41 protein-coding genes and 1 pseudogene (1 of these 42 running past the window's edge) are annotated in these 57,671 nt (G+C 45.0%); 17 read left to right on the top strand and 25 right to left on the bottom strand.

The annotated features are described in order from the left end of the window. A protein-coding gene (gene yiaY / locus AB6D58_RS06295) for an L-threonine dehydrogenase (protein WP_372103250.1) crosses the window boundary here: on the bottom strand, positions 1 to 462 show its beginning. 687 nt of this gene lie to the left of the window's left edge; only the first 462 of its 1,149 coding nucleotides appear in the window; it begins with the start codon at positions 460 to 462; its stop codon lies beyond the left edge, outside the window. A 260-nt stretch (positions 463 to 722) separates the two neighbouring features. Next, a complete protein-coding gene (locus tag AB6D58_RS06290; protein ID WP_017066574.1) occupies positions 723 to 875 on the bottom strand; it encodes a hypothetical protein in 153 nt (50 codons plus the stop codon). A 234-nt stretch (positions 876 to 1,109) separates the two neighbouring features. Here AB6D58_RS06290 and yjjG point away from each other — a divergent pair, with 234 nt between their 5' ends. Then, on the top strand, positions 1,110 to 1,784 hold the full coding sequence (gene yjjG, locus AB6D58_RS06285) for a pyrimidine 5'-nucleotidase (RefSeq protein ID WP_372156778.1): 675 nt from the start codon (positions 1,110 to 1,112) through the stop codon (positions 1,782 to 1,784). Positions 1,785 to 1,963: 179 nt separating this feature from the next. Then, positions 1,964 to 2,896, top strand: a complete 933-nt coding sequence (gene yddG, locus AB6D58_RS06280; RefSeq protein ID WP_372156776.1) for an aromatic amino acid DMT transporter YddG — start codon at positions 1,964 to 1,966, stop codon at positions 2,894 to 2,896. Between the two features lie 50 nt (positions 2,897 to 2,946). Here yddG and AB6D58_RS06275 read toward each other — a convergent pair whose 3' ends face one another. After that, positions 2,947 to 3,843: a cation diffusion facilitator family transporter gene (locus tag AB6D58_RS06275; RefSeq protein ID WP_372156773.1), complete on the bottom strand. Its 897-nt coding sequence runs from the start codon at positions 3,841 to 3,843 to the stop codon at positions 2,947 to 2,949. A gap of 288 nt (positions 3,844 to 4,131) precedes the next feature. Between AB6D58_RS06275 and AB6D58_RS06270 the strand changes: the two genes are divergently transcribed. Further along, positions 4,132 to 4,482, top strand: coding sequence for a hypothetical protein (locus AB6D58_RS06270; RefSeq protein ID WP_372156770.1), 351 nt, complete (start codon positions 4,132 to 4,134; stop codon positions 4,480 to 4,482). A 34-nt stretch (positions 4,483 to 4,516) separates the two neighbouring features. Here the strand turns inward: AB6D58_RS06270 and AB6D58_RS06265 are convergent, their stop codons facing one another. Then, entirely contained in the window at positions 4,517 to 5,395 is an 879-nt protein-coding gene (locus tag AB6D58_RS06265; protein WP_016797108.1) for a LysR family transcriptional regulator, read from the bottom strand. Between the two features lie 161 nt (positions 5,396 to 5,556). Between AB6D58_RS06265 and AB6D58_RS06260 the strand changes: the two genes are divergently transcribed. The 3 genes from AB6D58_RS06260 (at position 5,557) to AB6D58_RS06250 (ending at position 9,015) form a co-directional block, all read left to right on the top strand. Further along, entirely contained in the window at positions 5,557 to 6,156 is a 600-nt protein-coding gene (locus AB6D58_RS06260; protein ID WP_017064785.1) for a class I SAM-dependent methyltransferase, read from the top strand. Positions 6,157 to 6,478: 322 nt separating this feature from the next. Continuing rightward, positions 6,479 to 8,044, top strand: a complete 1,566-nt coding sequence (locus AB6D58_RS06255; RefSeq protein ID WP_102332917.1) for a YjjI family glycine radical enzyme — start codon at positions 6,479 to 6,481, stop codon at positions 8,042 to 8,044. Between the two features lie 56 nt (positions 8,045 to 8,100). Further along, on the top strand, positions 8,101 to 9,015 hold the full coding sequence (locus tag AB6D58_RS06250; RefSeq protein ID WP_372156768.1) for a YjjW family glycine radical enzyme activase: 915 nt from the start codon (positions 8,101 to 8,103) through the stop codon (positions 9,013 to 9,015). Between the two features lie 74 nt (positions 9,016 to 9,089). On the opposite strand, the gene AB6D58_RS06245 is transcribed toward AB6D58_RS06250, so the two are convergent. From AB6D58_RS06245 to yccS, 5 genes are all read right to left on the bottom strand, one after another. Further along, positions 9,090 to 10,001 (bottom strand): LysR family transcriptional regulator, encoded by a 912-nt coding sequence (locus AB6D58_RS06245; RefSeq protein WP_017060895.1) that lies wholly within the window; start codon positions 9,999 to 10,001, stop codon positions 9,090 to 9,092. 75 nt (positions 10,002 to 10,076) lie between these two features. Beyond that, complete coding sequence (locus AB6D58_RS06240) at positions 10,077 to 11,339, bottom strand: hydroxymethylglutaryl-CoA reductase (protein ID WP_029235254.1); 1,263 nt, start codon at positions 11,337 to 11,339, stop codon at positions 10,077 to 10,079. Positions 11,340 to 11,500: 161 nt separating this feature from the next. Next, entirely contained in the window at positions 11,501 to 11,821 is a 321-nt protein-coding gene (locus AB6D58_RS06235; protein WP_017060893.1) for a hypothetical protein, read from the bottom strand. 121 nt (positions 11,822 to 11,942) lie between these two features. Then, the gene (locus AB6D58_RS06230; RefSeq protein WP_017064780.1) at positions 11,943 to 12,128 is read right to left on the bottom strand and encodes a hypothetical protein; all 186 of its coding nucleotides are present in this window, start codon (positions 12,126 to 12,128) and stop codon (positions 11,943 to 11,945) included. A gap of 332 nt (positions 12,129 to 12,460) precedes the next feature. Next, positions 12,461 to 14,644 carry a YccS family putative transporter gene (gene yccS, locus AB6D58_RS06225; RefSeq protein WP_372156765.1) on the bottom strand — a complete coding sequence of 728 codons (2,184 nt, stop codon included), beginning with the start codon at positions 14,642 to 14,644 and terminating at the stop codon, positions 12,461 to 12,463. Between the two features lie 177 nt (positions 14,645 to 14,821). Between yccS and helD the strand changes: the two genes are divergently transcribed. Continuing rightward, positions 14,822 to 16,897 carry a DNA helicase IV gene (gene helD, locus AB6D58_RS06220; protein ID WP_372156763.1) on the top strand — a complete coding sequence of 692 codons (2,076 nt, stop codon included), beginning with the start codon at positions 14,822 to 14,824 and terminating at the stop codon, positions 16,895 to 16,897. A gap of 87 nt (positions 16,898 to 16,984) precedes the next feature. Then, a pseudogene (locus AB6D58_RS06215) lies at positions 16,985 to 17,335 on the top strand (VOC family protein). Between the two features lie 120 nt (positions 17,336 to 17,455). On the opposite strand, the gene AB6D58_RS06210 reads toward AB6D58_RS06215, so the two are convergent. Continuing rightward, positions 17,456 to 17,911 (bottom strand): methylglyoxal synthase, encoded by a 456-nt coding sequence (locus AB6D58_RS06210; protein WP_017060888.1) that lies wholly within the window; start codon positions 17,909 to 17,911, stop codon positions 17,456 to 17,458. A 60-nt stretch (positions 17,912 to 17,971) separates the two neighbouring features. After that, a complete protein-coding gene (gene torT, locus AB6D58_RS06205) occupies positions 17,972 to 19,000 on the bottom strand; it encodes a TMAO reductase system periplasmic protein TorT (protein ID WP_372156761.1) in 1,029 nt (342 codons plus the stop codon). A 92-nt stretch (positions 19,001 to 19,092) separates the two neighbouring features. Here torT and torS point away from each other — a divergent pair, with 92 nt between their 5' ends. Then, positions 19,093 to 22,098, top strand: a complete 3,006-nt coding sequence (gene torS / locus AB6D58_RS06200; RefSeq protein ID WP_372100270.1) for a TMAO reductase system sensor histidine kinase/response regulator TorS — start codon at positions 19,093 to 19,095, stop codon at positions 22,096 to 22,098. A 135-nt stretch (positions 22,099 to 22,233) separates the two neighbouring features. On the opposite strand, the gene AB6D58_RS06195 is transcribed toward torS, so the two are convergent. Genes AB6D58_RS06195 through AB6D58_RS06185 form a run of 3 tightly spaced genes read right to left on the bottom strand, consistent with a single transcriptional unit; the run spans position 22,234 to position 26,274 of the window. Next, the gene (locus AB6D58_RS06195; protein WP_372156759.1) at positions 22,234 to 23,814 is read right to left on the bottom strand and encodes a hydantoinase/oxoprolinase N-terminal domain-containing protein; all 1,581 of its coding nucleotides are present in this window, start codon (positions 23,812 to 23,814) and stop codon (positions 22,234 to 22,236) included. A 4-nt stretch (positions 23,815 to 23,818) separates the two neighbouring features. Further along, positions 23,819 to 24,943, bottom strand: a complete 1,125-nt coding sequence (locus AB6D58_RS06190) for a DUF917 domain-containing protein (protein WP_372156756.1) — start codon at positions 24,941 to 24,943, stop codon at positions 23,819 to 23,821. Positions 24,944 to 24,948: 5 nt separating this feature from the next. Beyond that, complete coding sequence (locus tag AB6D58_RS06185) at positions 24,949 to 26,274, bottom strand: cytosine permease (RefSeq protein ID WP_017064775.1); 1,326 nt, start codon at positions 26,272 to 26,274, stop codon at positions 24,949 to 24,951. A gap of 93 nt (positions 26,275 to 26,367) precedes the next feature. Between AB6D58_RS06185 and AB6D58_RS06180 the strand changes: the two genes are divergently transcribed. Further along, the gene (locus AB6D58_RS06180) at positions 26,368 to 27,306 is read left to right on the top strand and encodes a LysR family transcriptional regulator (protein WP_372058269.1); all 939 of its coding nucleotides are present in this window, start codon (positions 26,368 to 26,370) and stop codon (positions 27,304 to 27,306) included. 102 nt (positions 27,307 to 27,408) lie between these two features. Here AB6D58_RS06180 and AB6D58_RS06175 read toward each other — a convergent pair whose 3' ends face one another. From AB6D58_RS06175 to AB6D58_RS06165, 3 genes are all read right to left on the bottom strand, one after another. Continuing rightward, positions 27,409 to 29,763, bottom strand: a complete 2,355-nt coding sequence (locus AB6D58_RS06175) for a fatty acid cis/trans isomerase (RefSeq protein WP_372083787.1) — start codon at positions 29,761 to 29,763, stop codon at positions 27,409 to 27,411. A 222-nt stretch (positions 29,764 to 29,985) separates the two neighbouring features. Continuing rightward, entirely contained in the window at positions 29,986 to 31,650 is a 1,665-nt protein-coding gene (locus tag AB6D58_RS06170) for a VRR-NUC domain-containing protein (protein ID WP_372156753.1), read from the bottom strand. 57 nt (positions 31,651 to 31,707) lie between these two features. Further along, on the bottom strand, positions 31,708 to 32,946 hold the full coding sequence (locus AB6D58_RS06165) for an OFA family MFS transporter (RefSeq protein ID WP_372156750.1): 1,239 nt from the start codon (positions 32,944 to 32,946) through the stop codon (positions 31,708 to 31,710). A 594-nt stretch (positions 32,947 to 33,540) separates the two neighbouring features. On the opposite strand from AB6D58_RS06165, the gene AB6D58_RS06160 reads away from it, so the two are divergent. After that, positions 33,541 to 33,921 carry a hypothetical protein gene (locus tag AB6D58_RS06160; RefSeq protein WP_017064770.1) on the top strand — a complete coding sequence of 127 codons (381 nt, stop codon included), beginning with the start codon at positions 33,541 to 33,543 and terminating at the stop codon, positions 33,919 to 33,921. A gap of 180 nt (positions 33,922 to 34,101) precedes the next feature. Here AB6D58_RS06160 and AB6D58_RS06155 read toward each other — a convergent pair whose 3' ends face one another. Beyond that, entirely contained in the window at positions 34,102 to 34,446 is a 345-nt protein-coding gene (locus AB6D58_RS06155) for a YajD family HNH nuclease (RefSeq protein WP_017060876.1), read from the bottom strand. A 284-nt stretch (positions 34,447 to 34,730) separates the two neighbouring features. On the opposite strand from AB6D58_RS06155, the gene yghU reads away from it, so the two are divergent. From yghU to AB6D58_RS06140, 3 genes are all read left to right on the top strand, one after another. Continuing rightward, positions 34,731 to 35,588, top strand: coding sequence for a glutathione-dependent disulfide-bond oxidoreductase (gene yghU, locus AB6D58_RS06150; RefSeq protein WP_102332906.1), 858 nt, complete (start codon positions 34,731 to 34,733; stop codon positions 35,586 to 35,588). A gap of 276 nt (positions 35,589 to 35,864) precedes the next feature. After that, a complete protein-coding gene (locus AB6D58_RS06145) occupies positions 35,865 to 40,352 on the top strand; it encodes an SslE/AcfD family lipoprotein zinc metalloprotease (RefSeq protein ID WP_372072843.1) in 4,488 nt (1,495 codons plus the stop codon). Between the two features lie 204 nt (positions 40,353 to 40,556). Continuing rightward, on the top strand, positions 40,557 to 40,880 hold the full coding sequence (locus AB6D58_RS06140; RefSeq protein ID WP_017064766.1) for a DOPA 4,5-dioxygenase family protein: 324 nt from the start codon (positions 40,557 to 40,559) through the stop codon (positions 40,878 to 40,880). Positions 40,881 to 41,045: 165 nt separating this feature from the next. On the opposite strand, the gene AB6D58_RS06135 is transcribed toward AB6D58_RS06140, so the two are convergent. Genes AB6D58_RS06135 through fruB form a run of 3 tightly spaced genes read right to left on the bottom strand, consistent with a single transcriptional unit; the run spans position 41,046 to position 44,942 of the window. Further along, on the bottom strand, positions 41,046 to 42,806 hold the full coding sequence (locus tag AB6D58_RS06135; RefSeq protein WP_372156747.1) for a PTS fructose-like transporter subunit IIB: 1,761 nt from the start codon (positions 42,804 to 42,806) through the stop codon (positions 41,046 to 41,048). Between the two features lie 15 nt (positions 42,807 to 42,821). Beyond that, positions 42,822 to 43,799: a 1-phosphofructokinase gene (gene pfkB / locus AB6D58_RS06130; RefSeq protein WP_065584602.1), complete on the bottom strand. Its 978-nt coding sequence runs from the start codon at positions 43,797 to 43,799 to the stop codon at positions 42,822 to 42,824. Positions 43,800 to 43,808: 9 nt separating this feature from the next. Continuing rightward, positions 43,809 to 44,942, bottom strand: coding sequence for a fused PTS fructose transporter subunit IIA/HPr protein (gene fruB, locus AB6D58_RS06125; RefSeq protein ID WP_050712439.1), 1,134 nt, complete (start codon positions 44,940 to 44,942; stop codon positions 43,809 to 43,811). A gap of 385 nt (positions 44,943 to 45,327) precedes the next feature. Here fruB and cra point away from each other — a divergent pair, with 385 nt between their 5' ends. Continuing rightward, a complete protein-coding gene (cra, locus tag AB6D58_RS06120; RefSeq protein WP_372156743.1) occupies positions 45,328 to 46,332 on the top strand; it encodes a catabolite repressor/activator in 1,005 nt (334 codons plus the stop codon). 56 nt (positions 46,333 to 46,388) lie between these two features. Here the strand turns inward: cra and AB6D58_RS06115 are convergent, their stop codons facing one another. The 4 genes from AB6D58_RS06115 to nirB form a co-directional block, all read right to left on the bottom strand. Next, positions 46,389 to 48,179 carry a protein kinase domain-containing protein gene (locus tag AB6D58_RS06115; protein WP_372156740.1) on the bottom strand — a complete coding sequence of 597 codons (1,791 nt, stop codon included), beginning with the start codon at positions 48,177 to 48,179 and terminating at the stop codon, positions 46,389 to 46,391. Positions 48,180 to 48,346: 167 nt separating this feature from the next. Continuing rightward, a complete protein-coding gene (locus AB6D58_RS06110) occupies positions 48,347 to 49,816 on the bottom strand; it encodes a NarK family nitrate/nitrite MFS transporter (RefSeq protein WP_017060867.1) in 1,470 nt (489 codons plus the stop codon). Positions 49,817 to 49,959: 143 nt separating this feature from the next. Beyond that, the gene (gene nirD, locus AB6D58_RS06105) at positions 49,960 to 50,304 is read right to left on the bottom strand and encodes a nitrite reductase small subunit NirD (protein WP_136977923.1); all 345 of its coding nucleotides are present in this window, start codon (positions 50,302 to 50,304) and stop codon (positions 49,960 to 49,962) included. Positions 50,305 to 50,371: 67 nt separating this feature from the next. Next, positions 50,372 to 52,954 carry a nitrite reductase large subunit NirB gene (nirB, locus tag AB6D58_RS06100; RefSeq protein ID WP_372097291.1) on the bottom strand — a complete coding sequence of 861 codons (2,583 nt, stop codon included), beginning with the start codon at positions 52,952 to 52,954 and terminating at the stop codon, positions 50,372 to 50,374. A 473-nt stretch (positions 52,955 to 53,427) separates the two neighbouring features. Here nirB and AB6D58_RS06095 point away from each other — a divergent pair, with 473 nt between their 5' ends. Continuing rightward, on the top strand, positions 53,428 to 56,010 hold the full coding sequence (locus AB6D58_RS06095) for a molybdopterin oxidoreductase family protein (RefSeq protein ID WP_372156736.1): 2,583 nt from the start codon (positions 53,428 to 53,430) through the stop codon (positions 56,008 to 56,010). 344 nt (positions 56,011 to 56,354) lie between these two features. Beyond that, a complete protein-coding gene (locus AB6D58_RS06090) occupies positions 56,355 to 57,374 on the top strand; it encodes a hypothetical protein (RefSeq protein WP_133160488.1) in 1,020 nt (339 codons plus the stop codon). The last annotated feature ends 297 nt before the right edge of the window (positions 57,375 to 57,671 follow it).

Here is a 57,671-nt window from a genome sequence, read left to right as displayed (position 1 = left end):
TTCGTCAGTAATGATGCAGAAACGAGTCATCTCAGATGCCGTACCAGCCGTGGTGTTGATAGCGATCAATGGCATCATTGGCTTTTCAGATTGGTCTACGCCTTCGTAATCTGCAATCTTGCCGCCGTTAGAAGCAACCAGAGCGATACCTTTTGCACAGTCGTGTGGAGAACCGCCACCTAGAGAAACAACAAAATCACAATCGTTGTCAGTCAGCAATTCTAGACCATCGTTCACGTTAGTGATGGTTGGGTTTGGTTGAGTGCCGTCGAATACAACTGCGTCTACGCCACGCTGGCTAAGAAGGTCTTGTACCTGCTTAACTACGCCAATTTGATTCAGGATCTTATCAGTAACGATCAGACCTTTTTTAAAGCCTTGAGACTGAATGCTATCAGCAGCATCCTTCAGACAGCCAGTACCCATGAAGTTGATTGTAGGGATGTAAAATGCAGTAGACATTGGAAAACTCCGTTAATTATTATTTTTAATTTCCTACATGTTGTCGGCATTCAAGTGGTCGACCATTGATCTGGAACAACTTTGATTCCGAACTACCACTTTGTGGCTAGTCGTTGTGATAGGGCTCATATAGCAATCGTTTTCATGGTTTTTGGCTGTGTTCTTTGTCAGTAGTGATTAGCGATAAATTGGCTCCACCAAGAGCAGAATGGTGCTCTATAACAATGAAAATTAAGGTTTTTCATTGAAAGCTGTTTTGGTTAGGCTGGTGTCGACGTTTTATCGGAGTCATCACTGCACTCAATTTGAGGATCTTGCGACTCTTCAGACTCAAGGGTGTCTTCTGGCTCCTCGTCATAGTATTTGACAAGAAATGGGGTGAGCATGACAGATGACGGTAAGAAGTGCTTCATAATACCTCCCGGTACTTAAATGTATTTCTTGTATGGTATTGGTTTAATATGTGGCAAAATTTGCGATACATCATGACTTGCTGCTTGTTTTCTATAAATTATTAGATTTATATACAGGCTCACAGATTTACGAGTAAAGTGATTGCCAGCCTACAAGGCGAAGAGAAAAATTAAGCAAAACTACGATAAAAACAAACACAGCACTGCTCAACAACGCGAATAACAGGACAGAAAATGAAGTACGATTGGATATTCTTTGATGCGGATGAAACCTTGTTCCACTTTGATGCTTTTCAAGGAATGAAGCTGATGTTCTCCCGTTTTGGTGTGGACTTTAGTGAACAGGATTATTCGGTTTACCAAGAGGTTAATTTACCACTTTGGGTAGATTATCAAGATGGCCGCATTACGGCAGCTCAACTGAAGCACGCGCGTTTTGAAAGCTGGGCAACAAAGTTAGAGACAACAACAGCAGAACTAAACAGTGCATTTTTGACCGCAATGGCGGATATCTGTTCTCTGCTCCCAGGTGCAAAAGAGTTGATGGAGTCTTTAAAAGGCAAAGTGAACATGGGTATCATCACGAATGGGTTTACCGAGCTGCAATCTATACGTTTAGAACGCACAGGCATGACAGATTACTTTGACCATGTGATCATCTCTGAAGAAGTCGGTGTCGCGAAACCAGACGCTGAAATCTTTAAACATGCACACAAGCTTGTTGGCTTACCAGCAAAACAACGCGTATTGATGGTCGGAGATAACCCGCATTCAGATATTTTAGGCGGCTTGGATTTTGGTATTGAGACGTGTTGGTTGAACAGCCAAGAGAAAGCGACGCCAGCAGGAATTAACCCTCATTATCAGGTCAAGTCTCTGGCTGACCTGCAAGCACTTTTGTTGGCATAATTGCTAATTGCTAATTGCTAACTGCTTTTAGAATTTTGAGTAAATGATTGATAGCCGAGTACAGTTATGTGCTCGGCTACTTATTTTTACTCACTGCAACTTATCGATAGTGGTGTTTAAGCCTACCTTTGCTTAAGCTCGCTTTGATTACCTAATTACAATAAAGAGAAGGAAGAGGCGTGCTGAAATCTCATCGCCATAGCTGCTACGGCATTGCTGCCATTTTACTTTGGAGCTGCTTAATCGCGCTGTCTCGTAGCGTATCAGAACAACTGGGCCCAATTGGTGGCGCCGCCAGTCTTTATACAGTGAGCTCACTGTTGTTGGTCTGTGTTATGGGGTTACCTAAGCTGTCGCGGTTTTCTAAGTCATACCTGGTGATTGGTGGTGCTCTGTTCGTTTGTTATGAGATCTTCTTAGCTCTGGCTTTAGGGATGGCAAACAACCGACATCAAGCCTTGGAAATGGCCGTTATCAACTACTTATGGCCTGCATTGACGGTATTATTTGCGGTGCTGCTGAGCGACAAGAAGATTAACTGGCTGGTTTATCCAAGTATCTTCTTGGCATTCTTTGGTGTGGCTTGGAGCATCAGCGGTGACCAAGGTCTCTCTGTCGACCAAATTGCTGCCAACATTGCGACCAACCCTAAAACCTATTCTATGGCGTTTTTCGGCGCGATTATTTGGGCGGTTTACTGTAATTACACTCAGAAAGTGGCGAAAGGGCAGAATGCGATTGTGTTGTTCTTTATCGCAACGGCAATCACCTTGTGGATCAAATACGCATTGAGTAACGAAACCGGCATGGTGATGACAACCAGTGCTGCGATTGACTTAGTGTTAGCCGGTGTGTGTATGGGCGCAGGTTACGCACTTTGGAATACCGCGATACTTGGCGGCAATATGGTCTTCCTAGCGACCATGTCTTATTTCACGCCTATTTTTGCGACCTTACTGTCTTCTATGATTTTGGGTTTGTCACTGAGCATGACGTTTTGGCAAGGCGTTTGTATGGTGACGATTGGCTCTTTAGCTTGCTGGTGGGTAACCAGAGACAAAAAGCCGACGGTTACGGCGTCGGCTTCTAAAAAGGTTCAATCAGAGTCTTAGTTAACCAGAGGTTGATGGGTTAATTCTTGTTTTTTTTTAACTCTCGATTCTTAACTCGCGATATTGAGATTCAATTGAAGCTCATAAGGCATCTTCGATAAGCGTCGCTTAAGTTGGCGGCGCGTACGTTCAATATCATCAACCGCAATTGCATCTTGGTCATTGGTATGAATATCAACGTTGATTCTTAGCTCAGGACCAACCTTAGTCACACCCATCAGCTCCAAATCTTGCTCCGCTTCTTTGTCTACCGCGACAACGTTCTTATCTACCGCATCACAAATATCTTTGTTTGCCGACATCATAAGCAGTTCGCGCATGGCTTCACGTAACATGTCGAAAGGCACTTTGATGAAGTAGAAAGACATTAGCAACATCATCATTGGGTCGGCATACACTGCGTATTCTGCAAGCGGAGAAAAAGTAATTAACCAAGCCGCTACGAAACCCGCTGTTACCGCTACACTCAGTAGCGTATCCATCTGCCACTGCTTAGATTCAGCCTGAATCAGACCTGAAGAAATACGTTTGCTCTTATTCGCGATGTACCACCAAGCGTAACCACAACCCAACACGTTGAAAATACCAAACAGAGTTGCAATAGAAGCATCAACTTCACGGCCACCCGTCATTAGGGCACCAATCGCAGAGTAAAGTGAATAACCAACCACAAGAAGAATCACAACGGCTTTAATCGCAATCACAATCGGCTCGATGATAGCTCGACCGAACGGGAACTCTCTATCTGAAGGGCGGTTAATGTATTTTGAAGCAGCTAGTGACAATAAAGTTAACAGTAAGCTGATAAGAGAATAGACACCGTCAAATACTATGACCAGAGAGCCAACGAGAAGCCCCAACACCAATCCGCCAATTGCGAAGCCTGATGCTAAAAGGGCTGAGAACAATAGTACTCGATTTTCGTTTTGGCTTTTCCTGTCACACATAATATTTTCCAGATGTTTTTGATAACTTCATTGTTCTAATAATGAGCTAACTTTACAAACTTTATCTGATGATGTTTATATGTCTTATTTAATTCGAACATATAAATCAATAAAATTCAGTGACTTAAGGTTAGGGCGTGGTGTCAATAAAGTTGACGTTGAGTGTTTTTTGGTGATGGTGTGCAACTGAAATAGGATCGTTTATGATTAATAAAACACATTAGTCGCTAAGGTCTTATTGGTCTTCTAGATTTGACTGCGACTGCGATGGACAAGGAGTGAATCAATATGAAGTTTGACGATATCAGTGATAACGAGTTGTGGGTGATTGCTAACCCGATCATGGATAATCTGATGGATGGTTCAACCAAGGTCGATCATGAACAGCACTGTCGAAACTTTACTCAAAGGATGAAAGACATTGTTACGCCGGAATATTTAGAAAAGGTGTGTCACCATTATCAGCACAGTAATGGCTTTTTTGCTGAGCGAGAGCAAGTCGCGCTGTTTAGACGTTCAGACTCCATCGCTTTTGTGTGGAAACAAGCTTACACCATCGCCAAAGGCGAGTTTGTCGCCGAAATGGTATTGGTTGAAGAAGACGGACGCTACTTAGTGGATCACGTGATGGTTTTCTAGAGCAAGACTTAAGTATGGAGTAAAAGTCGTCCGTCTAGAAATCAAACAAATAATCACTAAGCTGGTCGGCCAACCAATTCATTCCTGGGTGCTCTGCCATGCCAGCCGCGGTAAACATACAGTAGTCTTCTTGTGTTAAACCGTAGGTGTGTTTGATCACGGCAAGCTCTTGTTCACGCAGTAAATGGCGAATCAATGGCTCAGGCATTACGCCCCATGCTTCTTCACGTAGAATCGTATCCAACATAAAGTCGAAGCTAGAGAAGCCAATGTAACGACGCGAGAAGGGCTCAAGCTCAGGATTATCCTTTTCATTAAGATAAACCATGGTTGCTTGCATCGAATTTCTCAGTACTTCATCAGACACTCGTCGCATCGCACTCAAATCATGTCCTTTCTTACATACAGACATCATTCGAATCTTACCAAGCGGGTTGTAGATAATTCTTGGGTCATCGACGCGTTCGTAATCGACACCAAATGCGAAGTCGACTTGCTGAGTTTCAACTAGGTTAGCTAAGTCACCGCTCGATGCGAGAACGAAGTTGAATGAGGTAGAAGGGTACTTGTTATTTAAGGCGTGAGATAAGTCCTGCCACATTTCATCGGGTAGGGAGTCATCTCGTGCTATCCAAATTTCTGCGTTGAATTCGCCCGAAACATGCAAGCAGGTTTGTTTAATACGCGCGGCTGTCACCAACATGCCTTCGCAATCTTTGTAAATCGCTTTACCCGCTTCTGAAAGCTCAACGTGGTTTCCGCTGCGGACGAACAGCTCGACATCTAACTCTTTTTCCAAGGCTTTAATCGACATGCTGAGTTTGGTTCGGTTGCATTCTAACTGGCGTGCAGCTTCAGAAACTGATCCTAAATCAGCAACGGAACAAAAGGCTTGGACTTGAGAAAGGTTCATTTCATTTCCATATTGAGCGGGGGTCGGTGCATATTATCTGAATATTGTGCTGACTATCTTAGAAATAGTCCATCTTTGCATGATAACTCTATGACGAATTGACTAATTTGGTTTACTCTGGGGAAGTTCCGAACCTACAAGAAGTAAAGATGGAGGCCATGATGGCGAAACAATGGGACGAATACGCCGTTGATTGGGATAAAGATCCCGCAACCGCAGTATTCGCACAATCCGTATTTGACCAGTTAACACAGCTCGTTGATTTAAACGGAACCCGTGTCCTTGATTTTGGTTGTGGTACAGGACTACTCAGCCAGAAAATATCTCCTTTAGCAAAAGAGATCATCGCACTTGATATCTCTGAAGGGATGATTGAAGAGTTAGATAAGAAAGAGTTACCTAACGTTGAACCGGTAGTTGATATTTTATCGCGCGGACTTGCAGCGCAGCATCCAGCATTCAGAAACCAGTTTGACCTAGTGGTAGCCTCTTCGGTGTGTGGTTTTATCCCGAACCTACAAGACACAGTCAGTCTGATTTACACGCTGCTTGAAAACGACGGTACGTTTGTACACTGGGATTGGTACTTGGAAAGCGACAGTGAAGACTACGGTGTAAGCCAACAGCGCTCAGAAAATGTATTGAGTGCAGCGGGCTTTGCAGTAGTTGAAGTCTCTACACCGTTCTCGATTGACACTCCACAAGGAGAGTTAAAGGTATTAATGGGTGTTGGACGTAAACAAGCGCTTCCAGATCTGTAATCGTGTGTATGCCTTGAGCTAGCATTCAGAATGCTCATTTAAACTACTAAACCCACATTAACGACTCTAACGTCAGTTATGTGGGTTTTCTCTTTTTGGCGCTATCGTTTTAAACAGAACGAATTAGCGCTTTCTCATTTCTTCACTACTAACTCTGGTTTCTCTATTTCTCTGTTTCTCATCTCGCTCATAGAAAACTCAACACCGCTAATTTACAAATTATTTATTTCCATTCTGGAAATGTAGTCTTGCATACATTTCATTAGTGGAAATATAACGGTGAGATATAAAATAAGCCCATAACAACACTAAGGGTTTAATCATGAGCCACCAATCTGCGTCATCTACTTCTTCACCACTTTCAGAGCAACAACAACGCTTTAGCAATATCATTTCAGATGCCAACCTGTCACCAAAACAGAAGTCGAGCTATCTTGCCTTAGAAGCTGAAGCCAGCTTACCGTATATGCCGGTAAGCAAAGAAGTAGAGCAAGCCTTACAACAAGGTGTGCTGTGTGACATGTTTGAAGGGCACGCCCCATTTAAGCCGCGCTATGTACTTCCAGATTATTCTAAATACTTACATCAAGGCTCAGAGTATTTAGAGCTTAGCGCGGCAACCAACTTCGATGAAGCATTGAACATGCTTACCATCCTTTACCACCATGTTCCGTCTGTCACTTCAATTCCGGTTTACCTAGGTCAGTTGGATGATGTGTTGATGCCTTTCGTGGGCGACTTAACAGAAGAGCAGGTATACCAAAAGATTAAGCTGTTCTGGATCATGTTGGATCGCACACTGCCAGACGCCTTTATGCATGTGAATATCGGCCCGACAGACAACATTATCTGCCGTACGATTTTACGTGTAGACGCTGAATTGAAGCAGATCGCGCCAAACTTAACCTTTATGTACGACCCAGCCGTGACACCTGATGATCTACTTCGTCATGCGGCGAGCAACATCTGTGAATGCAGTAAACCACATATTGCAAACTATCCAGCGCATGCCGAGGCTTACGGCGATAAGCGTTTTGGTATTGTGAGCTGCTACAACTCTCTGCCGTTAGCGGGTGGTTCAAACACCTTGGTGCGTATGAACCTTAAGCAAGTGGCGTTGAAGTCTGAGGACAGTGCTGATTTCTTACAACAAGTACTGCCGAACTACAGTGGCATCATGGTTGAGTTGATGAACGCTCGTAGCCGCTTCTTGCATGAAGAGTCTAACTTCTTCGAAGGTTTCCTGACCAAAGAAGGCCTTATCGAAGAAGATCGCTTTGCGCCAATGTTTGGTATTTATGGCATGGCGGAAGCAGTCAACATCTTGATGGAGAAAGAGGGCCAAGCAGGGCGCTATGGTCACGATGAACAGGCAAATCAGCTTGGTCACCGTATCTCCGAAAAACTGGCTGAGATCGTTGAACGCTCTGACGTGAAGTATGGGTTAGAAGGTAAAGCTCTGCTGCATGCTCAAGGCGGTATTAGCTTAGATGAAGATGTGACGCCGGGTGTCCGTATTCCTTATGGTACCGAACCGGATCCTGTCTCTTACGTTCGTGCAACCGCGGGTCACCATAAGTTCTACACCTCGGGCATCAGTGACATTCTGACCATCGACGAAACAGTGAAATCTAACCCTGAAGCGATGTTTAACCTGTGTAAAGGCGCGATTCAAGCGGGTTACCGAGAGTTCACGGCTAACGTTGCATCAAATGATTTGGTTCGTGTCACGGGTTACATGATTAAGCTATCTGACATTGCCAAATATGACGAGCAAGGCTCACGCACCAATACCACCTTTTTAGGTGCCGAAGCTGCGAAGAACACGGGCATATTAGAGCGTAAACCACGCGTGGCGAGTTTAGAGATGTCGCCGACATACGAATAGCTTTAACGTGCGTGCGTTATGTGTATGGTGCGTTTCGAATACGAACAATGTGAATTATGAAAATTTCTGATCTAACAACTCAAATGGCTAGGGTTAAAAATAATAAGGCAGAAAAACAAGCGAAGGTCAGCCGTGTGCTGACCTTTTCTTGTGTTGATGGCCCGGGAAACCGCTTGGTGCTGTTTCTTCAGGGCTGCAATTTTGATTGTATTACTTGCCACAACCCCCACACAATCAATCACTGTAACCATTGTGGTGACTGCATTAGCGGCTGTCCAAGCCGTGCTTTAAGCATGGTTGATGGCAAAGTGAAGTGGGACCCAGCAGCTTGCACCAACTGCGATAAGTGCATTGATATCTGCGACCATAAGTCGAGCCCGAAAATTACCACAATGACGGTCTCAGAGGTTCTGGAGCTTGTCAGGCATAATCAGTTTTTCTTGAGTGGCATTACCGTTTCTGGCGGTGAAGCGACCATGCAGTTGCCGTTTATCATAGAGCTATTTCAAGCGATTAAAAGCGATCCGCAATTGGCACACTTAACGTGTTTTATTGACAGTAACGGCTCGTTGCCTCAACAAGGGTGGGAGCGAGTATTACCTTACCTTGATGGCGCGATGATTGACCTAAAATCATGGCAATCTGAAACACACCAATGGCTAGTAGGTAGAGGAAACCATCGAGTATTTGAAACCATTAACTACTTAGCAGATAAAGGAAAACTGCACGAAGTTAGGTTGCTACATATCCCAAATAAAAGCGATCTTGAGGACGAAATTGAACAAGTGGGGCGTTACTTGAAGACTCTACCAAGTGATATTCGAATTCGGCTGAATGCGTTTCAGCATCATGGTGTCATTGGCGACGCGTTAGATTGGCCGAAATGCACCGAAAAACAGATGCAGAGCTTTCACGATAAGCTCTACACCATAGTTCAAAGACCGATGCAAACTCCTGAGGTTTATACCTAGTCTTTAGATTTCTTAGGCGGTCATCAGGCTTCTAAGAACGTTAACTTTCTAAAGATATTAAGTCTCTAAAAATATTAAGCTTCTAAAAACAGGTCACACAACCATTTGATCGCTTGATCATTCATGTTGGGTTTATTCCACACCAAGCTGTACGCCACCTTACCGTAATCAAAAGGCAAGGGCTTGCTCACTAAGCCCTGAGCTTGTTTAGCATGCTCAGCCCACTGTTTAGAGCAAGTGAACAGGAAAGGTGTGTGGTGACACAACACAGCCGCAGCGCCGAAGTCCGCGACCGATATTGCCATCTCTCTTGGTTGGTGGCATTGAACCAAGTTTTGTTCAAAGTAAGGCTGAGACAGTTCGTTATCTAAAATCCCAATGTGCTTGTAATCTAAGTAGCCTTCTACCGTCAGTTCTTGCTGAGCGAGAGGGTGGTGTGCGCCCATCAAACAAACCATTTCATCTGGAAGAATTGTTTCCCAAACCAGCTCTTTGTTATCGGTCGGCGGCTGAGATATATCATGAGGCAACAAGATCAAATTGACCTTGCCACTGAGTAAAGCATCGAAGCCGAGCTGTTGTTTCGAATAGATGTTGAGCTTCGCGTTTGGCGCCAGTTCAGTAGTGATTTTACTTATCTTAGAGGCAAATACTTCGAAGGTACTTTCACGCATCGAAAGTGAAAAACTGCCTTGGTACTCTTGAGGGGTAAAACTCTTTTGATGAAGCAGTCCATTCATGCTTGAAAGAATTGCGTGAACAGTGGGCGCTATCTTCAGAGCAAAGGGAGTCGGGATAAGCTTGGTACCATCTCGATAGAAAAGCTCATCATTCAGGATGTCACGCAGCTGAGACAGGGTTTTGCTTACACTCGAAGGGCTGACACAGAGTTGCTCTGAGGTCTGAGTGACGCTGTGGGTGTTCAGCATAATATGAAGCGCAGTGAGGTGCTTAAGGCTCACCCTAGATAAGTGTAAGTAATCCATTTATGACTCACGCATTCAGATTGGCTTGTGATTTTGCATGAACGACAAAATCGAACAAGCCAAATTGGATAAAGGTTATTTACGAGCTAGCTTATGGTGCGCTCGTGAAAAGTGGCCTGCGCAAAATGCGCCCACAATCGATAGTTCACCCGCTAAACACAGTGCAGCACAAACTTCAGCTAGGGCTTGTGATTTACCGTTACCATGCAGCCCAAGTAAATCTAAACAGGCTTTTTGACTTGGCAAGCCAGTACCACCGCCGACAGTCCCAACCATTAAGTTAGGCAGTGTCACGCTAGCGTATAAACCGCCTTCTTTGTTGAGTTCCATACGCGTCATACCAATCGCTGACTCGGCGACACAGGCCGCGTCTTGGCCACAAGCGATGTAAAGTGCCGCCAGTGCATTCGCATAATGGGCGTTGATACCGATAGTGCCGCTCAAAGCGCCACCGACTGTGGTCATTTGGCCAAACTGGACCATCTTCTCTGGTGTCGTGTGTAGGTACTTCGCGACAAGCTCTGCAGGGATATTAACCTCAGCAGTTACCTTTTTGCCACGAACGCTGCGCAAGGTTTGGGTATTGGCTTTCTTATCGCCTGACAAGTTGCCATCAAGGAAAGCATGGTCAGGCTTAACTGGCGTATTTTCGATGATGTACTCAAACACGGCATTGGTTGCGATGGTCACCATATTCTGACCAGAAGCGTCTCCGGTTAGAAATTCGAACACCAAGTAAACATGGTTACCTTCGATGTTGATATTAATGTCGGTCAGCTTGCCGTGTGATGTTGTTGATTCTGCCAAGATCTTGAACTGGTCATACTGAGTCACAGCCCAAGCCACAAACTGTCCGGCTTCAACTAATCCTTGAAATGCAAAGCCAGGAGTACGTGTTACGCCTTCATTGAGCAACATAGCACTTGCGCCACCACAAGCCGTAATCAGCTTAGAACCACGGTTATAAGACGCGACAAGCGCAGCTTCTGTGGTCGCGAGTGGTACGAGGTAATCGCCCGTAGCAAATAGGCCATTGACTCTTAAAGGGCCAGATATTCCCACAGGGACTTTAACGGTGCCAATAAAGTGCTCAATGTTTTTCTCATAAGCTTGGAACTGACTTTGTGTATGAGGGTCGAGCAGTTCTTGCTGTGAATCTGCATTATCGAGCGCTGTCCAGCGACGTGTGAGATTCTTTTCTGTCAGATAGGGGCTAGGTGTCAGCTTATTTACTGGCTTTTCAAAATGAGGCTGAAGCTTTTTTTCTAATTCGTCTGCGGAGATGTCGCCTCCTAAAATAGAAACATAGTCACGGCGATGCAGATTTAGTTTTGGCATAAATAGTATGAAGTAAAGTTTGTGCAGCAAATTGGTTTGCGCTGATTCTACCGAGTAATAAACCAGAAACAAGCGCCTGATATAATGAGTTACAGTTTGTGTGGTTGTTGAAGCAAAAAGCAGCGAAGTTTCGCGAAATATAGGCTGTATTTGAGCGAAATTTAGATATGAATGTCGAGAAGGCTACCGATGGCTTCGTTTTGACGATCAACCACACTTGCACCAACGCGGTTATAACTTGCGCTTTGTGTCAGTTTAATCAGGGAATCGGTTGAAGATGAAGCAGGTTCAGGTTCTTTGTCTTTAAAGGAAATGGCTTGTTCAGGCTCTATTTGATTAAAGCTGAGATCGCTAGCTTCGAAAGTGTCGTCGGATTCTAGAGCGTGTTTGGAGGCTTGGTTGAGCTCGATTGCGGCTTCTTCAGCCATGTTGGTGGATTGCTGAATAATGGCGTAACCAGATTGAATACCAGATATCGACATATCAGAACCTTTTATTGACGTATGGAATGAGTCTAGGCGGACGATATTTTGAGCGCAATGGTGAACAGATGAAATTTACGGTGAAAATGTGAACTTAAGCTAAATTAGTGATGTCTGTCTATTAACTGAACAGGTCATTTAGCGCGTTTAACTCTTCATCAGTAAGCAAAGAAGGCTTCTCTGTTTCGAGGTTGCCGTCGATCTCACCCTGAAGTGCTTTTAATTGTTGTGGGCTAAGAAGCTGTATTTGCTGCTTAAATGCTTCAAATTGCTGTGTATTCATAGTGTGACCTTTGTTCAAATTCATATGCTCTTTAGAGCATAGCCTACTGATTCAGGAAATCAAACAAGATTAAGTGAATTTTAAATGATGTTTGAAGTTTCTTGAAACTAAGACAACTATAAATTCCTGTGGTCGTTTTTTGTCCGAGAAATGTTAGGAAAAGTTAAGGCTTGGTCAATCAAAGTCAGAAGATTCCTACAATGTAAAAACGCCTTCAACCCTTGTGGCACAAGGGTAGGTAAGTAATTTCTCTACCCAATTAGGGGTATGGGTAAAGCAATGTATAAATATTTGTGATGATCAAAAGATAAGCAATTGGCGTTATCTTTTTGTTTTTACGGTATTTTGTTTGTTGCTCAAGAAGCTTCTGTTTCAAACGACTTGTCGATCTTAACCTTAACTGCAAACTTGGTCGCTAAGGTATGCAGTTCTGGAAGCATGCGATAGATCAAATGGAGCTGTTGTAGAACCATTTTGACAGAATTCTCATCTTCTTCTCGCCATTCACTCAAACGTTTATCCAGCTCCGGGTCATAAGCGTTTTTCACTTCACAATGCTCTTTATGAGAATAGAGCTGATCATTTAGAGCGTCGAGATGCTGGTGGATTACTCTGTGCGCATCTAGCACCAGTTTGTGTGTCGCTTCATCATCAATACGCGTTCTGTGAGCACCCAGAGCCGAGATATAGCTAAGCAGAGCATGATTGAGTGTTAAGAATCGGAAGCTCTCATCTTCAGAGGTACGGTACTTACCCGGTTCAACCAACATGCTACTGATGGCGGCAGTCAGGTTTGCGTCATTATTATGAGCGCTCCGACGAGCGATACGATAGTTTAGGCTATCTTTCTTACCGACACGGTATTGGCCGATGATCTGAGCGAGATAGTTCTTGTTGGAATCGAGCGCATCCGCCATCACTTTGTGCAGTCGCTTCGATTGCCAATCAGGCAACACATAAATGACAGCAAGCACGGCGAGAGCACAACCAATAAAGGTATCCGCTAACCTTGGCAATACTACCGCGTAGCCTTCACCTAATTGGTTAAAGCAGAAGAGCACAAGCAGTGTGATAAAGCCGGTCGCAAACCCGTAGTTATTGATTCGAAACGCAAAGAACATCACGCCACTGATCACAATGAACACTAATTGGCTCTCTTGCGACGGGAAGAAAGTCAGTAACGGTACTCCGATCAATAAGCCTGCGACCGTGCCAATGACACGCGCCGTCAGTTTTTGACGGGTTGCACTGTAGTTTGGCTGACACACAAACAGTGTCGTCAGTAGAATCCAATAACCTCGTTCGATATCAAAACCCTGGATAATCCCGTAGCCCAGCGTCAAAGTGATCGCCATGCGAATCGCGTGGCGGAATAGCATAGAATCGGTGTGCAAGTTAGCTTTGATCTTGTGCGACATTGCCGTCAAAGTATGAGGGTTGGTATCGTTCAATACACCTTCTTCAATCTTCTCTGCATCTGGGTTGCTGATATTCGAGAGCTGTTTTTCAACGGTTGCTAGGTTATTGAATAAGTAATCCAACTGGTTCAGCAGTGATTTCCATTTAGGATTATTCTGTTGGTGCAGATGATTGAGCGAAGACATCAGCTCATCGAGTGCCAATACAGACTTGTCACCATGCTGGTATTCAGCGCCAACTTTCAACGAGCTCGCCACTTCTTTACACGCAGTGGCCTGCGCTTCCAGTAGATACTTAAATCGAAACAACACGTCAGAGCGTTCAAAGTGTTTTGCTAGCTCTTGATAACGATAATGGCTTGAGCTTACGCGTTCATGAATATCTTGTGCGATAAAGTAGGTGTTAAGAAATCGGTCACTAGGGCCGTCAATGTGTCCGCGCTTAGAGCGGTTAAGTAGCGTCGCCTTACACATGTTGAGTGCGTTAACGGTACTCGCGTTGAGTTTGGCTTCAATGATTCGGTGTGGCTGGGGAATCAAGTCAGAAACGGGGTAGAAGAGTTCCGCTTTTGAATCGATGTAGTTACCGATTTGATCGAATACCGTGGCTAAGTTTTGCTGCACGGGTTGCATTGGCCACACTATCTGCCAAATCATCGACATGAAGTAGTACCAAGCGGCGCCAGTTAACAGTAGAAGCGGTTGAAACCAAAGGTTGGTGCTCTCGTGTGCACCAAGCATGGTATAGATGGCAACCAAGAGAGAACCAAACGCGATACTCGCGTATTTAGGGCCAATTGCCCCGAGAATGATAAAAAAGAAGGTTGAAACAAAAAGCCCTATCGCGAACAGCCAAGGCGTATCGAAGAGAAGCTCAATAGAGAAAGCCGCAACGGCGAAACAGATAAAGGTCAGCGTGAGTGCTTTCAAGCGCCCGGTAAAGCTGTCATCACTTTCCGCAAGAGCCGCAGCAATAACGCCTAAGATCAAAGGCGTGATCAGTGTGTTTTGTCCATAATACCAAGCAGGCACCACCACGCCGAGCAGAGTGATGAGAATTAATACGCTGTAATTTATGGTTTTATTCGCCCAATAGAGGCGTAATTTGGCTGAAAAGTCCACAGTCGCTCACTTGACACACTAAAAACCATAATCCTAACAGAAATCAAGCACAAGAATTTGATACTTATCCATAATTGCCCGTAGGTGGTCATGAAAGCGTCGATAAGATATGAGATATTATTAATTCTCATTGCATCATGATATAAATTCAATATTCCCAATTAAGAGCACACTCCAATGCAGCTAAGCGCTAACAAGACTGCACAGTTTTTTATTCAAAATGAATATCATCAGGTTGAACTTGATGGTCCACGCTTGCTGTTATCTTCAGTAGGCAGTGAAGAGCGTATCCCATTTACTATTTGGAGTGGCAAGATCGCGATAAAGCGCGGATTGTTCTGGGGATCGCTACAATTTTTTGCTAATCAACAAGATGGAACACAGCGCAGTTGGTTAGTACAAGGCTTACCTTGGGATCAATGCCGTCAATTTGCACGCGCGTCAGTTAGTGCTTATCAGAAGTGGCACGACACTCAATGTGAACAATTGGCTGAACACGTACCTCAGTGGGAAGCTGAATTAACACGTCTTGAGCAATTACCAGCCTTTCTACCGCATTCTAAGGTCAACACTTGGGTTGATATGGTCAACTCAGGCTTAGAGAGTATGACAATGACGCTAGAAGAGGCCGCACAACGCATGCCAAACCGCATCGCAAGAATGCAGCCATGGTTATCTGAAACGGAAATCAAGCAAGCTGAAAGAAACCAGCAATGGCTAGAGACCGAGCGAAAAAACTGGGAAGTGTTGTTTGCGCAATGTGAGTCGTCACCACTGAACTTATCGCAGCAATATGCGGTTTTGATGAATGATGATCACAACCTTATTTTAGCGGGTGCAGGCTCGGGTAAAACCAGTGTTCTAACGGCTCGCGTCGCGTATTTACTGCAAAGCCATCAAGCTCAAGCTGAAGAGTTGCTATTGCTCGCTTTTGGTCGTGAAGCGGCAGAAGAGATGAAGCAACGTCTCGACAGCAAAATTGGTTTATCAGCAGAGAAGGTGCAAGTCAGCACTTTCCACCAGTTGGGTTTAAAGATACTGAATCAAGTTGAACCCGAACGTGTGGTTATTTCTCCTTTAGCGCTCGATGACAACCAACGCCAAGCATGGTGCATTGATTGGTTGAAGAAGCACTGGATGACACCGACCAACTTTAAACGTTGGCAAAAGCATTTGTCTAAATGGCCAATCGCTTATTTAACCGGTGACGATGAGCTTGGTAGCCACGTTTCAAACCTCAAATTGATCGGTTGGCTTGAAAAGCAGCTAGAACAGTTGAATGCGTCGGGTTTAACCAAAAAAGAAGTACAGCAACAGCTGATTGATCACCGAGACTATGCGCGCCTCAACAGCGAGCTTTCACTGTGTTGGCCATGTGTAACCGCGTGGCAAAAGGAGCTGAAAGAACAGAATCATATCGACTTCTCAATCATGATCAGCCGAGCGACTCAGTATGTCGAGAAGGGCAAGTTTATCTCACCTTGGAAGTTCATCATGATCGATGAATACCAAGATATCTCACCTGATCGTCTTGCCTTGGTTGAAGCACTGTGTAATCAGTCTAAAGCCGAGCATCAAGCCTCTATTTTTGCAGTAGGCGATGACTGGCAGTCGATTTATCAGTTTGCGGGTGCGGATGTGGATTTGACCACGGGCTTTAAGGATCGCTTTGAAAGCTCGACCATTCATCACCTAGATACCACTTATCGCTTTAACAATCAGCTAGGTGCAGTTGCCAATCGCTTTGTACAAGAAAACCCAATTCAGATTCCGAAAGAACTGAACAGCTTCAAGCAACAAAAGCAGAAGGCGGTGTACAGTGCGCCAAGCAAAGAAGTTGAGAAGATTCTTGATCAACTGAACCGTCAATCCAAAGGCAAAACCAATAAATCGGTGTTGCTACTTGGACGTAATCATTACCACAAGCCAGAGTTGTTGGAAGATTGGAAGAAGATCTTCACCTCCATTGATATCAAGTTCATGACTTGCCACGGCAGTAAAGGTAAAGAGGCGGACTTTGTCATTATTCTTTGTGTTGATGAAGGACAGTTCCCGACCAAGAAAAAACAGCTGCATATTGATGGCGCATTGACTGAATCATCAGACGCGTTCCCTTATGCGGAAGAGCGTCGTTTGTTCTATGTAGCAATGACGCGGGCAAAAGAGAAAGTATGGATCACGCACAGCGGTGACGGTTCTGGCTTTGTGCAGGAGCTGCATGGTTCTGATTACCCAGTTGTTTGTAAAAAGTGATGTTACTTGACTTGATTGTCTAAGATTAGATCTTCAATCCCTGCCCTAATATCACCAGGCAGACGCATAAAGCATAAGGAATTTGCTATGGAACACGGCTCTATTAACTACATTGAATTTGCTGCGAAAGACATCGCCGCAACTAAGGCGTTTTTCAGTCAAGTGTTTGGTTGGAGCTTTGAAGACTATGGCCCTGAGTATTCTGCGTTTGAAGGCAAAGGCTTAATGGGCGGCTTCTATTTGGCGGATCTGGCGTCGAATACGGATAATGGCGCGGCGCTGATGGTTTTTTATAGCCAAGATCTTGAGTAAACCGAGCGCGATGTAATTGATGCTGGTGGTCAGATAAACCGTGAGATCTTTAGCTTTCCCGGCGGCAGACGTTTCCATTTCAGAGAGCCAAGTGGCAACGAGATGGCAGTGTGGAGCGATAAATAGAGAGACTCTCGCACTGTTTTATGATTGAACTGTTTAATGTCTGAAAACGAGACATAAAAAAGCCTGCGATAAAATGCAGGCTTTTTAGTCTGTTCAGTAGAGAGCACATTTAACGTGCGATTACGTGCGCTCAGCTAGGTACGCTTCGTAGTCTGGGATCTCGATGATTACTTCTTCTTCAAGCAGTGAAGAGTTAAACAAGAAATTAGCGGTAGCGCGGTTAGTGGCCACAGGAATGTTCCAAACACTTGCGATACGAAGCAGTGCTTTTACGTCTGGGTCATGTGGTACAGCATTAAGTGGATCCCAGAAGAAAATCAGCATATCGATCTTGCCTTCAGAGATAAGCGCGCCAAGTTGTTGGTCACCGCCCATAGGGCCGCTGATCATGCTCTTGATTGCTAAGTCTGTCTCTTTACTTAGTAAAGAACCAGTCGTGCCCGTTGCGTAAAGGAAGTGCTTTTGTAGTTTTTCTTTGTTCTCTTTGACCCATCTTAGTAGCTCAGGTTTGAAGTGGTCATGAGCGACCAAAGCGATATGCTTATGTGTTGGCATAGTGCGCGTCGTTTTTTGCATGAATGTTCCCTAAATTGTTGTTTCGTTTTTATTGTTTTGAGTTCTTCAGCCAATATAGCACTATGGATTCACACTGAATACCGGACGAAACTCAGAAGGTGACAATGAGTCGGCGATAATTTGATCTTTGAGAGTTGCAGGTGTCAGCGCTTCGATAATCGGTGCGCTGTGTTGCTCGTAAGGTTGACCGCGTAAGTAACTCGTGGCTTGTTTTACCGACAAGCGACCTTGCTCAACCATTTTATCTGTTGGCGCAAAAAGTACCTTGTTACGGAGTAAACCACGGTAGGTTCCGTGACTTAGGTAACTTGAGATTAACCCAATCTCTTCGGTTTTATCGGCCGCTCGTAGCTCACTGATCGCTGCTTCAATCGCGACGGCACTTCCGACTATATATTGGATATCCGGCTCCTCGATCACCTGTTGTACTAGGTTTCTTTGCAGTTCTTTATCGTTATCTGCCCAATAGCTGATCGCGATTTTGATATCACTCGACTTGATCGCATCATAAAACCCCAGTGCCACAGGCTTAGTGCCGCCACTTGCTTGTGGACCAAGTAACAGGGCGATAGGTGTTTCGCCTGATCCTTTCGGGTGTCGTTTCGACAAAAAATCTCCGACTTGGTATCCCATTTGGTACCAATCGACACCGACCGTACCTTTTAATACCTTCTGTTGTTCTTCATTGACGGTTAACTCATTTACCGTAGCAAATACAGGCGTCGAGCCAACCCAATCAGTAAGGTTGTCATGGTATGCATCGGGTGAAACTGTGCCTAAAATAATCGCATCGGCTCCCCATTGTGTGCAAAGCACCAGTTGCGAGGCTTGTTTGGCCACGTTGGGGTAACCGCCAGCTTCCAATACTCTTAGCTCAACTTGCTGCTTTTCTGCTTCAGAGATCATTCCATAGTTTACCGACAACCAATAAGAGTCTTTGAGGTGCGGATAAATGGCACAAATTTTCTCTTTGTGTGATGTGGCTTCGGCTGGTTTTATTGGGCTCAAAGGCTCGCTAGCCCCTGAGACAGTGGTCACTGAGGCCAGTAGTGAGAGAAGAATTATTGAAGCGAAAGGTCTAGATAGCATGAATTGCCGTTTTATTGGTTTTAGATAAGAAACACTGCAAAATATAGCGTATTCTGCATGGGTAAAGAAGAACGTTTTAAGGTTTAGAGTTTATGTTGTTAGCTTCAGCGAGTATTGGACGCAAGCTGCTGGCCTCATTCTTAGTGATGGCACTGTTGGTTCTATTGTCTGCATTGATCGGTGTTTCTGGTTTTAGCTTTGTAGCCAAAACGGAAAGAAACGTCGTTGATTCGGCGCTTCCTGCCATGATCGAAGCTCGTCAGGTTTCTGAGTTGAGTAACCGTATTATTTCGTCAGTACAAACACTTTCTAATGCGAGAAACGAAGCTGAAAGAAAAGAGGCTGGCACCGTACTGTTTGACCAACTTGAGTCGCTTCTTCAACATATCAAAGAGCTTGGTGTCGACAGTTTCGATTCTCAGCTCCTCAATAAACTCGAAAACAATGTTCAAAGCGTTATTAACACACTGGCTGAGTTGGGTGTGTCGGTTGAGCGTAAGCTTTGGTTAAGCAAAGAGTTGTCGTCTCGTGTCGAAGAGATGCGCCTATTGGCCGAAGAGCTAGAGCAGTTGACGCGAACCCAAGTTTTGAACACGGCTACCATTGCGGTTGCTAACGTCACGCATATCTATGACCTGCTAGAAACCAAAGAAACGGATAAAGCCTACCAAGCCTTAGATGCGCTTGTAGAGGTTGACCTTGATTTGTCTGAGCGCCTACACGAATTGCATTTGCTGGCGTTCAAAATGCTTAACCAAATTGAAGAAACGCAAACCGTTACCAACGTAGAGCGTATTCATCAAATCCAATCAGAATTTGAATCCAACCTAAGAATCATGGCGCGCCGCGTTAAAGCGGTCGAAGATCCTACTCGTTCAGCGCAGATGTCTCAGCTTCTAGAAGAGCTCAGAAAACGCCAAGTCGTGTTCGATATTTCATTAGAACAATATGAGAACACCAAAAAGTCAGAGTTTCTGATGCAAAATACGTTGGAGCTGTTCTCTCAGCTGAATACAACGGTTAACCAACTGGTTGATGATTCAAACCGCAGTACCAAAAAAGCGGTTGATGAGCTGACCAGCACGTTGAATTTGGCTCAATGGTCACTGTCTGTGATTTCGGTTATTGGTTTGGTTATCGTTGCATTTATCGTGTGGCGAGTGGTGTATATCTCGGTTGTTAAACGTCTTACTGAATACTCATCGGCCTTGATGTCTATCGCACAAGGTCGCCTGAATATTGATATCTCGGTAAAGGGTAATGATGAGCTGGCTCATATGGGCGAGGCGATCATCACTGCCAGAAACACCGCGCAGGCGCTACAAGTGGTTGCGGTGGGTGAAGCAAAGGCGAAACGCGAACTTGAAGAGCACAAAGAACACTTAGAAGAGTTGGTCACAGACCGAACCTACCAGCTGCAAAAGACCAATGAGAAGCTGAACATCGAGGTAGGGAACCACGCTAAGGCTCGTAACGCCGCAGAGCAAGCAAGCCGCGCAAAATCCGCTTTCCTTGCGACGATGAGTCATGAAATACGAACGCCGATGAACGGTGTATTAGGTACTGCAAGATTGCTCAAAGATACCGGGTTAGACCCGCTGCAATCCGGCTATGCAGACATCATTAACCGCAGCGGTAAGAACCTACTCGCGATTTTGAATGACGTGTTGGATTACTCAAAGATTGAAGCAGGGCATTTAGAAATCCGCACTGCTTCGTTTGATCTTCATCAGATGGTTCAAGATACCTACCAATTGATGGAAGGGCGTGCCGCTGAGAAGAAGCTGAACTTTGATTTCCATATTGAAAGTGATGTGCAACGCTATTGGCGTGGTGACGTAACGCGAATCAGCCAAATCTTGAATAATTTGGTCGGTAACGCGATTAAGTTTACGGAAAGTGGCTCGGTCGATATCTTTATCAGCTTAGATATCGAAGATGAAAATCGAGTGATGTTTGAAGTGTCAGATACAGGTGTCGGTATTGATGCTAGCGAACAAGCTTGTCTGTTTGATGCCTTTACCCAAACCGATAGCGGTCGCAACAAAACCGGCGGCACAGGGCTTGGATTAGCGATCAGTAAAAGCATCATGTTGGCAATGAACGGGGATATTGGCGTTCATTCTGAAGAAGGCGAGGGTAGCCAGTTTTGGTTCTCACTGCCACTTGAAGCCGGTGAGAAGATAGAAACGAAAGTACCGGTCATTGAAGCGTGTATTCGAGCTAAAGTATTTCTGATTGAAGATAACCCCGTAAACTGCATCGTTGCTGAAGGCTTCTTGCATAACTTGGGGCACGAGGTTGTGATTGCGACAACCGGACAAGAAGCGAGAGCCATATTCAGTGAGCAAGAGTTCGATATTGCGCTGGTGGACATTAACTTACCCGACTGCGATGGCGTCGAGTTAATTCAACAACTCAAAGACGATGCGCTTCAGCATAAAAGTGAAGAAGACGTAATTCGAAAAGTACCCCCAATGATCGCAGTATCGGCTCATGTGTTTAACGAAGAAGTGGAAAGCTATTTGTCGTCTGGCTTTGATGGATTCTTACCTAAGCCGTTAGAGAAGGAAGCATTATCGGAATTGATTGTTGAGCAGTTGGACGGTCACACGCTGTTGCTGCCTCAGCCGGATCCGTCAGATGCTGTTTGTTGTCAGCTAAACTCTAAACCTCAGGAAACCGAGCTAGACTTATCAGCATTGGCATTTGCAAGCTCGACACAACGAGCAAACCAAGACGCGGAACATAATCAAGGAGAACCGATTGTGCAGATGATTAACCCTAAGATTATCAAAGACGACTTGGCCATTCTCGGTCGAGAAAAAATAGTGCAGATTGTTGGGTTGTTTGACCAAAGCAGCCAAGTCACTCTCGATGAACTGATTGTGGCAAGTGCCGCTGACAACGCTCGTGAAATTAAGTCTTTAGCTCATAAACTGAAAGGGTCTGCCGGCAGCCTAGGATTATCTGCACTGTTTGCTTTATGCCAGAGCATTGAAGCGAGCGAGGATCCATTACTTCAATATCGCGATAATGCAGACTCATTACCTGAATTGGTGAAAGACTCGTTAGCAGCGCTCCGAGAGCAACTATAGAGTGGCTATTGGGCGGAAAGCCCCAAAATAAGAACAGAAAACAAAAAGCAGGCTATTTCTCCGTTTTAATATGAAGAAGTGACCTGCTTTTTTATTGTCGAATAAGAATCTAAGTAAGGCTTTCAAGGAACGGCTCTAAGCCATCTTGATATGTCCAGCAGCTTTGATCTTAACGTGAACCATATTGCCTTGTAGGTAGCTTAATGGAATCTCGCTGCGTTCAATGATCGCGACATTATCGCTGCAAGCGCCAGCTTCAATCGCCAGTTGCTTTGATTGCGCTTCCAAGCCCTTTAAGGTCTCTTCACGTGATGCTGGGTCAATCGGTACGATCTTATCGAATTGACCTGATATTTCACCCAACGCAACACCAATCGCATTAGCCACTTCAAAGTGCTTAGGACGAACCACTTGGCTCACACCTTCAAAATGATCTGGGAATAGGGCACTACCACCACCAACCATGATTACGGGTACACTCGCCGCAGAGGTCTTCATCTTATCGATGCCTTCTTCAACATCCGTGACCATTTGTTGATAAATCTTGCTTGCTTGTTCGGCTGAAACACCAATCTCATCACTCAGTTGATGTTCTGCCTGCCACTGCATTTGTCCTGTTTTGAGTGCAATATCGGTGAGCGTAAGTTCATCACCACCAAAGCTACGCGCTGTTTGCGTCAAGGTATGGCCAACACTTTCTGGGCCTAGCTCTATACGCTGCTGTTCAAAGCGAACCTTGGTACCACCACCAATGGCTAACGCCAAAATATCAGGCATGCGGAAGTTGGTTCTCACTTCGCCAATCTCTACCGCTAAGCTCGACTCTCTTGGGTAACCGTGAGTTAGCACGCCGATATCAGACGTAGTGCCACCCACATCGACCACGATTGCATCTTTTAACTTGGTCAGGTGGCTTGCTCCGCGAATCGAGTTTGTTGGGCCACAAGCCACGGTAAGAATCGGGTACATCAATGCGAATTGCTGCGACATCAGTGTTCCGTCGTTCTGACCGAAATAAGGCGTGGTGTGGATTTCATGATTGATGAGTGCATTACAAAAGCCGTCTACGAATCGTTTTGCTGTACCTTGCAGAGCAGCATTGAGGATAGTGGCGTTCTCACGCTCTAAAAGCCCTAAACTGCCCACTTTATGGGATAACGATAGGTTCACGCCCGGAAGTTCTTGTTGAATCCATTCTGCTGCTTGAAGCTCCTGGTCGCCGTTGACGGGAGAGAACACTCCGCAGATAGCAATGGAATCCACTTGGCCTTTCATTTTCTGGCAAAGCTCGCGGATCTCAGACTCTTGAATGTCGGCAATCAACTGGCCGTCATATTCATAGCCGCCGTGTGCTTGGTAGAAGTGCTGACCAAGCAGGTTTTGCCACGCTTCACTCCAACCACAAAGGGGCGGGACGCTATCACCACTGGGAAGCGCTAAGCGAATCATGCCGACTCTGTCTAAGCCTTTTCGTTCAACGATTGCGTTGGTGCATTGAGTCGTGCCAAGCATCGCGTGTTTCACTTGCTGACCATCAATGTTTGCTTGGTTTAATAGCGCAGAAATCGCGTTGTCGATCCCTGTTGAAACATCATGTGTGGTTGCGGTTTTTACTTTGGCAATCACATTTAAGTCTGCGTCGAGCAGCACACCGTCGGTATTGGTGCCACCTACGTCAATGCCCAAACGGCAGTAATCAAGCGTAATGTTTGTCATGCGACTACCTCTTCAATGCAGACTTTAGTTGTTCAATGGTTTGATACTCGACGGTGTAGCCAAAGTAACCCGGGCCCGCGACTTCAATACCTTTGTCAGTGCGCCATTTGGGGTCGCAAGGGTAAGCGATAAGGTCGATGCGCTGCCCGTAACGAAGTTGTTCGGTTGTGATTGGCTTACCCGTTTCATGATCCAAGATCGAAATAAGATCCGGTGTTGATGCCAGCAGGTTATCTTGGCTCATGTCTGCGCGGCTTGTACCTTTGTGCGCGAGAAGTAATTCGTTTTGGAACTGCACAAACACGTTATCGACGCCGGTATCTTCAAACTGAGCCAGCTTTTCAATCACGACACCACCTGTTGCAAAACCACCATCGGTTTCACGTTGAATATCAACAATCTTGCCACTGATGATGGTATGGCCGCCGACAATGTCTAATACGGCCCGTGTGCCACTCTGATTGTTGTCGTTCGCCATTCTAATCGCTTGACCAATTTTCATCGCTTGGGTCAGTGTTGCGGGCAGTGCGCTGCGTTTTAGGTTCTTACCGTTCATTGGGTAATCGCACATTGCTGCAGAGCCACCCATCTGTTCGGTAATTGGTCTCGCAAACTTTTCAGACCAAATACCGTCAATTGGGTAAAGTGTGACGACATTGCCACGCTCATCGGCCAATGTGTTTGGTGCAGAAGGGAGACCATCAAGAAAGAAGGTCACCATCTGAGCTTCTGGGAACGCACGTCCCATCGCATCACAATCGATCACAGGAATGCTCTTTTGTGCTGCAACGAGAATTGGAATCAATGAATTGAAGCCGCCTACTTCGATAGGAAACGTTGCCGCCACTTCAGTGCCGAGCGCTTTTTCCATCGCTTCGAAAGCAATCAACATTTGATCTTTCGAATTGAGTTTCTCTACTGCGACGGTTGGTGCGCCAATCATTGAAGAGGGCACTGTCATCCAATCGTCTTGCACGTCTTCTAAAGGAATCATGCGTACAGGGTGCTTTGCCGTTGCAATGGCTACTTTCGCCATCAAGGCACCGCTGTATGGGTCACCGCCGCCGCCAGTACCTAATACCGTCGCACCCAGCGCGATATCATCAATCATTTGTTCAGTAATAATCACAACTACTATTCCTTATCACTTGAAGGAGAAAGCTTCATTAGGGCGAGGTAAATCACACCAGCGGCAAGAATGCCGTCTAACGCCGAGATGCTGGTGAACGAAAACAGGTTGAAAAACTCTGGTGCAGTACAAGCGCTGAATGCAGTACCAAATGCCCAAGAAGCCAAGCCTTTAAACATCCAAGCTGGAACTTGTTGGATGTTCTCAAAGCTCATTTTTGTCGAATCTAAAACATAATATTGAACGATGTAGACACCCGCAGCAGGCGCAATGGTTACGCTGAGTAGCATTAAGAAGTCGGTAAACTTGTTCACCATGCCGAGTTGAGCGATACCAATGCCGACGATGGTCATGATCACAACCAGAACAGGGCGCGGAATCTTAGGTAGAACCATCGACATGCATAAGCCGCCAGAGGTTAGGTTGCTACTGTTGGTGGTCCATTGTGCGAATACCAGTACTATAATGGCCGCCATGCCTAAACCTAGGGTGAAGAAGACTTCGACTAGGTCGTCGGTGCCGGTCATTTTGGTCAAGATCAATGCGATAAGAATGATGGCACTGTTGCCGACGAGGAAACCGATACCCGCTCCTAAAATCGCATCACGGCGTGTTTTGGCGTAGCGAGCAATATCAGGTGCAGCAACCGCAGCTAGAATCCAGATAGACATAACAAAAGAGATGGCTTGGCCAAGCGTCAAAGGATCTTCAATCGATGGCGCTGCGCCACCTTGATAATCAGCAGCCATAAACAAACCGATGGTAATCAACGTCACCATCAATGGAACAGAATAGGTACTGAGTTTGCCTAAAGCACGAACGCCATAGATAGCCGTCATCATCATTAACACACTGCCGCCAATAAGAGCGGTGAGGTGTGAAATTATGATGTCGTATTTCGCCAGTGCATCGACCATGATGAAAGCGAAGAAATCAGCCTGGAATGCGAACCAGCCGACTAATGAGATGCCGTTGATGAAGCCAAGAATTTTACCGCCGTTACGGCCAAATACCGCGCTGCTCACCAGCGGGGTAGAGACGCCAGCTTGAAAGCCAATGTTGGCACACAGCATCGCGATGATCGCCAATAAGCCTGAACCAATAAACGTGGCAAGCAGTGCGTCTTCAAAACCAATACCGCTGCTTAGAATCGAGCCGAGAAACAGTCCCGAAATGTCGATGCCGATTGCCAACCAAATAAGGCTGATGACCCACCAAGATCGTTTGGCCTTCTCGGGAACGGGTTCCAACTCGAAGTCATCTATCTTTTTGTGGCTGTGTGTTGCTTCGGGTTTATTCACGTAAGCTTCTGCCGCCATAGTGCCATCCATGCATTGTTATTCCATAAGTGTGAATAAAGCATACTGATGTATTTATTGTTAATAAATGAATATAATCAGATGTAAACATAACAAAAAACAAATGTGAGTGGCAAAGTGAATAAAAACAATAAGTTAGATAAAAGAGACCTACGTAGATTAGAGCTTTTTTGTGAAATTGTTGAACAAGGAGGCATCAATCAGGCGGTCGCAAGCACTGGGATTAGTCAACCAGTGCTGAGTAATCAGCTTATTGCCTTGGAAAAAAGCTTAGAATTAACATTATGCCAACGTGGTCGACGTGGTTTTAAGCTGACTCATGAAGGTGAGCAAGTGTATAAATATGCGAACCAACTAAAATCGACCTTAACCGACTTCGCTTATAAGTTACGAGGTGTACAGACGGAACTCTCTGGGCATGTGCGAATTGGATGTTTGGATAACACCGTCACTTTGCCTTATAACCCACTTCCCAAAGCGATCGAGACGTTTTACCAACGCAGTAACAGTGTTGAGGTGAGTGTTGATGTCGGGGATTTCACCCAGTTGAATGAGAAGTTAGCAAAGAACCAGATTGATATGATGATAGTGGTTCTAGGGTCACATCAAAAATCAGCGTTTCAACATAAATACCCACTGTTTGAAGAGCACAGTTATCTGTATGCGCGTAAGGATCTGGCTGAGAAGATCATGGACAAGGATTTCTCATTGGATGGCTGTCGTATCAACATGGGCGGCTATGCCAAAGATGAGATGTTCCGATTACTGAATATTGAGCAGTACGATTCCGTAAAGCCTTTTGATGGCTGGCATGTCGAGTCGGGTGTAATTTTAACCTTGGCGGGCACACACCTGAGTTTTTTACCGTCTCATTTAATCGACCGTGGCCATTATGACCAAGCCTTGATTCCGCTTCAGCCCGAGAAGTGGAGCCTTAAGAGTCAGTTTTATGTGGTGTTGAAGCAACCTGTAGATTCCCTTTCCCCCGCCGCGCGTGCGTTTTTTGATGAGCTACACCAACCGGAAACATCGGGTTCAATCTAGAGCACTTCTCGCTTCTCAATAGCATTTACGATACTTTTCCCCATAAACAAAAAACCTCTGCCAAGACAGAGGATTTTTGTTTTTAAAAGTTATGCGTGAAAACTAGCGGTTCTCAAAGCGGTTGTAATCCAACAGGCCGAACTCGATAGGTTGCGCTTGTTGATACCAGCGATGGACACGGTCACTGAACGGCCAAAACTCCGGAGAGCTGCGTCGTACAGCAAACTTATCAAGTAACGCCACGTAGTCTTCTTCCGTGTTCAAGTTCTGTAGCGTTTTAACCAGAGTAGGAATCTCGCTCTCGGTTAATGATAGGTAAGCCGCAGGGTAGCTACCGACAACGCCTCGTACGAGGGTAAGGTCATCATTGGCGTAATCACGGTTACCTTCTTCATTAAACAAGCTAGAAATGTTGCTGTGCGCGTTATTGTGAATCATGGTGAACAGTTGCTCTTCGCCGTTTTCGCCTTCAATCATGATCATCACTAATTGAGGCACATGACGCAGGCCTTCGCCCTTTATCAAATTCACTTGGTTAAGCAGTGCTTCATTCTTCCTACCAAAACCTGTTTCAACAATCTCAAAGCGATTATCGAGAACAGGTGCGAGCTTATCTTTGATCATATCAAGCAGTTCGTGTTTCGGATCCGCCGTTTTGTAAACCACGCTGGTCGGCTGATCAAAAGGTGCAATGTTTCGCTGCAAATAGTCACTCAGTTGTGCGCTTTGGTTCTGGTACCAACTAGAGTGTTCAATGTGACGAACGTCTTTAGGAAGAAGGCTTAAGAAGTTACTCTCACCTTCAAGACGCAAGAAGTCCATGAACATGCGTGTAATCAGCTGGTGGCCAAAGTTGCCGTAAACATCGAAGCCTGCAACGAGAAGATAATGAATACGCTCTAGAAGAGCATAATCAAGAATCCACGCAGTCTTAGGTTGCGTGCCAACTAACCCTTGTACAACAGAGGCGCTATCGAAGTGCCTAAAGACGGTGAGAGCAGCATTCGGGTTGATGCCATCGCCATCCCAAATGATGCCAGTGTCTAGGTGGACGCCACTCTCGAACCATTGGTTAGTGAAGTCTGATTTCGCGTTTAGGTATTGCGCTTGTTGCTTTGCGTATCTTACCCAGTTGGTCACAGGTACGGTGTTACTTTTTAGTTCGCTAGGTAGCTTTAAATTTTTCTTTTGACTTGCGTAGAAGGCGTTGATTTCTGGAACATCGGCTTTCTCTGGGTCGATGAAGAAAACCCAAAAACGGTCGTTAATTACGTTCAAGGCAAGTTGACCACGACACACAGGTCCTTTGATGTAGGCCATGATGGTGTTTTGCGCGTTATCTAACATGAAGTTGAAGCGCGAGTTTACTGGCAGCGCTTCAAATGATGTCATTGGGTTTGCTGAAACATCGATGTCGTAACTAGGTAGTTGTTTTACTTCGTAATTTACGTCGACAAACCAGGTGTTCCACTTTTGTAGACGCTCTTTATTAAGCGCGAAAGGCATGTGCGTTTTGTCGACGATAGTGCCTTGTTCTGGAATCAGACGGTAGTAAACACGGTCTACTTTTGGATCGTCATAAGGGCGACGAGTCGTGATGCGTTGTACCGCTTCACCTGGTGGTGTTGCAGAGCGAACAACAGTAAAGAAACGCGTTGGTTGAGCTAAATCAGAAAAATAGACATGAGATAAAAACAGGTGCTCGTAGATATAACGTGCTGAAAGTTGACTCTTATTGTCGCTCTTGTTTAAAAAGCTTTCGTAGACATTAACGAGCTCTTGTTCTGCATCAGTCAATGGAATGTGGTCGTTCATTAACGCGCCATTTTCCAACCAACTCATTAAAGTCGCGTATTCGGTTTTGTCTAAGTTTGGCATCCCATAAGGCATTCCCCAAGTTGGGTAATCTCTCTCGTATTGAGCGTATTCTTCAATGGTTGGGCACTGTTGGTCGCGATCGATTGAAAAGTCGAAACCTTCAAGCTGGGTTTGATCGGGCAGAGGGTGATTCTCTTTCTGGATCAACATACGAGAAACAAGACCAGCATCGAGGTTAGCCGTTGAGTTCTGCATACGCTCATTGAGGACAGGATGAAAATCCGCATCGCGCCACTCTTGCGTGGTTAAAGCATCTTCAAACAAGCGAGTAGGGGCTGATGCCGTTAAGCGGGTGCCTTGATAAACGAGTGCCTTGCTCGCGCCTCGGTCTATACCTTCCACTGAAGACATTTTGAGTTGGCAAGGGGCGTCATAACAAGCGTGACAAACCACGCATCGGTTATCAATGATGGGCTTTACTTCGTCAATGAAGTGCTGCGCTTGAGCTGAAAGAATAGGTGCTTGGCGATCGCGTACTTGTTGTTCACCAAACAGTTCGTCGAAGTTTAAACCCGCGTAGACGGCACAACCTGAGAAGACGCTAACAAAAGCTAAAATGAAGAGTTTTTTTAAATTCATACGTATTTAAATATTAGGCATTTTCTATAATTATATCGAAAATGATTGAAAATGCTCATGTTCTAACAATTTTGTAGACAAGATCTTGATGGGGCGAGTGACTTGTCGATGCGCGTCACTCGCTAGTGCTCAGAAATTGGTGTTTAGACTTAGCTAGATTTAAGTCCCAAGAGCTAAAAGCTAGCAGTTAAGAGTTAAGAGTTAAGAGTTAAGAGCTAAGACTCATTGATTGACGTAACAAACAGAGAAGGGGACAGACAATCGCTCAAACTCTTTGATCCAGCGCCACTGGTTGTCTTGCAGTTTATCGCCAGGGCCTTTGACTTCAATCCAATGAAACTCATCGCCCTTGAACGCAATCAAATCCGGCATCCCAGTTCTAAATAGCTTTAAGTCACTCAATATCACTTTGAAGAGGTCTACAACCAAGGCATTTGGAATTGAAGCCATGCCGTGTTCGATGAGTGCTTTAGGAAAATAATTCCAATGAACAAAGGGGTTCGCGATACCTTGCTTTTCATCGTAAGTATCAAGAAAATGGTTCAGCCCATGTTTGGATATCGTTTGAAACACGGCTTCAATCTGTTCGGCTCGCTTGTCTACGAAATCTGAATGGTACAGATCCAATGGTCGATGTTGGTAACGATTGATAAAGGCGCCTTCAACGTCTGCGAAAATGACATCCCAGAAAGCCAAACCAAACAAGCCACACAGAAAACTGTTTTCTGAAAAGTAGACGTCCCAACCTTGGTTCTCAAAATGCTGCTTTACCGCAAGCTCGACTCGAGTTTGGCTGAGGTCTAATTCCAGTTTTAACTCTTTGCAGCTCGGCTTTATGGTTCGTGAAACTTTGTGCCCCTGTTTCCGTAGCAGCCGGTCTTCAAGCTTAATAGCGACTTCCAACTCTGACACATCCGATGGAGTAGCTTTCATTTGCGTGACAATGTCACACATTGAGTCTAGCGTACCTTGCTTATCATAGATGCGTGCAAGTCGTTCTCTGCTCGGAGGAAGTGTAGATTGTCTGAACCAAAAGATTGCTTGGTCGTTTAGATTAAGCCTTTCAAGATCGCGAGCAACATCATTGATCAAACGCGATCGTTTTCTGGCAATACTTCTGTGTTCTGATTCTTCAGGAATCGCATTTAAAAGCAGTTCCAGAAACTCGCCATCTTTGCGGTCACCTTCTGAATACAAGCGTTGAATATCGCGCATCTGGATTAATTGATTGAGCTGATCCCTAGAGGTGAAGAAGCGGCGTTGCTTGCTTAATGGGTAGTTCTCAAAGGTGTGTAGCCCAAGGTCACTTAACACGAACTGACTTAAGTCTTGATAGGTGTTGGCAAAGAACAGCAACAGTAATACATCAATCACTTGAGATTCGATGACGTAAATACAGTCGAAAGAGAGGTTTTGAAATTGATCAAAAGGTTGCTGATCAAGCCGTAACAACAGCTCGTCTTTCTTGGCATTTCTATGGCTCTTAAGGGCGGGGAATACACTCAACAGCTCTGGTTTGGTGAGCAAGTGCAACCCGAGCTCGACCTCACTAATGGCGAGGTCATGCTGTTCTTCGGGATGACTCAACCCAATGAAGCCTGAGCTGTTTAGCTCTTGCAGTTCGGTCTTTAGATCTGGGATCTCAACATAGTTGAGTTTATCGCTGCGAAACCAACGGCCTTTACGAGAAAGCAAACGAACCATTAGGCATTGGCTTGAAACAGAAAGACGTTTGTATGCGGACAACCAACGACATTCATCATCACTCAGAAGATCGGGGTAGAGCGTTTGAGCGTGTTCAACCAGTCGATTGAAGTTGTCGAGATAATAAGTGGGGGAGAGCTGAAGAGTGGTTTCGGTCGTCAATGGAGAAGTCGCTTGATACAAAAAGAGCCTAACCCTAAGGTTAAGCTCTTCAGTAACAAATTCAATCTTTTCTGTTGATTAAGCTTGTGATGCTTTTAGTTCAGCAACTTTAGCTTCAGAGATTGGTTTAGTGATGATTGCTAGAACAATACACACTGCCATCATAACTGCAGAGATTGTGTAAGCTAGGCCGTAACCTTCGCCGTTTGACATTGAGAAGCCAACAACTGCTGCACCGATAGCGCCGCCGATACCCCATGCCGTGTAAAGCACGCCGTAGTTAGTACCGTAGTTTTTCAGGCCGTAGAACTCAGCAGTTAGTGTTGGGAATACTGCTAGAAGCGTACCGTAACCAACCGCTGCGATAGCCGTACCAATGATTAGCGTGAATTCAGAGTTGAACGTAGCGAATAGAGCCATGTTCGCGCCTTGAAGGATGAACGCTAGAAGTAGAGTACGTACGCCACCGATTTTATCTGCAAGCATACCCGCAGCAACACGGCCGCCTGAGTTGAATACTGCAAGGATAGACGCTAGGTAAACTGCGTTTGGCAGGTTAGCTTGAACGCTAGCAATTGTAGTGATGTTACCGATGATCATTAGACCAACAGATGCAGCGAATGCGTACATGATCCATAGAGAGTAGAACTGAGGAGTCTTCAGCATTACTTTCCAAGTTAGGTCTTCAGTCTTCTTAACCGCTTTAGGAGCTTGGCCTGCTTTTACTTTAGGCTCAGCTGGCGTGTAATCCGCTGGTGGGTTGTTGATTGTTGATGCTAGAGGTACTGCGATTGCAAGTACACCAACACCAAGAATCATAAAGCTAGTTTGGATACCCATGCTGTCGATTAGCGCAGAAGTTACTGGTGCTAGGTAAATAGCCGCAAGACCGAAGCCTGCTGCGATAAGACCGTTAACCATACCTTTCTTAGAAGAGTGGAACCACTTCATTGCTGATGGAGACAGACATGCGTAACCGAAGCCGATACCTGCACCTGTTATAATACCGAACGTGATGTTCAGCATCATAGGCGTTGTAGCGAAACCAGAAGCAATCATACCTAGGCCTGTAAGCGCTGTACCTAAGATAAGGATCTTACGTGGCCCCATACGGTCTTGTAGGATGCCCGCAACAAGAAGAGAAACAGAGAATGTGATAGTCGCAATAGCGTAAGGTGAAGATGCTTCAGCAGCACTCCAACCAGCTTCAGTTACTAGCGCTTTGTTAAATACACTCCAAGCATACAGGATGCCAAGACAAAGGTTGATACAGAAGCCTGCTAGCAGGATACGTGTTGCTTTATCAATCTTGCTCATTTTTATTCTCAGTTTTGTCATCGGTTAGTGGAGAGCCACTTAACTAAAGACGGGTTATTGTGATTGTTTCTTCAAAATTAGTTTGCGTTTATCAACAGATAGCGCAAAAGAGCGCGGATTATAACCAATTAAAAAGTGATTGGAATCTCTTTTTCCATTTTTGGTAAATTAAATTCAATTTGTTAATAAGTTGTTTTTCATTGGTTTTTGAAATGTTTTTAACACCTCTCTATTTTGTTCTTTTTCGCTCTGTCTTCTTATTATTTCAGGGATTTTGAGGTGATGGTTTTTGAATAGACGCGTATTGCGTGCGGATATCACAGAGTTACAAATAATTTTAATTAATTTCCAAGGTTAAATTTGTGTAACAAAATAAATCGTAACAGCGCTTTGTTCATATGAGACAAGGAGTAACGGAGTTTTATTAAAAACAGAATGTTAAGCAATTGTTAAGGGTGATTTTTGTTAGTACTTTTGCTTACATTTTGTTCGATTGGAGGGGTTGTGTTGTCCGTAAAAAGTGGGAAAATAGTATGCAAACTGAGATTCCAAATTTGAAAGGATGCGTTTCCAACTTATGGTGAGGCGAGTATTATGAAACTGTTTTTAATTTTATTGATGTCAATTTCTGGTGGTGTAGCGGCAGCTGACCATATTCACTCTTTCCTATTCGGCTTCTATGTTGCGGCTCTAGCAGTTGGTAGTTGCTACTGGCTTGCATTCCGCAGTACGCGTTTCCCACAGTTGGCATTAGTGCTATTGATGTGTGGCTTTTTTGCGAAAATTGCAGTGACTGTTATCGGTGTTTCTTGGGGTATCTCGAACGATATCATTCAATCGCCGTTCATTTTCTCATTGTCATACCTGTTCTTCTTAGTGGTTGTGTCTTACGTTTGGTTTGCATACCGCGATAAATTGACGCTAAAACAACGCGCTAAGAAAGTAGAAGAGTCTCGCAAGCAAGCGGCAGCATAATTCGATTTGATTCTTAAAAAGCCTTCTTCGGAAGGCTTTTTTGATCCTGCCTACCTGAACTCTATTATTTGGTTATGACGGCAGATAAAAGTAACCCCAGTATGGTGACATACTGGGGTTACTTGTTATGTATCTATTATCTAGCAGTTACCATCTACCAAAGACTACTCTGAAGGTGTGTTATTTCTTCATCATCTTAGCGAGATCGGCGAACGGGTTGTGTGTCGCTGACTGATGATCATCTAAACTCGCTTTTGCATCCACACCATAACGCTCATGGTCAGTGTATTTTGAATGCTCATGATCGTGACAGTACAGGCACAGTAGCTCCCAGTTGCTGCCATCTTCAGGGTTGTTTGTATGGTCGTGATCCACGTGGTGAACGGTAAGCTCTCGGAGGTTTGAGTAAACAAATTCGCGCGCACATTTACCACAAACCCAAGGGTACAGTTTTAGTGCTTTTTCGCGGTAGCCTTTCTCTTGGCGAGCATACGCTGCACTCGAACCTGTGAAATCAGAAGACATTGCCAAATCCTTATCAATTGTAATATCCCGATTTTATCACAGCTTTCTTGAAGCTGTCGGTATGTCGTTCGTAAAATCATTGCTAAATGATGCAGTGGACTTATCGATATTAGATTGAAGTTTGAATACAGACTTACCTTCTACACACTAACGCTTAAGCGGGTTATGTCTTTCTGGAATAAGCCATGCTTAACAGTTTGAAAATAAATCGTATTCAGGGGTTTTAACCGCAGGCATGTGACCTAATATCAGTTTGTGAGACCCTATATTAATAAGGAAATATCATGTCAGAACAATACACTCCGCCAAAAGTTTGGGTTAACGATACTGCTGGTGGTAACAAGTGGGCAAACATCAATAGTCCTGAATCTGGAGCTCGCTTTGATAAAGAGCTTCCTGTTGGTGACCATGCTTTTCAATTGTATTCTCTTGGCACACCTAACGGTCAAAAAGTCACTATCTTGCTGGAAGAGTTGTTAGCGGCGGGTGTTAAAGAAGCTGAATATGATGCGTACTTGATCAACATTGGTGAGGCTGATCAGTTCTCTTCTGGCTTTGTTGGCGTGAATCCAAACTCCAAAATACCAGCACTTGTCGACAAGTCTGGTGACGAAGACGTGAATGTATTCGAATCGGCATCTATCTTGATGCATCTAGCAGAAAAATTTGGTCACTTCTTACCAAAAAAAGGGGCAGCAAGAACACAAACCATTAACTGGTTGTTCTGGGCACAAGGTTCTGCGCCATTCCTAGGTGGTGGTTTTGGTCACTTCTACGCTTACGCGGATGAAAAGCAAGAGTACCCAATTAACCGCTTCGCAATGGAAGCTAAGCGTCAACTAGATGTGTTAGACAAGCAACTTGCTAACAGCACTTTCGTTGCGGGTGAAGAGCTGTCTATTGCAGATATCGCGATTTGGCCTTGGTACGGTAACTTAGTACTTGGCAAAATTTACGACGCAGCCGAATTTCTACAAGTTGAGTCTTACACCAACGTTGTGCGCTGGGCGAAGCAGCTAGAAGCGCGTGAAGGTTTCCAACGCGGCCGAGTGGTTAATCGTTCATTTGGCGAAGAGTGGGAGCAAGTACCAGAGCGCCATTCTGCAGAAGACATTGACCGAGTTTTAAAGCTTAAGCCTTAGTTCTTTTTTGAACGTGTTTTTGGCAGATATACCCTATCGGTCTTAATGTTAATGGCTAATTGAAACGCCATATCTCAATCGAGATATGGCGTTTTTCCGTTTTAAGGTAGGGAGAGGTTTTGTAATTGGAATGAGAGTCTCAATTATCATTTTGTTTTTCTTATTCAATCGCTTATGAGTAATGGTCTTTGTGGTTAAGACAAAAAACAATAGTCATCGAGGTGGAGTAAATCTATAAGATAACGGTCCACTTTAAATTACGACTAACTTCGCTCAATGAAAAAAAACTTAATTGCGTTGGCTATCATATCCACGGCTCTTTTAGGGTGTAATCACGACTCACTAAGCTATAGTGATGGCCCTGATACGGTTCCTCCAACAGACATTATTCCACCAACAGATATCCTTCCGCCTACAGACATTGTTCCACCAACGGATATTCTTCCTCCGACTGACATTATCCCACCGACGGATATTATTCCTCCAACGACTTATATAGGTACGTTACTGTCGAGTGGAAATATCGTATCAGGCGATGTGTATTGTGATGGTATCCGCCTTGAAACTGGCTCGTTCAGTGTGAATCAAGGAGTAAGTTTTAGTTGTACACTGGGTCATCTCACTTTAGGTGATTTCACTGCTCCTCTCCCTGAAGTCACAGAAAGCACGATTTCAAATGATGCGCTTCATGCGTCATTTGAGTTGACAGAATTACATGGAGATAACGTTACCAAGGTACTCGAATCAATTGATGTTTGTGAGACTGAAAGTGCTATCTGTTTAAAAGAGCTGGATGCTTTTGATATTGAGGATGTGTTCTCGCAACTTGATGATCAAGATGCTGTCGATGCGTACTTTTCATCGAAAGAAGAAGAATCTACCGATGAAGTAGGTAAGGCTCCTAGTTCACACGTAGACACAACTGTTGTTCCTGCGGTTGACCCTAATGCGGACAATAACCTTAACGCTGGTTTTGTTTCTGCAGACGCAGAGTCTACCTATGCTTATAAGCCAAGTGTTGAAGGTAAGGTGTTAACTCGCAGTAAGCTTACAGACGCTAATGGTACGCCGATTTCTGGGATCAGTTTCTTTTCGGCTAACGCGACGGGCGTGACGGATGAAGAGGGAGTCTTTGAGTACCTGTGGGGCGACAGAATCGTTTTTGGTATTGATACGTTTGAGTTTGGCTCCATTACGGGTAATCAGGTTGCTTATAAATTGTCTGATGTGACCAATAATGTGGTTGAGAAAGCGAATATCCAGTCATTACTAGAGCGCTATGCGGTTGATCATGTAAGTTATTATGAGATATCTGAAGAAGTCCAAGATACCTTTTCAAATTACCCTAACGTTATAAATGAGTTGATCAACCTAACTCTGCCAAATGGGGGGCTGATAGAGGGTACAGACTTCGAACTTCCTAATGAGTTTGTTGGTCAGTTTAGCCAAGGGTTAACGGCAGTCATTGATGAGCAGCTGCGCCAAACGCCTCAGTTTATGGATTATGTTCGTCAACCTGCCGTTTTATCTATGAATTCTGGTCAGTATGTAACAGAGTCTCTGCAGCAAATCTTCCACAACGTCACCACATTCCATGTCTTCAATGACAATGGTAGCTTTTACGGTGCGACGGGGTATACCCGTGGTATGCGAGCTCTGAACATATCGAACAGAGCATTCCCTGTGGTGATGCCAAGAACTGATAAAAACCGTGAGCTTTACTTTGGTGAGCAACAGGCTTGGACTCGTGAAGGTAAGCCTTACATCGCACAACACCCAAGCATCTCGATGCCTCCGATTCCTTTAGTCTCTGAAGACAACGCGACTTATGGTTTCCCATTCGTTACTGCAGGCGAGATAGGCAAAGGTAAGGTCGTGTTCATGGGCAATGGCTTATATCCAAGTATTCTGTCATGCCCAGAGAATTATTGGGCTAATCGCACATTACATATCGACAGCAACAAACAACAGTGCACTGTTTCGACGTTTGAAAACCTACTACATGATGACCAAGGCAGCATGAGGTTGTTTTTCTCGAACTTGTTTGAGTGGTTCAATAATGGTTTGCCTATTGCTGGGATGAATGCAGTGACCAATATTGACCAAGCCTATTCGGCTTATCACCACTCCACAATGGGTAAGCAGTACACGTTTTTTGTTAGTCCTCAGTATGGTTTTGCGTCAGTAGAAAAGCGTGGTTCAGGTGACTTTGATGATTTGGATGCGAGTAATACGCCGATTTTGATCCTTCAGGCATACCCACCTAAGTTGGTTCAAGATGGCATGACTAACCAGTTTGTTGCTGACTTGGATAACCCGAACTTAAACCAAGACGATATTACGGCTCTTATTAACTATGTTAATGACGGTGGCAATATCTTGTTTATGGATGCGATTCAAACGACTAATCCTGAACCTGTTGGACGCTTGGCAGATGCCGTAGGTGTATCTCTTGGTGGTGAAAACGTTACCCCGACAAACCAAGCTTTCTGCGGTAGCTCTTATTACTGCCAAGCACCTTATCCTAATCTTCACGTGAAGAGTCAAAAGGAAATGGTGGTTCTTGAGCGTTTTCAAGATAACCAAGGAGAGCCTCCATTCACGGTAAATCAAGATGGTACGGTTGAGTGGATCAAAGATGAGTCCAAGATTAAGTTTGAGATCCCGACTTATGAGGTTACTAAGTTAGACGCTGAAGGGAAGCCAGTGCTTGATGCGTCTGGTGTAACAGTAATGGAGAAAAAATCCGCACGTATCTTTGTTGAATCGGCAGAAGAGCGTGAAGCGGCGATCAAAGAACTGCAATCTGCATTTGTTGGAACTGATCTTTGTACAAACGATTATGAATATGAATTTAACTGTATTGAGACTCGTTCTGGAGACGGTGTTACTGTTCGTGGTGCTTATCATCGCGCAGACTTTGATCGCTATGAAGTAAGTGAAGCTGTTGTTGGTAGCATGGTTAAAGCGGCGAACTTGGGCACTAACTTTACGGCGCTTTATGAGCATGAAATTTACTATAGAACAAAAGGTACTCAAGGTAAGCGTCTGTCTAACAGCGAATTGAATCAAGCGTTTGATAACCTGTCTGTTTGGATGTGGAATGACAACGCATACCATTTTGAAACAGAAATACAAGATGAGTTGGGGTTCAAGCAGGCTGTTCAGTTCCTTAACTGTTATACCGAAGACTTACATCAAACAGACACAATGGATGCACAGTGTCCTGTTGACCTAAAAGCGTCGTTAGTCGCTAATGGAATGATTCATGGCGAAGGTGAGTTATCTGGGCAGTTGAATCCTAGCTATCCATTAAATTACATGGAGAAACCTCTGACTCGTATTATGTTGGGGCGCTCATTCTGGGATCATGAAATCGTTGTTGATACCACAATGTATCCGGGTCGAACTTCGGGGGCATCTTCGTCAAGTACGGTAATGGTTCAGACCAACGGTAAAGCGGTGACGTATTCGGCAGGAAACAATCAATCGACAGGTCTGTGGGCACCTCAATTACAAGAAGTAACCATTCAAGATGGCGTGGCAGCTACGATTACTGTGATGATCGCGGATGATCTTACAGGTAAGCCGAATCACGAAACGAGTTTGAAACGCCCTCCACGTATGCAAACCAGCTTTGACTACAATGGTTCGAGCTTAACTTTCAAGGTTCCGTATGGTGGCCTTATTTACATTCAACCGAAAGTAAAAGAGCTTGGTGAAGTCTCGTTTAGCATTGATGGCGCGTTAAAAGCGGCTTGGTGGAAAGAGGGACAGTGGATTAACACTATTCAATCGGCAGACGCACCAATTGCAGAAATCGATACGGGTTCATTTATTTACACTACACCAATCAGGAATCTAGAATCCGCTGATTTGAACCAATTCGCAACAGATATGAATCGATTCGCTGAAGCGGCAAGTGACTTCTACGGGCGTGATGAGAAACAAAGCACTGGTTTACACCGTAGGTTCACTTATCCAGAACTGAATGCGTTCCGCCATCGTTTTGTGAATGACGTGCAGATTTCGATTGGCGCTGCTCACTCTGGCTACCCAGTGATGAATTCAAGCTTTAACGCAAATCGGACATACATTCCAACCAACCCTGTGAACGATTGGTTGTTGTGGCATGAAGTTGGTCACAACTTAGCATCAGCTCCTTTCCTTGCGGCTGGTAGTACAGAAGTGACCAATAACCTTCTTGCGTTGTATATGCAGGAGTTAGAGGGGCGCAATGCAAACCCTGAAATGGATCGTATTAAATCGGATATTAAGAAAGCACCTAAATGGCTAGAGCTTAATAATGAACATGCGTGGTCACATGGTGATGCAGGTTTACGATTAGTTATGTTTGGTCAGCTAAAAATCTGGGCAAAATCGAACTTTGCAATTGATGATTGGTATACACGCGGCGCAAGCCAATCTGATGTGTATGGTGAAGATGAAGGCTGGAACATGTTCAAACTTATGCACCGTAAAGCTCGAGGTGATAGAGAAGGCGACTCGAATACGAACTATTGTAGTGCTAGCGAGACTGGGCTTTCTGGTGGAGACCTAATGATGGTGTGCGCTTCTTATGTTTCAAACTATGACTTAAGTGACTTCTTTGAAGTTTGGAACGTGGGCGAAACGTCCATGACTAATGCTGATGGCACGAAGTCTTATAGTGGCGGAATTAGCTCTAAAGGTCTTAGTGCGGTTGAACAATTAAAACTAGAGAAACCAAACAACAGTCCTTTGAATGTTGATTCAATTTACTAACGCTAATTATTGCTAAAGCATTTTATAGCTTAAAAACAAACGCCACACTGAAACTACGTGTGGCGTTTTTGTTGGAATGCTCTAGAAATTTCAGCTAGATCAGTCTTCTACATGATGTTTAATACTTCGGCTGCCATTGGTTGACTGTCCTTGCTAGAGAAAGCAGGTTAAACTGTTCGCATCATAATTCTAAAGGATGGTGCCATGTACCACGGTCATATCTATTTCCCTCTGCGATTTGCAGAGCAGGCAGAAACACTGCGTCAGAAAATTCTATCGGAACGTAAAGATGTATTAGAGGTTTTTCCACTAATACAGCGTTTGGTTGGTCCACATAAGATGCCAATGTTTGAGATTCACTTTGCGAACAAAGAGTCGGGCATTGTTGAATGGCTTGAGCAAGAACGCGGTGATATGTCGGTGCTTATTCACCCTGTAACTGGCGGTGAAGAAACTTTGGATCACACAGTACGAGCGATCTGGCTTGGTCGTGAATTGGGTGTCTTTGAAGAAACGCTTACTAGCTAATCAAATATACCAATATTGCACTTAACTCATTCCGACCGGAAAATACATGAACAATAAAAAGGCTCCTCAAATGAGGAGCCTTTGTTTTAAGGAGCCGTTTTACCAAGAAACCGGTTATCAAGAGCCTCTGGTTATCGGGCTGAACCGTTAACCAGAGTAGGGGGATTAAGCCTCTGCAGTTACCTTAGAGTCACTCATCTTTTTAAGAGCCGCGTAACCAAAGCCTGTTACCGCTGTACCTGCTGCAATCGCCACTAGGTACATAAGAACTGGAGAGATAGCACCAGGAATCAGTAGTACGAACAAGCCGCCGTGTGGAGCCATTAGCTGTGCGCCAAACATCATTGATAGTGCGCCAGTTAGTGCACCACCTGCCATACAAGCTGGGATAACACGCATTGGATCTTTCGCTGCGAATGGGATTGCACCTTCAGAGATGAAACATAGGCCAAGAACGAATGATGCTTTACCTGCTTCACGCTCGCCTGCTTCAAACTTGTCTTTCACTAGGAAAGTTGCAAGGCCCATACCTAGAGCTGGAACCATACCTGCTGCCATGATTGCTGCCATTGGGGCGTAAGTTTGCGAAGCCAGTAGACCAACACCAAATGTGTAAGCGGCTTTGTTTACTGGACCACCAAGGTCGAAACACATCATAGCGCCTAGAATCACACCCAGAAGAATCGCGTTAGACGTTCCCATGTTGTTTAGGAAAGTGGTCATTGCGCTCATCACGCCAGAAACAGGGCCACCCACGATGTAAACCATCACAAGACCAGTGAACAAACTCGCGATAAACGGAATGATCAGGATTGGCTTGAGGGCTTCCATGGATTGTGGAAGTTGAACCTTGTCGGCAATGAATTTCGCTGCGTAACCTGCAATGAAACCTGCTGCGATACCACCTAGGAAACCTGCGCCCGTTGAGCTAGCCAACATACCGCCGATTAGACCTGGAGCCAGACCCGGACGGTCAGCAATTGAGAATGCAATGAAACCAGCAAGAACAGGAATCATCAGTGCGAATGCAGAACCACCACCGATAGTCATCAGTGCTGCTGCTAACGTGCCTTCTTCTTTAAACGCTTCGATACCGAATACGAAAGAGAGTGCAATGATCAAACCACCGGCAACCACCACAGGAAGCATATGTGAAACACCTGTCATTAGGTGCTTGTACACGCCTTTCTTCTCGTCAGCAGGTGCTGAATTAGAAGATGCTGTGTGTTGGTATGGTTTAGCTTCTGCGAATGCTTTTTCCATCTCTTGCTTTGTTTTCTTCAAAGCAGGGCTTGTTGTAGTTTTGTACAGCGCTTTGCCGTTAAAACGATCCAGAGGAACGTCGATGTCTGCTGCGATGATAACTAGATCAGCGTCTGCGATTTCTTGGTCTGTCAGTTGGTTTTTCGCACCTACAGAGCCGCGAGTTTCCACTTTGATTTGGTGACCTAGGCATTTGCCTTCTGCTTCAAGCGCTTCAGCTGCCATAAAGGTATGTGCAACACCCGTTGGGCAAGCCGTAATCGCTACGATCTTCTTGCTGCCTGTGCTTGCTGTTGTAGAAGAGTTTGGAGACGTACCGGTCACTTCAACAGTGCTTTCAGCTTGAGAAGCGTCTAATACCGTTGCTTCTGCTACCGCTTTCTCTAGGAATGCTTTTGCATCAGCTGTGCATTCAGAGATTGCCGCTTGGTACACTTTCTTACCAACAAAGCGAGCTTTATCAACGTTTGTGTTAGCTGCGATAACAACAATGTCGCTGCTGTCGATAGCGTCTTGTGATACTGGAGATTCAGGTAGTACGCTTGATTGACATTCAATAGCAGCGTTCCAACCCAGTGCTTTTGTCGCTTGCTCTAACAAGCCTGCTGCGATGATGCTGTTTGCTACGCCACTAGGGCAAGCTGTGATAATGGTAATATTCATAATAAACCTTTTGTCCTATTTGCTTGTGTCTAACTGGCTAGTTGGAGCACTAAGCGACTGTAATTGGATATTTTGTAGTACTGAATCCAGCTCTTGTTGGCTGGTGATGCCCACGCCTACCTGTGAAACTGCTAGAGCAGATAGGGCGGTTGCGAATTTAATAAGTTCTGGTTTCGGCATCTGTTGCATGTGACCCCAACATAGGCCAGCAACTAAGGTGTCGCCTGCGCCTACTGTGCTCACTACTTGCATACGCGGCGGTTGAGCATGTAACCATTCACCTTGGTTAAGCCACATCACGCCTTCTGCGCCAAGTGACACCACGATGTTCTCAATACCTTTTTCATTTAGGGCTTGGCCCGCGTGTTGGCATTGGTCACGAGTTGTCAGCTCTGCATTGAACAGCTGAGACAGCTCTTCATCGTTTGGTTTGATTAACCATGGTTGTGCATTGATACCGGCTTTAAGTGCGTCACGGCTGCTATCAAATAGAACCTTCTTACCTAAATCGTGTAAGCGTTGAACCCAAGAAGCGCAAAGCTCAGGAGAGATGCCTTGTGGCAAGCTGCCAGCAATGACGAAGTAATCGTGCGTTTCAGCAAGTTCTAATAGGGTTTCTTCGAACGCTTTAATCGCGTCAGCGTCAACAGGAACACCTGGGAAGTTGATGTCGCTTACTTGGCCTGAATTCTCTACCAATTTCACGTTAATGCGAGTTGCGCCATCAACACGGATGAAGCGGTCAGCTGCGCCCATCTGTTCAAACAGTTGGCAGAACGCTTCTTCGTTATTGCGACCAAGGAAACCTGTTACGGTCACTTTCGCGCCAAGCTCTGAAAGAACTTTTGCGACGTTTACGCCTTTGCCCGCTGCGTGCAAAGAGCCTTTGTTTACTAGGCTAACTGAACCTACATTTAGTGCGTCGATAGCGCCTGTCAGGTCTAGAGCAGGGTTAAGCGTTACGGTAACGGCTTTGATTTGTTTATCAGACATATCGACTCCTTAACCTTCGCCAAGGCCTGAAGCGATAGCTTTACCAATCGATTCAAGTGCTTGTGCTGCATCGTCACCTTCAGCAACAAACTGAAGCTGGTGGCCGTGTTTAACGCCAAGTGCGATGACTTTCATCAAGCTCTTCGCGTTCACTTCTTTTCCGTCGCCATCTAGGTTTGAAACGCGGATTGTTGATTCGAATTTCTTCGCTTCAGCAACCAACATTGCACCTGGACGAGCGTGTAGGCCGTGTGCGTTTTTGATTTTGAAGACTGCGCAGTTGTCGTCGTCTTGAGACGCTGTAGAAACCGCTTCACCTTTTAGAAGGCCAATCACTTGCGCTGCGTCAGCGGCTAACAGTTGTTGCTGTTTACCTTCAAAAACCATCTTGCTTAGGTTTGCCAGAATAGATTGGTGCGCGCTGTTACAAGCGGCGAATGCTACCAATGCTTTAACTGGTGTGCCTTCGTATTCACAATGGTTCGCTGTTGAAACGAAAGATACGCCAGTGCGAGTTACACCTTTGTCGCTGCCCAACAACCACAGGCCTTGGCCTAGGTGAGTTGGTGTTTTCGTTACTAGGTCAGCAACGAATGCGTTGTCTGTGCAACCTGTGTTCTTAAGTAGGCCACCCGCAACTGCAGACATTTGAATCATGTCGCTTGCAGGGAACAGTAGCTGAACTAAAGAAGCGTCTAGGTCGGCTTCTAGTTGAACTTCGCCGTTAAGTAGGGCGATGATTTCGTCTTCTGATTTCGCTTGCTTTAATTTCTCTTCAACACCGTCAGCTGCTAGCACTTTCGTTAGCTGCTTAAGAATGCCTAAGTGCTCGTCAGATTTAGCTGCAATACCAATCGCAACGTAAACACGGTTGCCGTCTGCCCAATCAATACCTTCAGGGAAGTGGTGTACCGCAACGCCTGTCTCTTTCACTAGGCCACGAGTATCTGTTGTTCCGTGAGGAATCGCGATGCCGTTACCTAGGAACGTAGAGTTCTGGTTTTCACGGTTCAGCATTCCTTCAACGTAACCAGAGTCAACTAAGCCTTTAGCTGTCAGGTCGCCAGCAATGTTTTGGATTGCTTTGAATTTGTCTTCGGCAGTTTGGCCTAGAGTGATGTCAGATTTTGATAATTTAAGCATGGTGCCTCTTTAGCGTATCGCTTGAGAATTTGTGTATCGCTACGATTCAGTCTAGAGCAAGATTTATGGACCTTGGCTCGTTGCTTAACTCTTTGTTTTACATTAGCTGAATCGGTTCAGCATTCAGTGTAAAAAAATTCAGCAAAGCCGATTTTGGTTTTCAAAATAGTTTTGCTGCGTGTCGTAATTCCAGTTTCGTTAACAACAAGAAGCTGAATCACGACAAATGACGCTCAATCCATTCAAAAGGATGATCGAAGTCACTTTTCAGATTTTGCTGAATCCTTTCAGCTTTTATACTGAATCGATTCAGCATATAATTCAACTAATCCAAGGATCAGAAGATTGGTTATATGATCCTACGCACAAAATACAGGTCACCCATATGACACTAGATGAGATTGCCAAACTAGCCGGTGTGTCGAAAACGACAGCCAGCTATGTTATTAATGGCAAGGCGCAGAAATACAGAATCAGTGAAAAGACTCAGCAGAAAGTGATGGCAGTGGTGGAAGAGTATAACTACCGACCAGACCATGCTGCTTCGTCGTTGCGCGCTGGTAATAGCCGTTCATTTGGTTTGATTATTCCTGACTTGGAAAACAGCAGTTACGCGCGTTTAGCAAAATTGATAGAGCAGAACTCACGTAAAGTGGGTTATCAAATTTTGATTGGTTGCTCAGATGATGACGCTGAAACCGAACGCAAAGTAGCGGAAGCGTTGGTGAGCCGTCGTATCGATGCCTTGCTGGTGGCGAGCTCTATGCCAGACGCCAATGAGTTCTACTTGAAGTTGCAAAACTCAGGCACACCCGTTATTGCGATTGACCGTCCTTTAGATGATGAGCACTTTGCCTGTGTGATCAGTGAAGATTTCGAAGCTGCATTTGAACTGACGCATTCGATTCTTGATGACAGTATTCATAGTGTTGGTTTGATTGGTGCACTGCCTGATCTGAACATTTCACGTGAACGTCAGCTCGGTTTTGAAGCTGCGAATAAAGCACATACTCAACAAACAGGGCTAACCGAAAACAAGCCGATGGTTGTCGGTTATGGCGAGCACTTTGACCGAGGATCAGGACGTGAGATTTTTGAGGGTTGGATTGCCAAAGGCACAGTGCCCGATGCGATTGTCACTATGTCTTACACTTTGCTAGAAGGTGTATTGGATGTGATGGTTGAAAAGCCAGAGCTGATCAAGCAAGTGAAACTGGCAACCTTTGGTGATAACCGTTTATTGGACTTCTTACCTTTTAAAGTTCATTCATTGCCACAGCAATTCGAAGTGATTGCAGACAGCGCCTTTGCACTTGCTTTGAACGCGTCTGCTAAACGTTACCAAGCGGGTATCGAGTTAGTACCAAGAAGCTTAGTAAAACGAGGCTAATTCCAGTTAGTTTACACAAGCTAGGTTGGACTTGGGCACTTAGCTCGAACCTGTAATTAATTTGAACTCAGCAATAAGCCCATTTCCACAATGGCAACAATGCCGAGCAACAAGGCCAACACTTTCCAAAACTGGATTGGGTTTCGGTTTATCAAAGGTTGCTTGGCTTTGCTTTTCACCAAGCTTTGGTTTGGTGTGTAAAGGTCTGCCACAAAATCCCCTAACACTTGATGACGTTCGCTTGGCGATTCCGCGCAGGCTTTTTGTAACACTAAATCCACCCAACTTGGTAAGTCCGCTCGTTTCTGAGTTATGGGTTGGTATTCCCATTGATGGTGGCGAGATTGTTTAAGCGATTGGGCAGTCATTTCAGAGTAGGGCAATGCACCGGTTAGCATCTCATAGCCGATCACAGCGATAGAGAACAGATCTGAGCTGGTGGTCGCGCTGTTGTGCTTGATGGTCTCTGGCGCTATGTAATTGACCGCGCCTAATGGTGTGTCGTCTTTGTCGGTGAGCTCTCCCTCTTCAAGGCCTCTCACTAACACCGCACCAAGGTCGATGATTTTTACCTCACCATCACGTTGAATCATGATGTTTTCCGGTTTTAAGTCTCGGTGCACCATGTCTGCACGTTGTAATACTCGAATGCCTTGTGTGATTTTTTCTAGTATGTCGCGTACTTCATTGAGTGACGGTTTTGGATTGTCGTACATCCATTGTCTTAGCGTGATGCCTTCAACCCATTCGCAGATTTGGTATAAGAATTGCGAGTTCTCTGGCGTCGGGTAAACCTTCATTACTCTCTTGTTTTTTAACAAGATCCCCGCCCATTGTTCATTAAAGAAAGCTCTGAGTTGCGAAGGGCTATCGTGATATTGGACGGAAGGGACTTTCAGCACGAACTCGGTCTGTGTCTCTTTCTGCATCACACGATACACATGGCTTCTAGATCCTGCATACAACACCTCAAGTACCATGAAGTTGTCGATACTTTGCCCGAGCTTTAAAGCGGGTGGGATAGCACGTTTAGCCAGCTTCTCATGGAACTCAATCAGCGAAGGTTTAGGCAGATGGCTGACTTGCACAATCAAGCAGCTCACGTTGTCCGAGCTATTGTGGCTTAAAGCCGTGTTACAGATGGTTTGTGCCGCGTATTCGAAATCCGCTCCGGGTTTGTCGATGTGTTCCTTGAAGGTGTTGGGAGAGACAAACTCGTGCACGCCATCAGATGTCAGGATAAAGCAGTCGTTTTTCTTGATAGGCAGGGTTTGATAGTCAACGTTGAGTTGGTTGTCCATGCCTAAGGCGCGTGTAAGATAATGCTTCTGTCCCATATTTTTACGGGTGTGGTCGCGGGTCAGTTGGCGTAATTCTCCATCTCTGAGTAAGTAAATGCGGCTGTCGCCAACGTGGAATATATGTGCGGTGTTTGATTTTAATATCACGCTGCTGAACGTCGAAACGAGGGCATTGTGGTTCACTTGTTGTGCGGGATGAATATTAGAAACAGACGTGTTGAAGAGCCAAGAATTGAGGGACGTTAAGACCTTTTGCGCCGAACGTTGAATGCTCCAGCTTTGGGGAGTTGCGTAATAGTCGTCGATAAACTGCATCACGCTAGTGTGACTGGCTTTCTGGCCGTATTCACTGCAACTTGCCCCGTCTGCAATACAGGCAACACTGCCTTTAAACTCTTGCTCAGTACGAGTTTTGGGGTGCTTTACAATGATGGCGTCTTGATTTTCATCACGTATGCCTTTATTCGAATAACCACCAAACTTAAGCGTTAACTGGTTGTTGGATTCTGGCGTGACGACTTGCCCTTGGCTGAATGAAATTGTCATAACTGATCTTCTTCTTAACTGTTCTTCTTCCCGCTTCCTTGACAGAACATCCTAGGAAGAACAAAAGCCCTAGTGAACTTAGAGCCTTTGAACGAAGCACCTAGCATTGATGTATCCGCTAAGGTGCTTCTCCCGATTCAATAATATCAAAGCTTCATAGTACAGACCTAGCTTGAAACATTAATCAGCGTGACACTGCCATCGTCGTTTACTTCGGCGATTTGACCGTTAGGCTCTTCCATGAACAGTAGAGTCACAAAGCCAAGTACCGCTGTTGCAGCAATCACTAAGAAGAAGGTTTGGTAGCTCACGAATGACAACACAGTTAGGTAAACTACTGCACCCACGTTACCGTAAGCGCCCGTCATACCTGCAATTTGACCTGTCATACGACGCTTGATTAGAGGAACCGTTGCGAATACCGCACCTTCACCCGCTTGCACGAAGAAAGAACACGCCATCGCCGCAACAACCGCTAGCCATACAGGCCATGTGCTGTCGACTTGACCCATTGCGAAGTAACCCACAGCAAGACCAATCGTTAGAATAAGCAGTGTTGGTTTACGACCGAATTTATCTGAAATCCAACCACCACCTGGGCGAGACATTAGGTTCATAAAGGCATAAGCCGATGCAACCATACCTGCAAGAACCGGTGTTAATTCAAAGGTTTCAGAGAAGAACAGTGGCAGCATAGAAACCACAGCCAGTTCAGAACCAAATGTTGCGAAGTACAATACGTTAAGTACCGCTACTTGCTTGAACTTGTACTGGTGAATCTCAGGCACTTCTTCTTTAAATACGTTCTTGTTTACTTTCCAAACTTGCGACACTTCGTACACGTAAAGTGCTGCTAAACCTGCATACACAGAGTAAACCGCCATGTCAGACAACATGTTGATGTTGCTTGGTGATAGCTTCCAAGTCAGTAGCGCTAAAGCGGCATACATAGGGATCTTCATAATAAGTAGGAAGAAAAAGTCACCCTTTGATGTCACTTCCATTGCTGTTACTTGAGCAGGCTTGAAGTAAGTCGAACCTTTTGGTGTATCTGACACGTTTTTGTAGAAGATAAACGAGAACGCTAAGCTCATTACGCCGGTAATACCGACCGCATAACGCCAGCCGTCTTCACCACCAAACGCTAGAGCGAGAGTTGGAAGTGTGAACGCCGCTGCTGCTGAACCGAAGTTACCCCAGCCGCCGTAAATACCTTCTGCAGTACCCAGTTCGTTGTGTGGGAACCATTCAGACACAAGACGAATACCGACAACGAAACCTGCACCAATGAAGCCCAGTAGGAAACGAGCGATTGCTGCTTGAATGAAAGAGTCTGCCAGAGCAAACATGAAACAAGGGATAGAACAGACCGCGAGTAGCGAAGAGTAAACCAACCTTGGGCCGTATCTATCGGTTAGCATGCCTATTGCGACACGTGCCGGAATGGTCAATGCAACGTTGAGGATCAGGAGGGTTTTGATCTCTTCAGTAGAAAGACCAAGCGTAGTTTTTACCATTTGCAGTAGTGGGGCAAAGTTGAACCACACAACAAAGGTAATGAAAAAGGCCATCCAGCTTAGGTGTAAGACCTTCATCTTACCCGTAAATGAAAGCAGCGAAAATTTAGTGTTATCCATGGTTTAAATCCTTTAAATCTGGAAAATTACCCGGTTTGTGCACCTGCGTTACTTCCGAACTTAGAACGCTTTTAATGTGCATAAACCCTGTGCCGAAATTGCGCACGCTAATAAGCGTTTGCATGATGGTGTCGGCGGTTTAGTTAACTGGCGATAGTAAGTGGTGCGAGAACTTGAACTTGTTCTCCTTGTTTGCGAACTTCAAATTTCACGAGCTTGAGCTCAGGCTGTTCAAGACATTCGCCAGTTTCTAAGTGGTAATGCTGCTTGTATAAGGGTGAGGCCACGTAAGGTTCTCCGCTTAATGAACCAATTATACCACGTGACATCACATTCGCCTTGCCGATAGGGTCGTAATTAGAGAGCCCATAAAGCGTGTCGCTGCGCTTGCAGTAAAAAATAGCCACTTGGTTATCGTCTACTTTGGCGCAAATTCCCCCGTTTGGGGTTAGATCGCTAGTGCTGCATACGGTTGTCCAATTTTCCATGACTTTCTCCTAGTCTAAAATTGAGTTTTTATTTTTTTATTGATGAACCTGATGAACCTGATGAAATTTATGAAACCTCAGTCACTTCGATTTGGTCTGCTTTAGCGAGCTTTTCATCGCGTTTTGAATTCGAAGCATCACTCAAGCTCGGCTTAGGAAAACGCTGCTCTCGCTCTTTGATGAAAGAGAGGCTAGTGTCCATTTCTTCACTGTTGATGTAGTGCTGGAAGCGCTTCATCTTCTCAGGGTTTTCAATGGTGGTTTTCCATTCACACTGGTACTTCTCGATGTTGAGTGCGATGTCCGCTTCGAGTTCTTCAGCTACGTTGAGCTTGTCTTCAATCACGACTTGCTTGAGGTATTCGATGCCGCCTTCAAGGTTCTCCATCCATACCGATGTACGCTGTAAGCGGTCTGCGGTACGTGTGTAGAACATCAAAACGCGGTCGATGTATTTAATGAGTGTGGTTTCATCAAGGTCGGTAGCGAAAAGGTCACCATGGCGAGGGCGCATACCGCCGTTACCACAGATGTAGAGGTTCCAACCTTTGTCGGTGGCGATAATGCCAAAATCTTTTGATTGGGCTTCTGCACATTCACGAGTACAGCCAGAAACCGCAAACTTGATCTTGTGTGGTGAACGCAGGCCTTTGTAGCGGTTCTCAAGACGAATCGCTAAGCCAACACTGTCGTCGACGCCGTATCGACACCAAGTGCTACCGACACAAGATTTCACGGTACGAACCGATTTACCGTAGGCGTGGCCCGTTTCAAAACCTGCATCAATCAGCTTTTTCCAGATGATAGGCAGTTCGTTAAGCTGTGCGCCAAACAAGTCGACACGCTGACCGCCCGTGATTTTGGTGTACAGGTCGAACTCTTTAGCGACTTCGCCTAAAACAATCAATTTATCTGGAGTGATTTCACCGCCAGCAATACGCGGAACTACCGAGTAAGTGCCGTCTTTTTGCATGTTGCCAAGGTAGATGTCATTGGTGTCTTGCAGCTCGATATGTTGATCTTCAAGGATGTAATCGTTCCAGTACGAAGCCAGAATCGAACCGACAGCCGGTTTACACACAGTACAGCCCAATCCGTTGCCGTGAGAATCTAACAGCTCGTCGAAGGTCTTGATTTTGTTGACGCGAATGATGTCGGTAAGCTCTTGGCGAGAATAAGCAAAGTGCTCACAGATATCGTTAGAGACTTCCACACCTAGGTTACTTAGCTCGCTATCGAGAACCTGTTTCGCAAGGGCAGAACAACCGCCACAACCTGTTGAAGCATTCGTGGTTTCTTTCAATGCAGCCATCGTGGTGCAGCCAGCTGAAACGGCCTCTTTAATATCGCCTTTGGTCACATCAAAACATGAACAGATCACAGCGCTATCAGGCAGAGCTTCAACACCCATTGCAGAGCCAGAATCATCGGCCACGTTAGGTAAAATTAGCACTGATGGGTTTTCAGGAAGGGGCATATCATTTTGCTTGATTTGCAGTAGCGAACCGTAGGCTTCTGCATCACCGACCAATACGGCACCGACAATTTTCGTGCCGTCAGCCGAGATGATCAAGCGTTTATAAACTTGTTCAATTTCATCGTTATAAGTATACGATTGAGCGCCTTCCGTCTTGCCGTGCACTTCACCAATACTGGCAACATCGACGCCAAGCAGTTTGAGCTTGGTGCTCATGTCTGCGCCAGTGAATGCAGCGTCGTCAGTACCGTCAGAGACAATATGCGCAGCCGCGATTTTCGCCATTGAATAGCCAGGGGCGACTAAGCCGAAGATCTTGTTGTCCCAAAGGGCACATTCACCAATCGCATACACGTTGTCGATGTTGGTTTGGCAGTGATCGTTAATCACAATGCCGCCACGTTCACCAATGGCGATATCAGAGCTGCGAGCTAAGGCATCTTGAGGGCGAATACCCGCAGAGAACACGATCATATCGGTTTCAAGGTGGGTGCCGTCTGCAAAGTTCATACGGTAGCGAGCGTTTTCTCCGTCGACTATTTCAGAGGTCGCTTTCTCGGTATGAACTTGCACACCAAGGTCTTCAATTTTTCTGCGTAATAGGGCACCGCCACCGTCATCTAATTGAACCGCCATCAGGCGAGGCGCAAATTCAACCACATGGGTTTCTAAGCCAAGGTTTTTGACTGCGTTTGCGGCCTCTAAGCCAAGCAGACCACCACCAATCACCACGCCAGATTTGCTACCTTTGCTTGATAGTTCAATTGCGTCTAAGTCTTCAATAGTCCGATAAACGTGACAGTGTTCTTGATCGTTACCGGGAATAGGGGGAACAAAAGGGAAAGAGCCCGTCGCCAAGATTAGCTTGTCGTAACTTTCAACGTGACCACTTTCAGTGATGACTTGTTGATTGGCAGTGTCTAGCTTGGCAACCTTCTGGTTCAACAAGTAGTTCACGCCGTTGCTTTGGTAATACTCTTCACTGGTCAATGACAGGTCATCAGCACTTTTACCATTAAAGTAAGCCGTCAGCTGAACACGGTCGTACGCTAACCTTGGCTCTTCACTAAAAGTAATCACATCAAATTCATCACTGTCTGATTGCAGGATGTTGTCGATAAATTTGTGTCCAACCATGCCGTTACCAACAACGACGATTTTCTTCTTGCTCATAATCCATTCCTTATTCTCGGCATTATCATCACTAGCATCTAATTTCTAGTAGTTAGCAGATGAATACCGGGTTGAGATTCCACTCAATTCATAATCATCAAGAAAAACAAAAAATGTTTTTTCCAACTCTTGGTTTTTAGTTGAGCAAGGAGGGTGCCAGATTGCGATTTGTTCATTTAAATAAAATTTAATATATATATTTCAGTGATTTAAAAATTGCAGGTGGCACGTAATTACCCCTAAAGTGGTATGTAAAAATTTTGTTATATTTATATAAATGAGCGTTTGTGGTGCAACTTTCTGCAAGATGGTGCAAAAATTAAGTTTCTATCTTGGTTAAGTTCTGTTTGGTTCGTTGTTGATATTTGTGTTTTTATTAAGTTGTTGTTTTTAGATGAAATTATTTGCTATTCATCAGCTGCTATTAAGTGGCGTGTTATTTGCTTATTTTTAGTTATTACAATTATGGATAATTGAGTGAGAAACGGATGACCGATTCAAACAGCGGCTGGATAAAATCGACCTGTGCTTATTGTGGTGTAGGGTGTGGAATAGAAGCGAGACCGACATCGTTAGGAAAACTAGAAGTGCGTGGTGATAAAGATCATCCATCAAACTATGGAAAGCTATGCACTAAAGGGATTGCGCTCGGCGACACCGTCACGCCTTTAGGTCGTCTTACACAGCCTGCTCATATTCAGAATGAGCAAAAACAAGAGCTAGATTGGAACAATGCCACTCAGTTGGTCGCAGACAAATTCAATCAAACCATCGAAGAATTTGGGGCCGATTCGGTTGCGTTCTATGTATCTGGTCAGCTGCTTACCGAAGACTATTATGTTGCCAATAAACTGATGAAAGGCTTCATCGGCAGTGGCAACATCGACAGTAATTCTAGGCTGTGTATGGCTTCAACCGTGGTCGGGCATAAGCGTGCATTTGGTGCAGACACAGTGCCGGTTTGCTATGAAGATCTCGAGCAAGCCGATCTGGTCGTGATTACAGGCTCGAACCTAGCATGGTGTCACCCGGTACTTTTCCAAAGGTTAAGAGCCGCAAAACAAGCCAACCCTGCATTGAAAGTCATCGTCATCGACCCGCGTTATACCGACACCTGTGAAATCGCAGACATTCACTTGGCATTGGAATCCGGCTCAGACGTGGCGTTGTTCAATGGTTTATTGGGCTACCTCGACGATAACGACAAGCTAGATGCAGACTACATAGAAAACCACACTCAAGGCTTTACTGAATCGATTCGATCTGCGACTCAATATCGCTATACCGAATCAGGCTGGGGCGACAAAAGCGTTCCTGAGCTCACAGGGTTAACAGAGCAGCAGCTGAAACAGTTCTACAGTTTGTTTGCATCGAACGAGAAGGTGCTAACCATTTACTCCCAAGGCGTGAACCAATCGACACAAGGGTGTGACAAGGTGAATGCCATTATTAACTGCCATTTAGCCACCGGAAAAATCGGCAAGCCGGGAATGGGGCCATTCTCTGTCACAGGACAACCGAACGCGATGGGCGGGCGTGAGGTGGGCGGCCTAGCCAATACTTTAGCGGCGCACTTTGAGTTTGGTGATCCGCGATCACACCAAACGGTGAGTGAATTTTGGCAGACCGACAACCTAGCCACTCATGCGGGATTAAAAGCGATCGACCTGTTTGATGCGATGAATGAGGGAAAAATCAAAGCGGTGTGGATCATGGCAACGAACCCAGTTGTGAGCCTGCCTGACAGTGAAAAGATCAAAACCGCATTAGAGAAGTGCCCGTTTGTGGTGGTGTCGGACTGCATTGCCGACACTGAAACCACTCGCTTGGCCGATGTAGTGCTGCCCGCGCAGGGGTGGAGCGAGAAGTCGGGCACTGTGACCAACTCTGAACGCCGAATCTCACGCCAACGCCGTGTATTACCAAGCCCAGGGGAAGCCAAACCCGATTGGTGGATATTGAAAGAAGTCGCTCAAAAAATGGGATTCAAAGAGCAGTTCGAGTTCCGCCACGAAGGCGAGATATTCAAAGAGTATTGCGAGATGACAGCGCTCGGTAATGAAACGGGCAAAGCGCGTGATTTGTGCTTAATTGGACTCACGCAACTGGATGAAAAAGGCTATGGCGAACTCACTCCACAGCAATGGCCAGTACTTGAGTATCAACCTGAGATCATCGAACAGCGCATGTTCACCAATGGTGAGTTCTTTACCGAATCAGGCAAAGCGCAGTTTATTGCAGTTGAGCACGACAAACCGATTGCCGATACCAGCCTTGAATTCCCACTTATCATGAACACAGGGCGAATCCGAGACCAATGGCACACCATGAGCCGCACAGGCTTGGCGGCAGGTTTAGGTGAGCATACCCCTGAGCCTTTTGTTGCGATGCACCCAGATACGGTTTCGGAACTAAACTTGGATGAGTTTGGGCTAGATGCGTTCAACCACGCCACTATTAACCCAGTGGTGAAAGTGCGCAGCGCACAAGGGGAGTGCCAAGCGCGATTAGTAGTGACCAAAGAGATGCGCCGTGAACAAGTTTTCATGCCGATTCATTGGAACGCACCGACCGCCAAAGACAGTAAACCATGTGACCTGATCTTGCCTCATACCGATGCCGCATCAGGCCAGCCAGAATTCAAACACACCCCAGTGGTGGTTGAACCGTGTGGCTATCGCAGTGAAGCCGCACTGGTCAGCGACAAAGTGATGGACTGCAGTGGCTTTGATTACTGGGTTCGCCAAAGAGTGGAGGGCGGTTTTCTGTATCGCATCTCATCATCTAAGAACCCTATGGAGCTGGTTATTCAGCTTGCTAATACCCTCGATGCCTTGCCAGAACCTGACGCAGAAGCGATTAAATCACTCCATTACCACGGCAATAAATCATTCAAGAACTACGGCTCTGCCAAGCTGGGTCAGTCTGGCGTAAAGCAAGCCTTCGTGGTGAACAGTAAGCTAGACCATCAAAGCATCGACTGGCTGGTGGAGTGCTTAACCCGAGAAGCCGATGAAGAGTTCGAAGCCGAGTTTTTGAGTACCATGGCGAAGTAGTTACTACCTCTAAACTATTAATACCAAGAGTTAAGCGCCGACAATTACGTCGGCGTTTTTGTTTGAAAACACGATATTCAAAGATATGACTATTCATTATCGAGCTGCGGTTTACTCACATATTGGAGAGTTTTCTGCATTTTGCAGAAACTATATGGAAAATTTCTGCTTTTCGTCATGTTTGATACGAAGATAAGTAGGTAAGATAATGTTATTAAATGAGTTATTAGACTAAGTGTAGTGTGTCTTGGAAACTAGACAGAATTGTTTCGGGGACAAAATGCAGAATTATTCTGTCTAATATAGCTGTTATGTTCATGCCGTCATGTCATGGCTTACTGATAATGAATAATAAAGAGCATCGTATGTATATAGGTTTTTACACTCAGAAAGAATTAGTCGTAGTTGGTAAAAACGATATGCATTTACTAACTGATAAGACCCCCCTGATCAATAAGTCAAGCCTGGATGATCTCGATAAAATAATCATTACCCATGATTCAGATGACTTTAAAATAACAGTTACTAGAGATGGTTTATTTGGGATCAGGATTAAAAGTATAGAAAGTGATTATCCAAGTCCACAAAGTATGGCTGAACATTGTAACGATAGGTCAACCGAGAAATGGAGATTGTATGTTGATCATATAAATGCATTTCAAGTTGCTTTAATGACAGCATCTTTAATTTCTGGTTTCAAAAGTGATCTTAGCGGTGTACACGATATTACTAGGGAAGATGCACTTATACTAAAAGAAGACATGAGGTTTGAGGGGCTAACTTCAGAGAGTAATAAGACCAAAATTAGAATGTTTGATAGCAACCGAACACGAGTTTTTTGTGCTCAGCAGTTCCTATTCGAAGAATATTTCGAACATTGTTTAGTACGCTTTAAAAGTATTATTAAAGCTAAGGCTATTTCTCATGTAGCAAACTTAGCAAGGTCACTAGTTCATTATCAGTCAGGAAATAATAACCTTGCTTTAGCGTTATCGTGGTTTGATATCGAAATATTGCTAAAGAGAAAGCTAAAGTTGCATTTGGAAGAGCCTTCTATTAACTACACCGTTGATAAAAGTAAAGGTACCAAACGTTTTAATAACGGTCGGTGTAAATATCTTGTAGAAGAAATGGAAGTAGCAAAAGTAGTCGAAATTTTGGAACTACTCGAGTTAATAACGTATGACCTTTATTCTAGTATTTCTAAATGTAGAAAAGAACGAAATAAGATGGTGCACGGTTCGAATCTAGTAGTGAGCAGTGAAACTGCAAATAATTGTATTTCCCTTTTGTTACAGCTTATAAATTCAGAGTTTAACAGTGATTTGAAAATTAACACATCAAGGTCAATGTCTCTTTTTTAGTTCATAAAAATGAACATAACAAGGCGTTTAAACGGAACAAAAACAGTGGGTTACGTTTCGCTTCGCTACACATTATAACCCACAATTTTTGTCCGCTTAATGCGGCTACATGGATTCCCCCGGTTGTCAAACATCCGCTAAACTTATGTTGATGGGTTTTGGACTGCCGCTCTACATTCGGCCTACTTATCGACGATTCGCATCCGTCGTGGCCCTGATGACTTGCGCGACTGCGGTGCCTTATTCGTTAGATGACATCTAGTGTGTCCGCCGCATTAACAGGCTCTCCGCAAGTGG

It is taken from the genome of Vibrio sp. 10N.239.312.D08 (assembly GCF_041466145.1).
Lineage (GTDB): Bacteria > Pseudomonadota > Gammaproteobacteria > Enterobacterales > Vibrionaceae > Vibrio > Vibrio crassostreae_C.
The sequence above is the reverse complement of the archived record's forward strand: the minus strand, read 5'-3'. Positions and strand labels throughout refer to the sequence as shown.

What these genes read in the sequence shown, in the direction of transcription:
- yjjG (WP_372156778.1), top strand. Translation starts at nt 1,110, where the DNA reads ATGAAGTACGATTGGATATTCTTTGATGCGGATGAAACCTTGTTCCAC.
- AB6D58_RS06235 (WP_017060893.1), bottom strand. Translation starts at nt 11,821, where the DNA reads ATGTCGATATCTGGTATTCAATCTGGTTACGCCATTATTCAGCAATCC.
- AB6D58_RS06160 (WP_017064770.1), top strand. Translation starts at nt 33,541, where the DNA reads ATGAAACTGTTTTTAATTTTATTGATGTCAATTTCTGGTGGTGTAGCG.
- fruB (WP_050712439.1), bottom strand. Translation starts at nt 44,942, where the DNA reads ATGCTTAAATTATCAAAATCTGACATCACTCTAGGCCAAACTGCCGAA.
- AB6D58_RS06250 (WP_372156768.1), top strand. Translation starts at nt 8,101, where the DNA reads ATGAAAATTTCTGATCTAACAACTCAAATGGCTAGGGTTAAAAATAAT.
- AB6D58_RS06145 (WP_372072843.1), top strand. Translation starts at nt 35,865, where the DNA reads ATGAAAAAAAACTTAATTGCGTTGGCTATCATATCCACGGCTCTTTTA.
- AB6D58_RS06255 (WP_102332917.1), top strand. Translation starts at nt 6,479, where the DNA reads ATGAGCCACCAATCTGCGTCATCTACTTCTTCACCACTTTCAGAGCAA.
- AB6D58_RS06195 (WP_372156759.1), bottom strand. Translation starts at nt 23,814, where the DNA reads ATGACAAACATTACGCTTGATTACTGCCGTTTGGGCATTGACGTAGGT.
- yghU (WP_102332906.1), top strand. Translation starts at nt 34,731, where the DNA reads ATGTCAGAACAATACACTCCGCCAAAAGTTTGGGTTAACGATACTGCT.
- AB6D58_RS06140 (WP_017064766.1), top strand. Translation starts at nt 40,557, where the DNA reads ATGTACCACGGTCATATCTATTTCCCTCTGCGATTTGCAGAGCAGGCA.
- pfkB (WP_065584602.1), bottom strand. Translation starts at nt 43,799, where the DNA reads ATGTCTGATAAACAAATCAAAGCCGTTACCGTAACGCTTAACCCTGCT.
- torS (WP_372100270.1), top strand. Translation starts at nt 19,093, where the DNA reads ATGTTGTTAGCTTCAGCGAGTATTGGACGCAAGCTGCTGGCCTCATTC.
- torT (WP_372156761.1), bottom strand. Translation starts at nt 19,000, where the DNA reads ATGCTATCTAGACCTTTCGCTTCAATAATTCTTCTCTCACTACTGGCC.
- nirB (WP_372097291.1), bottom strand. Translation starts at nt 52,954, where the DNA reads ATGAGCAAGAAGAAAATCGTCGTTGTTGGTAACGGCATGGTTGGACAC.
- AB6D58_RS06185 (WP_017064775.1), bottom strand. Translation starts at nt 26,274, where the DNA reads ATGGATGGCACTATGGCGGCAGAAGCTTACGTGAATAAACCCGAAGCA.
- AB6D58_RS06270 (WP_372156770.1), top strand. Translation starts at nt 4,132, where the DNA reads ATGAAGTTTGACGATATCAGTGATAACGAGTTGTGGGTGATTGCTAAC.
- AB6D58_RS06175 (WP_372083787.1), bottom strand. Translation starts at nt 29,763, where the DNA reads ATGAATTTAAAAAAACTCTTCATTTTAGCTTTTGTTAGCGTCTTCTCA.
- AB6D58_RS06245 (WP_017060895.1), bottom strand. Translation starts at nt 10,001, where the DNA reads ATGGATTACTTACACTTATCTAGGGTGAGCCTTAAGCACCTCACTGCG.
- AB6D58_RS06290 (WP_017066574.1), bottom strand. Translation starts at nt 875, where the DNA reads ATGAAGCACTTCTTACCGTCATCTGTCATGCTCACCCCATTTCTTGTC.
- AB6D58_RS06240 (WP_029235254.1), bottom strand. Translation starts at nt 11,339, where the DNA reads ATGCCAAAACTAAATCTGCATCGCCGTGACTATGTTTCTATTTTAGGA.
- AB6D58_RS06135 (WP_372156747.1), bottom strand. Translation starts at nt 42,806, where the DNA reads ATGAATATTACCATTATCACAGCTTGCCCTAGTGGCGTAGCAAACAGC.
- helD (WP_372156763.1), top strand. Translation starts at nt 14,822, where the DNA reads ATGCAGCTAAGCGCTAACAAGACTGCACAGTTTTTTATTCAAAATGAA.
- AB6D58_RS06260 (WP_017064785.1), top strand. Translation starts at nt 5,557, where the DNA reads ATGGCGAAACAATGGGACGAATACGCCGTTGATTGGGATAAAGATCCC.
- AB6D58_RS06110 (WP_017060867.1), bottom strand. Translation starts at nt 49,816, where the DNA reads ATGGATAACACTAAATTTTCGCTGCTTTCATTTACGGGTAAGATGAAG.
- AB6D58_RS06230 (WP_017064780.1), bottom strand. Translation starts at nt 12,128, where the DNA reads ATGAATTTGAACAAAGGTCACACTATGAATACACAGCAATTTGAAGCA.
- AB6D58_RS06115 (WP_372156740.1), bottom strand. Translation starts at nt 48,179, where the DNA reads ATGACAATTTCATTCAGCCAAGGGCAAGTCGTCACGCCAGAATCCAAC.
- cra (WP_372156743.1), top strand. Translation starts at nt 45,328, where the DNA reads ATGACACTAGATGAGATTGCCAAACTAGCCGGTGTGTCGAAAACGACA.
- AB6D58_RS06275 (WP_372156773.1), bottom strand. Translation starts at nt 3,843, where the DNA reads ATGTGTGACAGGAAAAGCCAAAACGAAAATCGAGTACTATTGTTCTCA.
- AB6D58_RS06165 (WP_372156750.1), bottom strand. Translation starts at nt 32,946, where the DNA reads ATGAGCAAGATTGATAAAGCAACACGTATCCTGCTAGCAGGCTTCTGT.
- nirD (WP_136977923.1), bottom strand. Translation starts at nt 50,304, where the DNA reads ATGGAAAATTGGACAACCGTATGCAGCACTAGCGATCTAACCCCAAAC.
- AB6D58_RS06265 (WP_016797108.1), bottom strand. Translation starts at nt 5,395, where the DNA reads ATGAACCTTTCTCAAGTCCAAGCCTTTTGTTCCGTTGCTGATTTAGGA.
- AB6D58_RS06090 (WP_133160488.1), top strand. Translation starts at nt 56,355, where the DNA reads ATGAATAATAAAGAGCATCGTATGTATATAGGTTTTTACACTCAGAAA.
- AB6D58_RS06155 (WP_017060876.1), bottom strand. Translation starts at nt 34,446, where the DNA reads ATGTCTTCTGATTTCACAGGTTCGAGTGCAGCGTATGCTCGCCAAGAG.
- AB6D58_RS06210 (WP_017060888.1), bottom strand. Translation starts at nt 17,911, where the DNA reads ATGCAAAAAACGACGCGCACTATGCCAACACATAAGCATATCGCTTTG.